Consider the following 57,164-nt stretch of genomic DNA (forward strand, 5'->3'; position numbering starts at 1 on the left):
GCTCCAGCGCCCGCTCGTAGGGCGCGCCGATCGCGGCCCAGCCCTCCGCGGCGCCGAGCCGGTCGCCGCGCAGGGCGGCCCGGGTCTCGGCGGGGCAGCCCCGGAAGGCGACGACGGGCTCGCCCAGCCGCGCGAGGGCGCGCAGGACATCGGCGCGTTCCCGCTCCCGGCCCGGCCGGTCGGTGCGGGCGAGGAGGTCACGGGCGGCGGCGACGTGCGCCGGGGCGGGCCGGCCGGTGAGCCAGGCGTGCTCCAGGGCCGCCGCGAGCACCGGGAGCCGCTGGAAGGCGCTGGCGGAGTCCTCGGCGTAGGTCAGGGCGTCGGCCAGCAGGCGCGGGGCGTCGTCGTCGCCCCGGCGGACGGCGAGCAGGGCGAGCCCCGGCAGGCAGTAGCGCAGCAGCACACCGCGGCCGCCGGACCGCTCGAGGATCGCCCGGTAGCCGGCCTCCGCAGCGGCCCAGTCGCCGTGCAGGGCCCGCAGCCGCAGCCGGTAGGAGCGGCAGGCGTGGTCGAAGAACGGGAAGTCCCGGCCGCGCCCGAACTCCTCACGCTCGGCCAGCAGCGCGTCCATCTCGTCGTACCGTCCCTGCTGCCACAGCGCGATCGCGGTGTTGAGGTAGCCCATCATCGCGGCGTCCTGGTCGCCCGCCTCCCGGGCGAGGGCGAGCCCGCGGCGTGCCTCGGCGTAGCCGTCCGAGTCGCCGAGCGCCATCCGGGCCCGGCCGCGGAACACCAGCGGCACTGGCGGCGTCCGCCCGCCCGCCCGCGCCGCGACGGCCAGCGCCTCCTCCAGCGGTGCGAGCGCCTCGGCCTCACGGTCCAGGTTGACCAGCAGGGTGCCCAGGTGGGTGAGGGCGAAGACCCGTTCCGGGCCGTCCCCGGCCTCGGTGAGCCCGGCCGCACGCGTCGCCGACGCGAGGGCCGCGGCCGGCTGCTGGTCCGACCACTGCTGCACGGACAGCACGGCGAGCGCGTGCGCGAGCGCCCGGGGATCGCCGCCCTCCCGCAGCCGGACGGCCTCGGCCGCCGCGCGCACCCCCTCCCCGGCACCGGCATGGAACAGGGCCCACGAGTAGGCGTCCTGCACGGCCATCCGGGTCGGCTCGTCGAGCAGGTGCGCGACCCGCAGCACCTCGGCGTAGAGCCGCGCGCCCTCCGTCTGTGCGCCGGCCCGGCAGGCCTGCGCGCCGGCCTCCGGCCCGTGCTCGGCCACCGCGCGCTCGTCGCCCGCGGCCACGGCGTGGTGCACGACGCGCACGAGGTCGGGCCCGGGCGCGGCGAGCAGCGCGGCGACGACCCGGGCGTGGTGCCGCATGCGGCCCAGCACCGGCTGGGCGTCCTCGACGGCCCGGCGGGCCAGCTCGTGCCGGAACGCGACCGCCGTCGGCCGGACCTCGAGGATCCCGCGGCGCTCCGCCTCGGCGATCACGGTGAGGTCGTCGACCAGCGCCCGGGCCAGCGACAGCTCGACCCCGCCGGGCACCACCGCGAGCCGGTCCAGGGCCTCCCGGGCGGGCTCGTCGAGCGTCCGGATCCGGGCCAACACGGCGTCGACCACCGTGGCGGGCGGGGTGTCCGCCGGGGCCCCCGACGCGATGACCTCGGTGAGGAAGAAGGGGTTCCCGCCGGTGGAGCGGTGCAGCGCCGCGGCGTCGGCGCCCGTGCCCGCGCTGAGCCGCGCGACGGCGGCCGGTGACAGCGGGCCCGGGGCGAGGCGATGGACCGCGGGCCCGGTGAGGGCGCCGAGGAGGGACGGCAGCGGGTGGCCGGGCGGCGCCTCCCCGTCGCGGTAGGTGAGCACGAGGACCGCGGGCAGGTCGGGGACCCTGCGCCCGGCGTGCCGCAGCACGTCGAGTGTCCCCTCGTCGGCCCAGTGCACGTCCTCGACCACCAGGACGGTCGGCGCCCCGGGCCCGGCCAGCTCCTCGAGGAGGGCGCCCATCACGGTCTCCCGGTCGCCCGACCGCGCCGCCGCGGCGAGCGGGCCGGCCTCCGGGTGCCGCGCCGCGTCCCGCAACGGGCCGAGCGGGCGCGGGGAGAACAGGTCGTCGCACGCGCCGGCCAGCACCCGGGCGCGACCGGACACCCGGGCCGCGAACGCCCGGACCAGGCTGGTCTTGCCGATGCCGGCCTCGCCGGCCACGAGCACGACGGAGCCGGCGCCGGAGGCCGCCCCCGCGACCGCCCCCTCCAGCGCCTCGAGCTCCGCCGCGCGCTCGAGGAGCGACCCCATCGGGCGATCGTGACAGCCCGGACGTCCGGAGCGGAAGGCCCCGGACCGCTCGACCGGTGCGCGACGACACGCCCCGCCCTGTCCCCGCGCCCGCCGGGCACGCCTGACCGGCGGTTACCCTGGATCACGGCGCGTGCCACCGGGGCCGCGGCGGAGGGAGTGCGCAGGTGGTGCAGGTCGGATCGGCCGTTGCGGGGGACGTGCTCGCGGAGGCCGGGCGGCGGCGGTCGTTCGCCGTGATCAGCCACCCCGACGCCGGCAAGTCGACGCTCACCGAGGCGCTCGCCCTGCACGCCGAGGTCATCGACTCCGCGGGTGCGGTGCACGGCAAGTCCGGGCGCAAGGGCGTCACCTCGGACTGGATGGAGATGGAGCGCCAGCGCGGCATCTCGGTGTCGAGCGCGGTGCTGCAGTTCGCGTACAAGGACGCGGTCGTCAACCTGCTCGACACCCCGGGCCACGGCGACTTCTCCGAGGACACCTACCGCGTGCTCGCGGCCGTCGACGCCGCGGTGATGCTGCTCGACGCCGCCAAGGGCCTCGAGCCGCAGACGCTGAAGCTGTTCGACGTCTGCCGCTCGCGCAAGATCCCCGTCCTCACCTTCGTGAACAAGTGGGACCGCCCCGGTCGCGAGCCGCTGGAGCTGCTCGACGAGGTGGAGCAGAGGATCGGGCTGCGGCCCATGCCCGTCACGTGGCCGCTCGGCGTCGCGGGGGAGCTGCGCGGGCTGATCGAGGTCGCCACCGGGGAGTTCACCCGCTACACCCGCGCGGCCGGCGGGGCGACCCGGGCCACCGCCGAGGTCGTGCCGGCCGAGGTGATCGCCGCCGAGGAGCCGCAGTTCTGGCAGACCGCCCAGGACGAGATCGCCCTGCTGGAGGAGATCGGCGCGCAGTTCGACGAGAAGGACTTCCTCGCCGGCACCGCGACCCCGGTCCTGTTCGGGGCCGCGCTGTCGAACATCGGCGTCGCCCGGCTGCTCGACGCACTGGTCGAGCTGGCCCCGTCGCCGTCGGAGCGCGAGGACGCCGAGGGCCGCCCGCGTGCGCTCGACGCCCCGTTGTCCGGCCTGGTGTTCAAGGTCCAGGCGGGCATGGACAAGGCGCACCGCGACCGGATGGCGTTCCTGCGGATCCACTCCGGGCGGTTCGAGCGCGGCATGGTGCTCACCCATGCCGCCACGGGCAAGCCCTTCGCCACGAAGTACGCGCAGTCGGTGTTCGGCAACCAGCGCACCACCGTGGAGGAGGCCTTCCCCGGCGACATCGTGGGCCTGGTCAACGCCAACGCCCTGCGCCCCGGCGACACCCTCTACGCCGCCGAGCCGGTGCACTACCCGGCCATCCCCAGCTTCGCGCCCGAGCACTTCTCCGTCGCCCGCTGCGCCGACGCGGGCAAGAGCAAGCAGTTCCGCCGCGGCATCGAGCAGCTCGACGGCGAGGGCGTGATCCAGGTGCTGCGCTCGGAGCGCCGCGGCGACCAGGCGCCGGTGCTCGCCGCCGTCGGCCCCCTCCAGTTCGACGTCGTGGCCGCGCGGATGGCGTCCGAGTTCTCCGCCCCGATCACCCTCGAGCACCTGCCCTACCAGGTCGCCCGGGTCACGGACGAGGCCGGCGAGCTGGCCCTCGCCTCGCAGTCCGAGTGCGAGGTGCTGACGCGCAGCGACGGGGTGCGGCTGGCGGTGTTCAGCAACAAGTGGCGCATGGACGTCGTGATCCGCAAGTTCCCGGACGTCCCGTTCGAGCCGCTGCTCGCCGGCACCGTCGGCTGAGCACCCCGTGACCTGGCGGAACTGGGCCGGCAACCAGCGGACCCGGCCCGTCCGGGTCGTCGCGGCGCGCGACGGCGGCGAGGTCGCCGAGGCCGTGAAGGCCGCCGCGCGGGACGGGTTGCGGGTCAAGGCGCTGGGCAGCGGCCACTCGTTCACCGGGATCGGGGTGCCCGACGGGGTCGCGGTCCGGCCGCCCTCCGCGCCGTCGGTGGTCCTCGACGGGGACCTCGCGACCGTGCCCGCCGGGCTGTCGCTGCGCGCGCTCAACGCGCTCCTGTGGGCGCACGGGCGGGCCCTGCCGAACCTGGGCGACATCGACGCGCAGACGATCTCCGGCGCGATCTCCACCGGCACGCACGGGACCGGCGCCCGCTTCCGCGGCCTCGCGGCGCAGGTCCGGGGCCTGGAGATGGTGCTGGCCGACGGGTCGCCGCTGCGCTGCACCGCCGACGAGAACCCGGAGGTCCTGCACGCCGCCCGCGTCGGGCTGGGCGCCCTGGGCGTGCTCACCTCGGTGACCCTGGGGACCGTGCCCGCGTTCCGGCTGCACGCCGTGGAGCGGGCGCTCCCGCTGGCCGAGGTCCTGGAGGATCTCGACGCGCTCACCGCCACGAACGACCACGTCGAGTTCTACTGGTTCCCGCACACCGAGCTCGCCGTGCTCAAGCGCAACAACCGCACCGAGGCGGACGCGCCGCGGCGCGGATGGGCCGCCGAGTGGGTCGGCGACGAGCTGCTCGGCAACGCGGGCTTCGCCGTGGCCTGCGGACTGGGGGCGCGGGTGCCGGCGCTGGTGCCCCGGCTCAACCGCCTGATGGCGGGGCAGATGGCCGCCGCGGAGTACGTCGACCGCTCCTACCGCGTGTTCTGCAGCCCGCGGCGGGTGCGGTTCCTGGAGATGGAGTACGCCGTGCCGCGCGAGGCGCTGGGGGAGGCGTTCGCGGGGCTGCGGACGGCCGCCGCGCGGCACGCCGTCGACGTCACGGTGCCGGTCGAGGTGCGGGTCACCGCGGCCGACGACGTCCCGCTCTCCACGGCATCCGACCGCGACACCGCGTACCTGGCCGTGCACGTGGCCCGCGGCCGCCCGCACGAGGCGTACTTCGGGGCCGTCGAGTCGGTGATGACCGCCCTCGACGGGCGTCCGCACTGGGGCAAGCTGCACAGCCGGACTGCCGCCGAGCTCCGCGGGCTCTACCCCGGCTTCGACGCGTTCGTCGCCCTCCGCGACCGGCTCGACCCCGAGGGGCGCTTCCGCAACGCCTACCTGGACCGTGTGCTGGGCGTTCCCGGGGTGTGAGACGTGTCCGAAATTGAGATTCCGCTTGTCTTGTAGGGCAGGCAGGGGGTAGCTGTTAGACATGGCTAACGCGAGGCCGGCGGTCCGGGAGTTCCGGGTGCTCCGCCGGGCCTGCCTGGCGCCGTCCACCCGTCCTGTCCCGCGGCCGCGCGCCCGTGCCGCGGACGACCCCTCCGTGCGGCTCGCCGTCGTCGCCGCGGTGGTCATGGTGGTGCTCGCCGGAGGCCTCCTCGCGGCGGTCTCCGCCGGCGCCCCGGCCGCCGTCGTGCTGGGCCTCTGCGTCCTCGCCCTCCTGGTCCGTCCGCTCGCGGTCCTGCGTCACCGCCGGGTCGCCCGCCGGCCGGGTGCGGGAACCGTGCGCTGACGCACGAGGCCGTCCGCCGTCCTCGTGCCCGCCCGGGGTGGTCGAGGGGCCGGTCGGGGCGGGGCGTGCGAGCAGATGCTCCTGCCGGGCCCGGCTGCGGGCACCGCCGGGAGCGGCCGGAGCGCCCCGGTAGCGTCGCGGCGTGGCTCGCCGGACCCGCACGACCCGCTCGTCGCGCACGACCAAGACCCTTCCCGACCCGCCCGACCTCCCGTCGTCGTACGAGGTGGCGACCGGGCCGCCGGAGACCGGGGACCTGTGGGACGGGGTCGGGGCCGGCCCGGACCTGGTCCTGCCCGAGCACGTCGCGGACCTGCGGCTGCACGAGTGCCGGTTCTCCGGGGTCGACCTCGCCGGCCGGACGCTCAGCGGCCTGCACTGCCGGGACACCGAGTTCCACCGCTGCGACCTCTCCGGTGCGGTGCTCGACGACGCCGTGTTCACCCGCGTCACGTTCACCGACTGCCGGTTCACCGGTGCGGAGCTCAACGGCGCCGGGCTGAACGACGTCCGGATCTCCGGCTGCCGCGCCGACCTGGCCCGCTTCCGGATGGCGAAGGGCACGTTCCTGCACGTCGAGGACACGTCGCTGCGCGGCGCCGATCTCTACCGCTTCACGGCGCAGGACTGCGCGTTCCTGCGCTGCGACCTCGGCGAGGCCTCCTTCGAGGACGCCCGGCTGACCGGCACGGACCTGCACGGCTCGACCGTCGACGACCTGCGCGGCCCGCTCGCCCTGCGCGGCTGCCGGATCGGGCCCGACCAGCTGGTACCGGTGGGGGCCCTGCTCCTCGCGGCGCTCGGCGTGGAGATCACCGACCGGCGTTGACACCGCCGTCCGACCGCGGGGCGCGCGGCGGCTCGTGCAGGATCGCCGACACCCGCTGCCGACTCACCCCGAAGAGCTTGCCGATCCGGGTGATCGACACCTGCTCGCGCTGCAGGGCCCGCGCCTCCTCGCGGCGGAACCGGCCGCCGGCGCTGCCGAGGTCGTCGAGCGCGCGCGTCACGGCCTCGACGACCAGCGGGCGCTCCTCCTGCGTGACGATCTCGTGCCAGCTCAGCCCGCCGGTGCGAAGGCGCTCGAGCTGGTCGACCCGCCGGCGGGCCTCGGCGAGGTCGGCGAGGGTGCGGTCGAGCTGCGAGCCGAGCTCGCGCAGCGCGGCCACCGCCGGGTCGGCCGGAGCGGTCACCGCAGGGCCATGAGGGCGGTCGCCACCGGCTTCCAGCGCTCGGCGTAGGCGTCGAGCTCGGGTGCCTCGGACCACGTCGCGTCGATCAGGTAGAGGCCGGGCAGGGCGCAGGTGCCACCGAGCTCGGACAGCACCGGCTTGAGGGTCAGGTCGGGCGCCATGGCGTGCCCCGGCCCGGCGCCCAGCATCAGCGGCACGGCGACGACGTCCTGCAGCCCGGTGCCACCCGCGAACTGGTCGAGGAAGAGCTTGAGCAGCCCGGTGTAGGTCGCCTTGAAGGTCGGGCTGGCGAACACGACCAGCGACGACTCCTGGACCGTCTTGACCGCGGCCGCCACGGCCTCGTCGCCCCAGCCGAGCAGGCCCGGGCCCAGCTCGACGAGGTCGACCACGTGGTCGGGTGCGGCGCCGGTGAGCTTCTCGGCCAGCGCGGTGCCGGCCTGGAGGGTGCGGCTGGCGGGCTTCGGGTTGCCGACGACGACGGTGACGGTCACGTGCGCTCCTGCTCTCGATCTCCGGGTTCCGGGGGCCAGCATCGCATCCCGGCCGCCCACCGCGCCGCCTCCTGCGCCGACCGCCACGCCGACCCGTCCCCGTCCTGCGCCGCCCCCCGCCGACACCCGCCGTGCCGCCCGGCGATCCGTGGCGTGTGCCCACCGCAGCGGCCCGCACCGGCGCCGGACCCGGCCGGCGGCACGCGCGCCGCCGCCCGGCCGGGGACCAGCGGTGTCGGGGTGCGAACCCCCCGTCACGGCCTACACCCACCCGTGGCCCCCACCGGCGCACGGCCGTCACCCTTTTGAGACCGTGTGGGTGTCCGCCCCCCGGTCCGTACACATCTCGGAGGAAGCACGTGAAGAACCTCGGACGCGCACTCGGCAAGTTCAGCTCCGGCCTCCTCGACGCCCTGGGCATCCTGGGCGGCTGGAACCGGGGCCGCCGCGCCCGCTGACGGCCACCGACCGCGGTGCCCGCCCGCCCCGGCCCGTCGACCGGTCGGGGCGGGCGCCCCCGGTCCCGCCCGGTCCGCGCCCCGAACGCGGACGGGTGCACGTTCCCCAGCCGCCGCCGCGGCCCCTCCTGCCGTGCCTTCGAGGGCCTCTGCGCCCCGCGCCGGCCGCCAGGCGGCGGCGCTGCCGGGCCGCCCGGCAGCCGCGCCGCCACCTCGTGTTGCTCGGCCGTCCGGCCCAACCCTTGTTACCGGCGCTTTTCCGCGCCGGATCGTTCACGGGCGACCTCGATCCGACACGCTTCCCGACCTTGACAGCGGGCGAGGTCTCCCTTCACCGTGTTGCGTGTCGTGCTGAATGTTTCGCAGTACGCACAGAGCCTGTCACCCGGCCTTCGAGGACGCGGCACATGAACTTCGCCTGCCAGCTCGCCGATCTCCCGCGCGGCACCGCCCTGCGACTCACGGACCTGCCCGGCAGTCCGCCCGTCGCCCTCTTCCACACCGACGACGGCGAGCTCTTCGCCGTCGACGACACCTGCACCCACGCCGACGCCTCCCTCGCCGACGGGTTCGTGGAGGACTGCGCCGTCGAGTGCCCCCTGCACGCGGCGATCTTCGACCTTCGCACCGGCGAGGCCGACGGGCTCGTCGCGCAGTACCCGGTCCGCACCCACACCGTGGTGATCGAGGACGGCGCGGTCTACGTCAAGCTGTCGGAGAAGGTCCCGCACCTGCCCGCCGGCGCGCGCCGGTCCGTCGCCTCGTGAGCCCTCGTGTGGTGGTCATCGGTTCCGGCGTCGTCGGGGCCGCCGTCGCGGACGAGCTGACCGAGCGGGGCTGGACGGACGTCACCGTGCTCGACCGGGGCGCGCTGTTCCTCCCCGGCGGCTCCTCCTCGCACGCGCCCGGGCTGGTGTTCCAGGCCAGCCCCTCGCGGACGATGGCCCGGTTCGCCCAGTACACCGTCGAGAAGCTGAGCTCCCTCGACCTCGACGGGCGGTGGTGCTTCAACCAGGTCGGCGGCCTGGAGGTCGCGACCGAGCCCGCCCGCGTCGACGAGCTGTGGCGCCGGCACGGGTTCCTGAGCTCGGTGGGCGTGGCGTCGGCCGTCGTCGGCCCGGACGAGTGCGCCGCGCTGCACCCGCTCGTACCGGCCGGGAACGTGCTGGCCGGCCTGCACATCCCGACGGACGGCCTCGCCAAGGCCCCGCGCGCCGTCGAGGCCCAGGCCCGGCGGGCGATCGCCCGCGGCGCGCGGTTCCTCGGCGAGCAGCGCGTCGTGGAGATCCTGCGCGACAGGGGCCGGGTGACCGGCGTCCGGACGGAGACCACCGGCGGGCCCGGCCAGGACACCTTTCCGGCGGACGTCGTCGTCCAGTGCACGGGGTTCTGGGGCCCGCTGACCGGCGCGCTGGTCGACCTGCCGACCCCGCTGCTGCCGATGGCGCACCAGTACGCCCGCACCGCCCCGGTCCCCGGGCTGCGGGACCTGGGCGCGCGGGAGGCCACCGCGCCGATCCTGCGCCACCAGGACCGCGACCTGTACTTCCGCGAGCACGGCGAGCGGCTCGGCATCGGCTCCTACGCCCACCGGCCGATCCCGATCGACCCGGCGAACCTGCCGACGCACACCGAGATGCCGTCGTCGTTCGACTTCACGCCGGAGGACTGGGCGCCGGCCTACGCCGACGCGCAGGCGCTGCTGCCCGCGCTGCAGGGCGTGGAGGTCGAGCACGGGTTCAACGGCGTGTTCTCCTTCACCGCCGACGGCATGCCGCTGCTCGGCGAGCACCCCGACCTGCAGGGCTACTGGGTCGCCGAGGCCGTGTGGGTCACGCACTCGTGCGGCGTCGCCCGCGCGCTCGCGGAGTGGCTGGTCGACGGGCACCCGTCGCTCGACGTCCACGCCTGCGACCTCAACCGCTTCACCGAGGCCCAGCGCTCGCCGGCCCACGTCGCACAGCGGGCCGCGCGGAACTTCGTCGAGGTGTACGACATCGTGCACCCGCTGGACCCGCCGGCCGGACCGCGCCCGATGCGCACCAGCCCGTTCCACCTGCGCCAGCAGGAGCTCGGGGCGGTGTTCACCGAGATCGGCGGCTGGGAGCGGCCGCTGTGGTTCGAGTCCAACGCCGGGCTGCCCGACGTCGCCCGGATCCCCACCCGCGAGGGCTGGGCGGCGAGGAACTGGTCGCCGATCGCGGGCGCGGAGGCGCTCGCGACGCGGGACCGCGTGGGGCTCTACGACATGACGCCACTGACCCGCGTCGAGGTGTCCGGGCCCGGTGCCTGCGCCTTCCTCGACGGCCTGACCACCAACAAGGTCGACGTCGCGGTGGGCCGGGTCGTCTACACCCTCATGCTCACCGCGACCGGAGGCGTGCTCTCCGACCTCACCGTGACCCGCCTGGACGAGGAGCTCTTCCAGGTCGGGGCCAACGGCGAGGTGGACGTCGACCGGCTGCGCCGGCTCGCCCCACCCGGGGTCTCCGTGCGCGACGTGACCGCCGGGACCTGCGGCGTCGGGCTGTGGGGCCCCCGGGCGCTCGACGTCCTCTCGTCGGTGAGCTCCGACGACCTCTCCTTCGGCTACTTCCGCGCGAAGAAGATCCACATCGGCGCGGTTCCCGTGCTCGCCCTGCGCGTGTCCTACGTCGGCGAGCTGGGCTGGGAGCTCTACACCACCGCCGACCAGGGCCTCGCGCTCTGGGACGCGCTGTGGGCCGCCGGTGCCGGGCACGGGATGGTCGCCGCGGGCCGGCACGCCTTCACCAGCCTTCGCCTGGAGAAGGGCTACCGGGCCAGCGGCGTGGACATGACCAGCGAGGACCTGCCCGCCGAGGCCGGGCTCGCGTTCGCCGTGAAGCCGGGGGAGTACCCGGGCGCGGCGACGGTGTCGGCCGAACGGACGGCCGGGCCCCGCCGACGGCTGGTCCCGGTGCTGATGGACGACCCGGCCGACGTCGTCACGGGGGCCGAGCCGGTCTACTCCGGCGACACCCCCGTCGGGTACGTGACCAGCGCGGCCTACGGCCCGACGATCGACGCCGGCATCGCCTACGCCTGGCTGCCGGCCGAGCTCGCCACACCCGGGACCGCCGTGGCCGTCGAGTACTTCGGTGCCCGCCTGCCCGGCGTCGTCGCCGCCGAGCCCCTGTTCGACCCCGAGGGAAAGCGCCTCCGCCCATGACCGCCGTCGAGGAATCCCCCACGAGCAGCCCGATGGTCGGCTCCGCGAGCTCCCCCTCCGGTCCGATGGTCGGCTCCGCGAGCTCCGCCTCCGGTCCGATGGTCGGCTCCGCGAGCTCCGCCTCCGGTCCGATGGTCGGCTCCGCGAGCTCCGCCTCCGGCAGCAGCCTCGTGCCCACCCTGCCGGGGCACTGGTACACCGACCCCGCGATCTTTGCGGCCGAGCAGGAGCGGATCGTCGAGGCGGGGTGGGTGTGCGTCGTCCTCGCGGCGGACCTCACCGGCCCCGGCAGCTACCGGACCGTCCAGGTGGGGCGGGAGTCCGTCGTCGTCGTGAAGGGGCGGGACACGCAGATCCGCGCCTTCTTCAACGTCTGCCGGCACCGGGGCGCGCAACTCTGCGTCGAGCCTGAGGGGCAGGTGCGCAACAAGCTCCAGTGCCCGTACCACGCGTGGACCTACGACCTCACCGGCCGGCTGATCGCCGCCCCCAACCTGACCCGGATGCCGGACGTCGACCGGTCGGCCAACGGCCTCGCGCCCGTCGCGGTCCGGGAGTGGCTCGGCTACGTCTGGGTCTGCGTGGCGGAGGAGCCTCCGTCGTTCGAGGAGGAGGTGATGGGCGCGGTGGTGACGCGGCTCGGCGACGTCGAGTCGATCGACCACTACGGCATCGAGAACCTCGCCCTCGGCCGCCGCCTCTCCTACGACGTGGCGGCCAACTGGAAGCTGATCGTCGAGAACTTCATGGAGTGCTACCACTGCGCGACGATCCACCCGGAGCTCACCGAGGTGCTGCCGGAGTTCGCCGACGGGTACGCCGCGCAGTACTACGTGGGGCACGGCGCGGAGTTCGGCGAGCAGGTGCAGGGCTTCACGGTCGACGGCTCGGCCGGGCACGCCCGGATCCCCGGGATCGCCGAGGACCAGGACCGCAGGTACTACGCCATCACGATCCGCCCCGGCGTGTTCGTCAACCTCGTGCCGGACCACGTGATCGTGCACCGGATGACCCCGGTCGCGGCGGACCGCACGCTGGTGGAGTGCGACTGGCTGTTCCTGCCCGAGGTCGTGGGGTCCGGCGGGGACCTGGACCGCTCGGTGGAGCTGTTCCACCGGGTCAACGCCCAGGACTTCGCCGCCTGCGAGCGCACCCAGCCCGCCATGTCCAGCCGCGTCTACGCCCGCGGCGGCGCGCTGGTCCCCAGCGAGCACCACATCGCCGAGTTCCACCACTGGGTCCAGGCCCGCCTGGCCTGATCGCGGCGGTACCGCGCGTCGCCCGACGACCGGGACCCGCCGCGCGGCCTCACCCCGTCTCCCACCACCCCATCCGCCGGCTGATGTCGTGGGCGGCGGTGACGACGGTGGGGGCGAGGTCGTCGAGGCGCTCGGGCGGGAGGCGGTAGCTGGGACCGGAGAGGGACAGGGCGCCACACACCCCGCCGGTCTGGTCGCGGATCGGCGCGGCGACGGCGTTGAGTCCGATCTCGTACTCCTCGACGACGACCGCGTACCCCGTGTCGCGCACCCGGCGCAGGTCGGCGTCCACCGCCTCCCGGGTGGTCAGGGTGTTCTCGGTGAACTGCTCGGGCCGCTCGAGGACCTCCTTGAGCAGCGGGTTCAGGTCCGCCGGACCGAGCCAGGCGATCAGCGCCTTGCCGCTCGAGGTGCAGTGCAGCGGGGTGATGCGGCCGATCCAGTTGTAGGTCAGCACGGTCGACGGGCCGCGGGCCTGGTGCACGTTGACGGCGTGCGCGTCCTGCAGCACGGCGATGTTGACCGTCTCGCCGAACTCCTGGGCCAGCCGCTCGCAGGCCTCACGCCCCGACCGCGTGACGTCGAGTCGGCCCGAGACGGCGCCGGCCAGCGGGATCAGGCCGAACCCGAGCGTGTACTTGCCGCGGTCCGTGGCCTGCTCGACGAGCCCCCGGTCCTCCAGCGCACCGAGCAGCCGGAAGGCGGTGGACTTGTGGACCTCGAGCTCGGCGGCCACCTCGCTGACCCCGGCCTCCCCGCGGCGGGCCAGGATCTCGAGGACGGTGATGGCGCGGTCCACGGACTGCACGCCCCCGTCGCGCGGGCGCTCCGTGTTGCTCATGACGGAACTATACGGCCCGTCTTGTCCGACCTGCTTGACCATGCACCGGGTTCGGAGCACTCTCTCCGCCGTGCCAGACCTCTTCGTCGACGGCCGGTGGACCTCCGGGTCGGGCGGGTCCGCCCAGGTGGTGAACCCCTTCGACGCCTCGGTGGTGCGGTCGGTGGACCAGGCCTCGGCGGCCGATGTGGACCGCGCGGTGGCCGCCGCCCGCCGCGCGTTCGACGACACCACCGGCCCCTGGCGCACCACGGAGGCACCCGAGCGAGGCGCCCTGCTGCGCCGGATCGCCGACCTCCTCGTGCGCGACAAGGAGGAGATCGCGCACACGGAGACCCTCGACACCGGGAAGACGCTGACCGAGAGCCGCATCGACGTCGACGACGTGACGGCCGTCTTCCGCTACTACGCCGACCTGGCCGACAAGGACGCCGGACGGCTGGTCGAGACCGGCATCCCGACCGTCGTCAGCCGGGTGGTGCACGAGCCGGTCGGCGTGTGCGCGCTGGTCACGCCGTGGAACTACCCCCTGCTGCAGCTGTCGTGGAAGGTCGCGCCCGCCCTGGCCGCCGGCAACACGATGGTGATCAAGCCCAGCGAGGTCACGCCGCTGACGTCGATCCACCTCGTGAGGCTCTGCGAGGAGGCCGGGGTCCCCGCCGGCGTCGTCAACATCGTGCTGGGCGACGGACCCACGGTCGGCGCCCCGCTGACCGGCCATCCCGACGTCGACATGGTCAGCTTCACCGGTGGCCTCGCCACGGGCCGCGCGATCATCCGCGCCTCGGCCGAGACGATCAAGCGCACGGCCGTGGAGCTCGGCGGCAAGAACCCGAACATCGTCTTCGCCGACACCGACTTCGAGCTGGCCGTGGACTACGCGATGCTCGCGGTGTTCCTGCACTCCGGGCAGGTGTGCTCGGCGGGCGCGCGGCTCATCGTCGAGGACTCCCTGCACGACGACCTGGTCGCCGAGATCGCGCGGCGCGCCGGCCGGATCCGGCTGGGCAACGGTCTGGAGGAGGGCGTCGAGGTCGGGCCGCTGGTGTCCGAGGCGCACCGGGCCAAGATCGAGGGGTTCGTGGCCGCGGCGCGGGAGGAGGGCGCGACGGTCGTCTGCGGTGGCGCCCGCCCCGACGACCCGGCCCTGGCCAAGGGCTACTTCTACCTGCCCACGGTGCTCACCGACGTCACGCGCGACATGCGGGTGATCCGCGAGGAGACCTTCGGCCCGATCCTCACCGTCGAGCGCTTCACCACCGAGGACCAGGCCGTCGAGCTGGGCAACGACACCGAGTACGGCCTCGCGGGTGCGGTCTTCACGCAGGACATGGGCCGCGCGCACCGGGTCGCCTCCGCGCTGCGGCACGGCACCGTGTGGATCAACGACTACCACCCGTACGTGCCCGGGGCGGAGTGGGGCGGGATGAAGCGCTCCGGCAACGGCCGTGAGCTCGGGCACGCCGGTCTCCACGAGTACCAGGAGGCCAAGCACGTGTGGCAGAACACCGCCCCCGCGCCGCAGGGGTGGTTCAAGGGCTGATCGTCGGCACGGACGTAGGGAGCCTGGGTGAGCACGAGGGAGAACGAGCAGCACGACCACGGACTCTCGGAGTTCGGGTACAGCCAGTCGCTCGACCGCAGCATCGGCAAGTTCGCCAGCTTCGCCGCCGGGGTCAGCTACATCTCGATCCTCACCGGCACCTTCCAGCTGTTCTACTTCGGGTTCGGGCTGGGCGGGCCGGTGTACTGGTGGTCCTGGCCCATGGTGTTCGTCGGGCAGCTGATGGTGGCGCTCTGCTTCGCCGAGCTCGCCGGCCGCTACCCGGTCGCGGGGTCGGTCTACAACTGGTCCAAACGCCTGGCCGGCCCGACGGTCTCGTGGCTGGCGGGCTGGATGATGTTCACCGCGTCCGTGGTCACCCTCGCCGCCGTGGTGCTGGCCTACCAGGTCACGCTTCCGCAGATCTGGTCCGGCTTCCAGCTGGTGGGCGACGGCAGCAACCCGACGGACTTCGGGTACAGCGCCGTCATCTGGGGCGCGATCCTCATCCTGTTCACGACACTCGTCAACGCGTTCGGCGTGAAGCTGATGGCGCGGATCAACAGCACGGGCGTGTTCATCGAGCTGATCGCCGCGATCCTGCTGGTGGTCGTCCTCGCGTTCAACATCATGAACCCGCCGTCGGTCTTCTTCGACACCAAGGACATCGGCGCGGGCCAGCCCGGGGGCTACTTCGGCGTGTTCCTGGTGGCCTCCATCGCCTCGGCCTACGTCATGTACGGCTTCGACACGGCCAGCTCGCTCGGCGAAGAGACGGTCGACCCGCGCAAGACGGCGCCGAGCGCCATCCTCCGCGCGGTGATCGCGTCGTTCCTCATCGGCGGGTGCATCCTGCTGTTCGGCATCCTGGCCGCCCCGAACCTCGACGACCCGGCGCTCGGGACGGCGTCCGGCGGCCTGCAGCTCATCGTGCTGCAGGCCCTCGGCGGCCCGCTCGGCAAGGTGTTCCTGGTCTGCATCGTCGTCGCGATCACCGTCTGCGCGCTGGCCGTCCACACCGCGGGCATCCGGCTGATGTTCGCGATGGCCCGCGACAACGCGCTGCCGGGCGGCGCGCGGCTGGCGAGGATCGACCCGAAGCGGAAGACGCCGGTCGTCCCGGCGATCCTCATCGGCGTCGTCGCGGTCCTGATCCTGGCCGTGAACATCGGCACCCCGGCGATCTTCACCGCGGTCACCAGCGTCGCAGTCATCATGATCTACGTGGCCTACCTGCTCGTGACGGTGCCGATGCTCGTCAAGCGGTTCCGTGGGCAGTGGCCGGGACCCGAGGGGGCCACGACCGGCTACTTCTCGCTCGGCAGGCTCGGGCTGCCGATCAACGTCCTGGCCGTGCTGTGGGGCGCGGCGATGGCACTGAACCTGGCCTGGCCCCGCGCCGACGTCTACGGCTCGGGCGTCCTGCGCTGGATCGCGTTCCTCTTCATCGGGGCGGTCGCCCTGGTCGGGCTCGTGTGGTTCCGGCTCAAGGGGCGCCACCAGCTCGGCACGCTGCCCGAGCACATGGCCCAGCAGATGGAGCAGATGGAGGGGGAGCTGCCGTGACGGGAGCGCACATCGGGGAGGCGCCGGGCACCGGCGGGGGTGACACGTTCGACTACGTGGTGGTCGGGGGAGGATCCGCGGGCTGTGCGCTCGCCGCCCGGCTGTCCGAGGACCCGGCGGTGACGGTGTGCCTGCTGGAGGCCGGGCCGTCCGACGTCGGGGACCCGGCGATCCTCCGCCTCGAGGACTGGATGTACCTGCTCGACTCCGGCTACGACTGGGACTACCTCGTCGAGCCCCAGGAGCACGGCAACTCCTTCCTGCGGCACGCCCGGGCCAAGGTGCTCGGCGGGTGCTCCTCGCACAACTCGTGCATCGCGTTCTGGACCCCGCGTGAGGACCTCGACGAGTGGGCGTCGCTCGGCTGCGACGGGTGGTCGGCCGACGAGTGCTGGCCGCTGATCCGCCGCCTGGAGACCAACGACGGCCCGTGGGAGGGCCACGGCCGCTCCGGACCCGTGAACATCATGCAGGTCCCGCCGGACGATCCGTGCGGCGTCGCGGTCCTGGAGGCCTGCGCGGGGGTCGGGTTGCCGACCGTGCGCTTCAACGAGGGCGTCACCGTCACCGAGGGCGCCGGGTTCTTCCAGATCAACTCGTTCCCGGACGGCACCCGCTCGTCGGCGTCGGTCAGCTACCTGCACCCGGTGATGGGCACGCGGCCGAACCTGGAGGTCCGCACCGACTCGTGGGCCTCCCGGGTGGTCTTCGACGGCAAGCGGGCGACCGGCGTCGAGTACCAGCGCGGAATCGGGCCGGGCCGGCAGATCGTGCGGGCGGCCCGCGAGGTGGTCCTCTCGACGGGCGCGATCGACACCCCCAAGCTGCTGATGCTCTCCGGGATCGGGCCCGCCGAGCACCTCGCGGACTTCGGCGTGGAGGTCCTGGTCGACGCCCCGGGCGTCGGGGCCAACCTCGACGACCACGTCGAGGGCCTGGTCATGTGGGACGCCGGGCGGCCGATGGTCGAGCGCTCGACGCAGTGGTGGGAGATCGGGCTGTTCCACTGCACGCTGCCGGGCCTGGACCGGCCGGACCTGATGATGCACTACGGGTCGGTGCCGTTCGACCTCAACACCGTGCGCTGGGGCTACCCGACGACCGACAACGGCTTCTGCCTCACCCCGAACGTCACCCGCGGCCGGTCCCGGGGCACGGTGCGGCTGCGCAGCCGGGACTTCCGCGACCGCGCCCGGGTGGACCCGCGCTACTTCACCGACCCCGACGGCCACGACATGCGGGTCATGACGGAAGGCATCCGGCTCGCCCGGCGGATCGCGGAGCAGCCCGCGCTCAAGGAATGGGTGGCGCGCGAGCTGGCCCCCGGGCCGGAGGCCGTGCGCGACGACGAGATCGAGGACTACGTCGTCAGGACGCACAACACCGTCTACCACCCGGCGTGCACCGTGAAGATGGGGCCGGCGACGGACCCGAAGGCGCCGCTCGACCCGCAGCTGCGGGTGCGCGGGGTGGAGAACCTGCGGGTCGCCGACGCCTCGGTGCTGCCCTTCCTGCCCGCGATCAACCCCAACATCACCACGATGATGGTGGGCGAGAAGTGCGCCGACCTGCTGAAGGCGAGCCGTTAGAGACCTAGCTCGGGATCGGTGTCGAGGGCACCGGCGAGGAAGCGCTCCACGACCTCGCCGGTGACCCCGTCCAGGGTGGCAGGCGACCAGCGGGGCGCGCCGTCGCGGTCCACCAGCAGCGCCCGCACGCCCTCGGGGAAGTCCGGCCAGCGCATGCTGCACCGGCTGGTGACGTACTCCGCGGCCAGGGCCTCCTCGAGCGTCTCGGTGCCGGCCGACCGGAGTGCGCGCAGGGTCATCGTGAGGGCGAGCGGCGCCGCCCGGTCGAGCGCGTCGGCCGCCTTGCGGGCCCCGGGCTCGTCGCTCTGCCGGAGCGCGGCGAGGATCTCCGGGACGGTGTCCGCGGCGAAGCAGGTGTCGATCCAGTCTCGGTCGGCGACCAGCGGGGCCGGGCCCGGGTCGACGGCCAGCGCGTCGACGACCCCGGCGGGCTCGCCGCCCGCGACGAGCGCGTCGATCAGCTCCGGGAGCCGGTCGGACGGCACCTGCCGGTCCGCGAGCCCGCACGCGATCGCCTCGGCCGCGCCGAGCCGCGCCGAGGTCAGCGCGACGTGCGTGCCCAGCTCGCCGGGCGTGTGCGAGAGCAGCCAGGTGCCGCCGACGTCCGGCACGTAGCCGATCGTCACCTCCGGCATCGCCAGCACCGTCCGCTCGGTGACGACCCGGACCGACCCGTGCGCCGAGATGCCGACGCCGCCGCCCATCACCACGCCGTCCATCAGTGCCACGTACGGCTTCGGGTACCGCGCGACCAGGGCGTCGAGCCGGTACTCCTCGGCCAGCATCGCCGCACCCGCCCGGCCGCGGCTCGCCGGGTCGCGCGCGTCGTCGACCAGGAACCGGACGTCGCCGCCCGCGCACAGCCCCTTCGGCCCCGCCCCGTCGACCACGACGGCGGTGACCGCCGGGTCGTCCGCCCACCCCTCGAGCGTGCGGAGCAGGGTGTGGATCATGCCGGCGGTGAGTGCGTTGAGCGCGCCGGGCCGGTCCAGCGTCAGCCGCCCGACCGGACCCTGCCGGCGGACGAGGACCCCCGCGTCGTCGGTCATGTTCGTGACCGTACCTGCGCGGGACGGGCGGCCGCCGTCGGTGACCCGGTGGCGACGTTCCGGGAGCCGGCCCGGTGGGTAAGCCCGTCGTGCAGGGCCCCACGAGGGTTTACTGGCGCGACGCGAAGGAGTGAGCCATGGCGATGGACGACAAGATCGACAACAAGGCCGAGGAGCTGAAGGGCAAGGCCAAGGAGGGCGTCGGCCGGGCGACCGACGACGAGGGTCTCGAGGCCGAGGGCCGCGGCGACCAGGCCTCCGGCAAGGTGAAGCAGGCCGGCGAGAAGGTCAAGGACGCGGCCAAGGACGTGTTCGGGAAGTAGCACGCCACGCACGGAGCGAGGCGCCCGGCGGCCGTTCGGCCACCGGGCGCCGTCGTGGTGTGGGTCGGGGTCGATCCGGGCGGGTGGGATGAACCCGGCGATGCCTCGAGGCGACCGGTGCCTCAGCCGCGCAGCGCCTGCGGCAGCACCCGCGCCGCCTCGACCAGGCTGGGCCCGTACCAGGTCACCAGGCGGCCGCTGACCAGGACGGACGGGGCGGCGAAGGCCTCGGGGCCGTCGTCGGCGGTGAAGAGGTACGGCTCGTCGGGCAGCACCACGAGATCGTGGGCGGGCAGGTCGGCCGGGTCGAAGCGCGGGTAGCGCTCGGGGGAGTCGGCGAGGACGTTGTCCACGCCGAGACGGGCGAGCACCGCGCCGGTGAACGTGTCCGAGCCGCAGGCCATCCACGGCTTGCGCCAGATCGGCACCACCGCGCGGCGCCGCTCGGCGGGCTCCGGGAGCGCGGCCCAGAGGCGGCGGGCCTCGGCGAGCCACGCCGGCTCGGTGAACCCGCAGGCGGCGAGCATGCGGCCGAGCGAGTCCAGCCCGCCGTCGACCGTCCGGATGTCGGTGACGTAGACCGCGAGCCCGGCCTCGCGCAGCCGCTGCAGGTCGCCGGGCTTGTTCTCCTCCTGGTTGGCCAGCACCAGGTCCGGCGCGAGCGCGACGAGCGCCTCCACGTCCGGGTTCTTGGTGCCGCGGACCCGCGGCACGTCGAGGTCCGCGGGGTGCGTGCACCAGTCCGTGGCGGCGACGAGCCGGGAGCGGTCCGTGGCCCCGACCGCCTCGGTCAGCGACGGCACGATCGACGCGATCCGCTCGACCCTCGCCGGGACGTCGACCTGGCGGCCCTCGTCGTCGATCACCATGGTCCCGAGCCTCTCATGCGGCCCACCCCCCGTCGGGCGGTGGCGGGTGCGTCCGGGTGCCCGCGATGAGTACCGGCCGCATCGCCGGTCTGTCCTCGTGGAGCACGAAGACGCGCGACGCGGGACGGCACCGGACACCACGGAGGAACCCATGACCACCACACCGAGCGACCCGACCACCGCGCTGCCCGGCCACCCGCCCGTCGTCGACCTGGCCACCTGGCAGGCGGCCCGGGACGAGCTGCTCGTCCGAGAGAAGGCCCACACCCGCGCGGGCGACGCCCTCGCGGCCGCCCGCCGCCGGCTGCCGATGGTGGAGTTCGACGGGACGGTCGAGGTCGTGGGAGCCGGCGGACCGGTCCCGTTCCTGGACCTGTTCCAGGGCCGCGAGGAGCTCGTGGTCTACAAGCACATGTGGTGGGACGGCGCGCCGCACCAGGGCCAGTGCGAGGGTTGCACCACCACGGCGTGGCACCTGCAGGACGCGTCCTACCTCCATGCCCGCGGCGTCTCGTTCGCCGTCCTGACCACCGGCCGGTGGGACGAGGTGGCCGCCTACGTCGGGTTCATGGGCTACACCCAGCCCTGGTACTCGGTGCGCGGGGTGGACGGGCCCGCCGGCGGCCCCATGGGGTTCCTCACCAGCTACCTGCGCGACGGCGACCGCACCTTCCTCACCTACTCCACGACGGGCCGCGGCAACGAGCGGGTCAACGCGTCCCTCGGCCTGCTGGACATGACGCCCTACGGCCGCGGCGAGGCCTGGGAGGACACGCCCGAGGGCTGGCCGGAGGGACGTCAGGCCTGCTGGTCCTGGCGGACGGACGCCGACGGGAACGCCACCTGGGGGTCGACCGGCCGTCCCGTCCCGCAGTGGATCCGCCCCGGTGCGGCCCCCGTCGAGACGCTGGGCCGGCAGGGCGGGTCGTGACACGCACCCTGTCGCCGGCGTCGGCCCCCGCCCACGCGGGAGCCCTCCCACCGCGCGCACTCAGCCGGGGAACAACGGCGCCTCCCGGTGCAGCAGGAAGCCCCGCAGCGCCCGCACCGGCGGGCTGGCGGGCCGGTCCCGCGGCCACACCACGCCGATCACCCGGCTGGTCCGCGGGCTGGTCAGCGGCATCTCGACGACGCCGGGCGGCGGTTCGCGGTGCGACACCGGCAGCAGGGCCACGCCGAGCCCGGCCCCGACGAACCCGCGCAGCGTCGCCGTGTCGCCGCCCTCGAACGCCAGCCGCGGGGTGAAGCCGGCCTCCCGGCACCAGGCGTCGACGATGGTGCGCAGGCCGTAACCGGGCAGGAAGCCGACGAAGGCCTCGCCCGCGGCGTCGGCCAGCGGGATGCCCCCGCGGCGGGCGGCGAGCGGGTGGTCGGCGGGCACCGCGAGCCGCAGCTCCTCCTCGCCGAGGGGCTGGGCGGCGAGCCCGGCCTCCTCGGGCAGCGGGGAGGTGAGCGCGAGGTCCGCCTCGCCGGCGCGCAGCCGCTGCAGCAGGACCGCGTGCGCGTCCTGGACCAGGTCGAACCGGATGCCGGGGTGCCGCGCGCGGAACTCGCCGATCACCCGCGGGACCACCTCGGCGCCCAGGGTCGGCAGGAAGGCCAGCGTGATCCGGCCGTGCACGCTGTCCACCTCGCCGGCCAGCTCGCGGGCGCCCGTGGCGAGCTCGGCGAGGGACCGTTCGGCGTAGCGCAGCAGCAGCCGGCCCTCGCGGGTGAGCCGCACGGTGCGGCCGCTGCGCACGAAGAGCGAGGTCCCCAGCTCGCGCTCGAGACGGGCGATCCCGCGGGAGAGTGTGGACTGCGGCACAGCCAGCTCGTCCGCGGCGTGGGTGACGTGCTCGGCCCGCCCGACGGCGACGAACCAGCGCAACCGGGGTGCGAGCGCGGTCAGGACCAACGACTCATCCATTCCTGCATCGTTGCACCGGATCAGATGCATTGGACGCATGCTGGTGCTGGTCGTACGGTCGTTGTCGATGACAACGACCGCGCCTTCCCCCCTCACGTCCGCCCTCGGCCACGAGCGCGGCAGCCCGGGCTACCGCCGCCTCGGGCTGGCGATGTGGTGCACCGGGCTGGCGACGTTCGTCCTGGTCTACGCCGTGCAGGGACTGCTGCCCACGCTCGCCGACGAGTTCGGCGTCTCCTCGGGGACCTCCAGCCTCGCGCTCTCCGCGACCACGCTGACCCTCGCGCTCGCGGTCGTCCCGCTCTCCGCGGTGGCCGAGGCGTGGGGCCGCGCCCGCGTGATGACGGTCGCGCTGGCCGCGTCGGCGGTCCTCGGGCTGCTCGCCCCGCTCGCGCCGAGCTTCGCGGTGCTCGTCGGGATCCGCGCGCTGCAGGGGGTCGCGCTGGCCGCGCTGCCGGCGCTGGCGATGTCCCACGTGACCCGGGAGGTGGCGCCGCGGCACCTCGGCGGCGCGGTCGGGCTGCTGATCGCCGGCAACACGATCGGCGGGCTCTCCGGGCGGCTCATCGCTACCGCGGTCGCCGACGTCGCGGGCTGGCGGCTCGCGCTCCTCGCCGTCGGGATCGTGTCACTGCTCTGCACCGTGGCCTTCCGGCTGCTGCTGCCGCCGTCGGTCGCCCCGGCCGCCCCGCGGGTCCGCCTCGGCGAGCTCGGCGTGCCGATCGTGCGGCACCTGCGCGACCCGGGCCTGCTGTGCCTGTTCGGCATCGGGTTCCTGCTGATGGGCGCGTTCGTGACCCTGTACAACTACCTGGGCTTCCGCCTGCTGCGCGCCCCGTTCGGGCTGCCCGCGGCGCTCGTCGCGCTGATCTTCCTCGGCTACCTGGCCGGGTCGTACGCCTCGACGGCGGCGGGCCGGCTCGGCGACCGGTTCGGCCGCCGGAAGGTCATGTGGGTCGGGATCGCCGTCGCCGTCGCCGGCGCGTGGGTCACCGCGCCGGCCTGGCTGCCGACCGTCCTGGTCGGGCTGATCCTGGTCACCGTCGGCTTCTTCGCCGGGCACTCGCTCGCCAGCAGCTGGGTGGGCCGCCGGTCGTCGATGCTCGCGGAGGGGTCGCCCGGCATCGCCTCGTCGCTGTACCTGTTCGGCTACTACGCGGGCAGCAGCGTCGGCGGCACCGTCGGCGGGGTGGTGTTCGACCACGCGGGCTGGACCGGGGTGGTCGGCTACCTGACCGTGCTGCTCGCCGGCGCGCTCGTCCTGGCCCTGACGCTGCGCCGGATCCCGGCCCCGGCCTGACCGTGGGGATGGCGTCGCCGGCCCGACCACGGGCGGCAGGGCGTCCTCGCCGCACCCACCGGGCGGGGGCGTCGCTCGCTCATCGTTCCCGGACGTACTCCTCGGTGTACGGCCGCTCGGCGGTCGTCGGGTCGCCGACGGGGTAGACGCGCTCGCCGCGGCGGTTCGCGGCCAGCGCGGTCGCCCAGCTCAGCAGCGTGGTGAAGCGGTTGTGGACGCCGGCCAGGAACGCGATGTGGATGGCGCCCCAGAGCAGCCAGCCGACGAACCCGTCGAGCCGCACCGGGCCCTTCTCCAGCAGCGCGTGCCGCCGCGAGATGTAGGCGGCGTTGCCGAGGTCCCGGTAGCGGAAGGTCCGCGGCGGCTGCCCGACGAGGATCCGCCGGACGTCCTCGCCCGCGTGCCGCCCGGACTGCATCGCGACCTCCGCGATGCCCGGCAGGCCGTCGAGGCTCATCACGTCGCCGACGACCCGGATCTCGGGGTGGCCCGCGACGGTGAGATCCGGCTCGACGGGGATCCGGCCCTGGCGGTCCTGCGTCACCCCGGTCTCCTTGGCGACCGTCTGCAGGAACGGCACCGCCTCGACCCCCGCGGTCCACAGCACCGTCCGCGCGGCGTAGCGGCGCTGCTCCCGCCGCCCGTCGGGTCCCGGCCTCTTCGCGGTGGTGACGATCCCGCGGTCGTCGACGTCCGTGACGTGCACGCCGAACACCGTCTCGACGCCCAGCCGGTCGAGAGCCTCCTGCGCCTTGGTGGTGAGGTTGTGCCCGAACGCCTTCAGCACCCGGTCGCCGCCGTCGAAGAGCAGCACCCGCGCCTCGGTGGGGTCGATCTGCCGGTACTCGTGCTCGATGGCGTGCAGGGCGAACTCGCGGATCTGCCCGGCCAGCTCGACGCCGGTCGGGCCACCGCCCGCGACCGCGAACGTCAGCCACTCCGCCCGGTCCTCGGGGTCCGGGAGCGTCTCGGCCATCTCGAACGCCGCCATGACCCGGCGCCGGATGGCCAGCGCGTCGTCGATCGTCTTCATCCCGGGTGCGTGCACGGCGAACTCCGGGTGGCCCAGGTAGGACTGGCGCATCCCGGCGGCGACGACGAGGTGGTCGTAGGGCAGGTCGAAGGTCGTCTCGTCGGGACGGCGGGCGGTGAGCACCCGCGCCGTCGCGTCGAGGTCGCAGGCCTCGCCGAGGACGACCCGCACGTTGCGGTGCCGGCGCATCAGCGAGCGCAGCGGCGTGGTGATCTGGCCCTCGGAGAGCAGCCCCGTGGCGCACTGGTAGAGCAGCGGCTGGAACAGCGACGTCGTGGTGCGGTCGAGCAGCGTGACGTCCGCGTCGGCCCGCGCGAGCCGGCGGGCCGCGTAGACCCCGCCGAACCCGCCGCCGACCACGACCACCTTCGCCCGGCCCATCTGTTCCCCTCTCCACACCTCGTCCCGTCCCCGCGTACCCGGCGGAGGGCGACCGCATGCCCCGGGAACAACGTCGCCCCAGGGCGACGTCGCCCCGCACCGACCAGGTGCGGGGCGACGGGCGTGGCGGGTGCGGACCGGCTACATGTTGCGCCGGTACTGGCCCCCCACCTCGAAGAACGCCTCCGTGAGCTGCCCCAGCGAGCAGACCCGGGCGGCCCTCATCAGCTCGTCGAAGACGTTGCCCTCGCCGGTGGCGACGTCCTGCAGCCGGCGTATCGCCTGCTCGGCCTCGGACTTGTGCCGGCTCTGGAAGTCCGCCAGCCGCTCCAGCTGCGACTTCTTCTCCGCCTCGGTGCCGCGGGCCAGCTCGATCTCGACCGGCTCGTCGTCCTCGGGCTTGACGAACGTGTTCACCCCGACGATCGGCAGCTCGCCGGTGTGCTTGCGGTGCTCGTAGAGCATCGACTCGTCCTGGATCTTGCCGCGCTGGTAGCCGGTCTCCATGGCGCCCAGCACGCCGCCGCGCTCGGCGATCCGGTCGAACTCGGCGAGCACGGCTTCCTCGACGAGGTCGGTCAGCTCGTCGACGACGAACGAGCCCTGCAGCGGGTTCTCGTTCATCGACAGGCCCCACTCGCGGTTGATGATCAGCTGGATCGCCATCGCGCGCCGCACCGAGGACTCGGTCGGGGTGGTGATCGCCTCGTCGTAGGCGTTGGTGTGCAACGAGTTCGCGTTGTCGTACAGCGCGCAGAGCGCCTGCAGCGTGGTCCGGATGTCGTTGAAGTTCATCTCCTGCGCGTGCAGGGACCGGCCCGACGTCTGGACGTGGTACTTCAGCTTCTGCGAGCGCTCGTTCGCGCCGTAGCGCTCCCGCATCGCCACGGCCCAGATCCGCCGGGCGACGCGGCCGATGACCGTGTACTCGGCGTCCATGCCGTTGGAGAAGAAGAACGACAGGTTCGGCGCGAAGTCGTCGATGTCCATGCCCCGCGCGAGGTAGCTCTCCACGAAGGTGAAGCCGTTGGACAGCGTGAACGCGAGCTGGCTGATCGGGTTCGCCCCGGCCTCGGCGATGTGGTAGCCGGAGATCGAGACGGAGTAGAAGTTCCGCACCTTGTGCCGGATGAACCACTCCTGGATGTCGGCCATCATCCGGAGCGAGAACTCGGTGGAGAAGATGCAGGTGTTCTGGCCCTGGTCCTCCTTGAGGATGTCGGCCTGCACCGTGCCGCGGACGTTCGCGTACGCGAAGGCGGTGAGCTCCTCGCGCTCGGCCTCGTCGGGCTCGCGGCCCTCCTCCTCGCGGAACTTCTCGACCTGCTGGTCCACCGCGGTGTTGAGGAAGAACGCCAGGATCGTCGGCGCGGGGCCGTTGATCGTCATGGACACCGAGGTGGTGGGGGAGCAGAGGTCGAAGCCCGAGTAGAGCTCCTTCATGTCGTCGAGCGTCGCGATCGAGACGCCGGACGTGCCGACCTTGCCGTAGATGTCCGGGCGGGTGTCCGGGTCGTGCCCGTAGAGGGTCACCGAGTCGAACGCGGTGGACAGCCGCTTGGCCTCGGAGTCCTGCGACAGGTACTTGAACCGGCGGTTGGTGCGGAACGGGTCGCCCTCGCCCGCGAACATGCGTGCCGGGTCCTCGCCCTCCCGCTTGAACGGGAACACGCCGGCGGTGTAGGGGAACTTCCCGGGCAGGTTCTCCCGGCGCAGGAAGCGCAGCAGCTCGGCGTCCTCGGTGTAGCGCGGCAGTGACACCCGCGGGACCTTGTTGCCGGACAGCGTCTCCCGGGTGAGCTGCGTGCGCAACTCCTTGTCCCGCACCTTCACCACGAGCTCGTCGCCCGAGTAGTCCTCGACGACCTGGGGCCAGGTGTCGAGCAGCTGTGCGGATTCCGACGACAGGTCCTGCTCGGCCTTGCGCAGCGCGTCGTCGACCGCCTCGCCGACGAGCTCCCGCGCGGTGCGCAGGTGCTGGCGGACGCGGGCCTTCGTGGCCTCGGACTCGGTCTCGGCGTGGTAGCCGCGCACCGTCTCGGCGATCTCGGCCAGGTAGCGCACCCGCTCCGGCGGGATGACGGCCGCGTACTCGGTGGAGGTCTTGCGGTCCACCTTCGGCAGCCGGCCCTCGTGCAGGGTCAGGCCGTTCTCGGAGAGCAGCGCGCCGAGCTCCTGGTAGAGCGCGGTCACGCCGTCGTCGTTGAACGTGGCGGCGGAGGTGCCGTAGACCGGCATGTCCTCCCAGCTCTCGCCGAACGCCTCGCGGTTGCGCACGAGCTGGCGCCCGACGTCGCGGCGCGCGTCCTCGGCGCCGCGGCGCTCGAACTTGTTGATCGCCACGACGTCGGCGAAGTCCAGCATGTCGATCTTCTCGAGCTGCGACGCGGCGCCGAACTCCGGCGTCATCACGTACAGCGAGCGGTCGACGAACGGCACGATCCCGGCGTCGCCCTGGCCGATGCCCGGGGTCTCGACGATGACCAGGTCGAACCCGGCCGCCTTGAGCACGGAGATCACGTCGCCCAGGTTCTCGGGGATGACGCCGTCGTTGCCGCGGGTCGCGAGCGAGCGGAAGTAGACCTGGTCGCCCTTGAGCGCGTTCATCCGGATCCGGTCGCCGAGCAGCGCACCGCCGCCCTTGCGGCGGGTCGGGTCCACGGCCAGCACCGCGATCCGGAGCTTGTCCTCCTGGTCGAGGCGGAAGCGGCGGACGAGCTCGTCGGTGAGTGAGGACTTGCCGGAGCCGCCGGTGCCGGTGATGCCGAGGACCGGGACCTGCTTCTCGGAGGCCTTGACCCGCTCCAGCACGTCGGCGGGCAGCTTCCCGGACTCGGCCAGGGTGAGTGCCCGCGCGAGGGTGGCGGTCTCGCCGGTGAACACCCCGTCGTACGACGCCGGGGGCTCGGCCGTGAGGTCGGTGTCGCACTCGCGGATCATCAGGTTGATCATCCCGGGCAGGCCCAGGCGCTGGCCGTCGTCCGGGGAGAAGATGCGCGAGACGCCGCGGGAGTGCAGCAGCTCGATCTCCTCGGCGACGATCACGCCGCCCCCGCCGCCGTACACCTTGACGTGGCCGGCGCCGCGCTCGCGCAACAGCTCGACCAGGTAGGAGAAGTACTCGACGTGCCCGCCCTGGTACGAGCTGATGGCGACGCCCTGCACGTCCTCCTGGATCGCCGCGGTCACGACCTCGTCGACCGAGCGGTTGTGACCCAGGTGGATCACCTCGGCGCCCTGCCGCTGCAGGATGCGCCGCATGATGTTGATGGCCGCGTCGTGCCCGTCGAACAGGCTCGCCGCCGTCACGAAGCGGATCGGGTTCTTCGGGACGTAGAGCTCGCTGTCACCCATGGATGGGACCTCCTGCACGACGACGTACCCCGCACATTTAGTTTGACATCCTAGTATCGGACGTACAAGAGATCGTGATGTGACGTGAGCCGGTCCCGTCGTCGCAGGTCAGCCGGGCGCGTGAGGGGAACCCCGCTGTGGGCGGGCGACGCTCAGAGGAGCGTGTCGAGGGCGGTGTGCACCTCGGCGAGGGTCGGCCGGGAGGCCGGGTCGGCGAGCAGGCAGCCGTCGAGGACGCTCGCCACGCGCACCGGGAGCCGGCGCCGCGACCGCAGCCGGGGCGCGGGCCTGAGCAGCTGGGGGTAGAGCCGGCCCAGCTCCGCCCGCGGGTGCGTCGAGTCGGTGCGGGAGAGGCTGTGCGAGCCGGTCTGCTCGGGGTCCGCGACGCCGTCGGGGAAGGGGCGGACGCCGGTCGCGGCCTCGTGCAGGACCACGCCGACCGCCCAGACGTCCGTGGCGGGTGTGACGACCCCGCCCAGGATCTGCTCGGGTGCCATGTACCGGGCGCTGCCGACCTCGGCCGGCGCCGGGCCGGGCGCGCGGGCGAGCGCCAGGTCGATCACCCGGGTCACGCCGGCGCTGACGACGATGTTGCTGGGCTTGACGTCGCAGTGCACCCGGCCGCGCTCGTGCAGGTAACGCAGCGCCGCACCGAGCTGTTGGCCCAGGTGCGCGAGCGCGGTCTCCGGGAAACGCCCGTAGCTGTCCAGCGCGTCGGAGAGGGTGCCGCCCGGCAGCGACTCCAGCACCATGACCGGGTTCGGGCCGCGCTCGTCGACCAGGTCGAGCAGTCGCACGATGTAGGGGTGCCGCAGCGCGCGCAGCAGCTTGGCCTCGCGCAGCAGCCCCCGCCGGGTGCGGGCGTCGCCCACCAGGTCCGGCCGCAGCACCTTCGCCACGGTGTGGCAGTGGTGGACGGCGCTCCACGCGTCGTAGGTGTCGAAGTCCTCGCCGCGCCGCAGGTGCTGCACCACGCTGTAGCCCGGCGCGACCTCCCGGCCCGGCTCGAGCGGCGGTGGCCCGTCGAGGCCGGGGCCGGGCCCCGGCTGCGCGACGCGCAGGTCGCCGGGAGCCGGATCCGGGTGCGGATCCGGCTCCACGGCGGCCGCACTCATCGCGCGCCCCCGCGAGGGCGCCCGGCGTCGCTCACCGCGGACCGCCGGGGCGCAGGCTCCAGCCCGTCCGCTCGCCGTCCACGTCGTCGACCCCCGTACCGTCGAACTCCACGCGGTCGATCCTCGCGCGGTGGCGCCCGCCTGGCACCTCGGAGTTCCGGGTGACGGCGACGAAACGCTCGGTGGGAGCGGCGTCCGGTCCGGATGTGGGCTCCGCCACCGGGGCCGGCCGCGGCTCGACCACGGTCGTGCGGCGCGCGGGCAGCGCCCAGCGGGACAGCGCCTCCGGACCCGACGCCGGGGCGAGCTCGGAGAGGCCCACGTGCGCGCCCGGCGTGCGGAACGTCGGGAGCAGGGTGGTCTCGGCCCACGGGTCGGCCGGCCAGGAGGAGGTCTGCAGGGCCGCGAGGTCCGCGTCGAGCTCCGCCTCGAGGTCCGCCCCGAACCCGTCCCCGAACTCCTCGTGGAGGGCGGCGGGCAGCCGCTCTGCCGCGGACTCCTCGCCGGGGTGGTGCAGCCGGTACAGCTCGGCGTAGCCGGGACTGCGCGCGAGCAGCTCGCGGTGTCGCCCGGAGGCGGTGATCCGGCCGTTCTCGAGGTAGACGATCTGGTCGGCGTCGGTCACCGTGAGCAGGTTGTGGCTGATCACGAGCGTGGTGCGGCCCTCCATCAGTCGGCGCAGGGGCGTGAGGACGCGCTCGGCGGCGCCGGCGTCGAGTCCCGTCGTCGGTTCGTCGAGGATCAGCACGGGCGCGTCGCGGACCATCGCCCGCGCGATCGCCAGCCGCTGCCGCTGGCCCCCGGAGAGCAACCGGCCGCGCTGGCCGACCCGGGTGTCGTAGCCGTCGGGCAGGGCGGTGATGAACTCGTGCGCGTCGGCGGCCCGCGCGGCCTCCACGATCTCGGCCTCGCTCGCGTCGGGGCGGCCCCAGAGGATGTTGTCGCGCACCGTGCCGTCGAACACGAGCGTCTCCTGCAGCAACGCCGCGACGTTGCGCCGGACGTCGGCCAGGGCGAGGTCGCGCAGGTCGTGCCCGTCGAGCACCACGGACCCGGCCTCCGGGTCGTAGAAGCGCAGCAGCAGCTTGGTCAGCGTGGTCTTGCCGGCGCCGCTGGGGCCGACCACCGCCACGGTGTGCCCGCGCGGGACCAGGATCGACACCCGCTCCAGCGCGGGCCCCGCCGTGCCGGGGTAGGTGAAGGTGACGTCCTCGAGCCGCAGGTCCCCGCGCGCCCGCTCGATCCGCACCGGGTCGGGCCGGTCCGTGACCTGGGGTTGCTCGTCGAGCAGCTCGATCACGCGCTCGGCGCCGGCGGCCGCGGCGTAGACGGTGTTGCCCATCTCGCCGAACCCGCGGACGGGTCCGAACAGCTGGCTCAGGTACCCGGTGAACACGAGCAGCCCGCCGAGGGTCAGGTTGCCGCGGGCCATCTGCCAGATGCCCACACCGAGGACCGTCAGCACGCCGACGACCTCGAGCATCCCGACCAGCGGGCCGAACAGCGACTTGAGCCGCACCGCCACCATCTGCGCGGCGAACGCGCCGCGGCTCTCCCGGTGGAACCGCTCGGTCTCGCTCGCCTGCCGGCCGTACGCCTGGACGAGGGCGACGTTGCCGAGGCTCTCCTCCGCGACGGCCGCGATGCCGCCGGTGCGCCGCCGCTTCTCCCGCGACGCGCTCTTGATCCGGCGCGCGAAGAACCGCGACGCCAGGCCGAACACCGGCGCGGCCGCGACGGCGATCAGCGCCAGCTGCCAGTTCAGGAAGAAGAGCAGGGCCGTGCAGACGATCACCTGGACGCCGTACGTCACGGCCATCGCGACGCCGGTCAGGACGAGCTCCTCGATGGCACCGATGTCGCTCGACAACCGCGCCATCACGTCGCCGAGCTGGCGCCGTTCGAAGAATCCGAGGGAGAGCCGCTGCAGGTGTGCGAACACGCGGGTGCGCAGGACGAGCACGAATCGTTCACCGACCCACGCGGAGACGTACGAGTCGAAATAGTCGATCACCGCACCGACGACCGAGACGGCCAGATAAGCGCCGATCACCCACGGCAGCAGTGTGTAGTTCTGCGGCGTGAGCACGTCGTCGATCAGGATCATGAACAGCCACAGGCTGGCGGCGACCGTCAGCGGGCTGAGCGCCGAGAGGACCAGGCCGATCACGAAGCGGCCGCGGAAGCCGGCGGTGTAGGGCCAGAACCGGCGGAAGATCTGTCGCACGGTGAGGTGCGGGGCCTCGGGCAGCAGGGCGGCCGCGGAGCGCTCCGGGGCGGCGGGCGCGGGCCCGGCGACGGCCCCCGGCTCGGCAGCCGGATCGGCATCCGGCTCGTGGTCGACGTCGTGGTCGACGTCGTGGGCGTGGTCGTGGGCGTGGGCGTGGTCGTGGTCGTGGTCGACGACGGGTACGGCGGCGGTCTCGGCGGCGGCGTCGCCGGCGGGGTCGGCGGCGGGGTCGGCGGCGGGCTCGCGGTCGAGCGCGACGCGCGTGTCGGGGTCGGGGTCGTCCACGGCGTCGTTGCTGGTCAGGGGGTGCATGGGTGCGACGGTCACGGCCGGGAAGGACTGCGGGGTCGGCTCCGGTCCGGGACCCGACCCGTGAGCGGGTTCGAGGGCCGGGCCGTGCACCGGCTCGAGACCCTCGAGGCCCTCCGGGCTGTCGGGGCCCTCGGTCCCGGTGAGGGGCCGGGTCGCGCGGCGGGCACCGCGCCTCGTCGCGCGGTGACGGGCGGTGGGGGACGGCATCTTCACGTGCCTCCGGTGGTCCGGGGGAGAAAGGGGGAGTGCGGGGGCCGGAACGTCGGGCGAGAAGACCGGTCGGGAAGACGGCGGCGGCCCCACCCACCGCAGCGCGGGAGGGGCCGCCGCACGACCATCAGAGCACCCGGCTCACTTGTGCCCGTGCTTCTTCTTGCCGTGCGACTTGCTCCACGACTTCTTCGAGTGCGAGCACTTGTCGTGCTTCTTCGCCGGCTTCTTCGGGCCGCCGGGACCGGGGAACGGCAGCAGGGCCAGGAAGTCCATCTCGCTTCTCCTTCTCCGGGGACGCGGTCCGCCAATGCGCACCGCGTATCTCGCCTAAAGCGCGAGCGGGAAAGAGGTTGCGACGTTCTCGACGCGCCACTCGATCGGGCTAAACGGTGGGTGAACAGGACGGTGCGGCGTCCGGGCGAGCCCGTCCCCGGTCGAGTGATGTGATCGCGTCGTGATCGTTCACCGCGCGCACCGGAACCGGCGTTCGCGTGCTGTGAATGCCGTCACGACGACCGTTCTCGGGACGCCCGGGCGTCGGCTCCGGTCACGCTCCGCGGGCGGGACGGGTCAGGCCGCGCGGCGCTGGGGAACCGCGTCCCCGGCCGGCTCGAGGACCGACTCGACCGACTCCACGGCCTCGCCCACCACGTCGCCGACCGCGTCGGTGAGCGAGGACGGGGCGCCTACGGCACGCCGGGCCCGGATCCGTCGGCGAAGCATCCTGGCGGCCACCGTGCCCGCGACCCCGACGACCGCGAGCGCAGCCCCGGAGAGCACGATCGGGAGGATGCCGGCGTCGGGGAAGACCGCCATGAGCACGAACGAGGAGAGCGGCCACCACAGCAGGGTTCGTCCCGCGCCGTGGCGCGTCCAGTCGTGATGCTCGGGCGCCATGCCATCCGCTTACCCGCGGCGATCACGGATCATGCCTGCGGTCCCGGAATCCGCCCGGCAGCGTGGCGCCCGCCGGCCCGTCCGGGTCGGTTAGGTTCCGACCATGAGCAGCGACGCCGCCCCCACCACCCCCGCGTTCGACGTCCGGACCGCGCTCCTCGACGAGAACGCGCGGCTGGCCGAGCTGGTCCGCACGGCCGACCACGGCACGGAGATCCCGACCTGCCCCGGCTGGACGCTGACGCAGCTGCTGCGCCACGTCGGGCGCGGCCACCGGTGGGCCGCCACGATGATCACGGAGCGGGTGACGGAGGCGCTCGACCCCCGCCAGGTCCCGGGCGGGAAGCCACCCGCCGACCTCGACGGCACCGTGGCGTGGCTGCGGGAGGGGGCGCAGGCCGTGCTCGACGCCGTCGACGCGGTGGGGCCGGAGGCGCCGGCCTGGACCTTCACCGGCCCGAAGCCCGCCGCCTGGTGGATCCGCCGCCGGCTGCACGAGGAGACGGCGCACCGCGCGGACGTGCAGCTCGCGCTGGGGCAGGACAGCGACCTCGACCCCGCGCTCGCCGCCGACGGGCTGTCCGAGTGGCTCGACCTCGTCGCCGCCCGCCGCGGCAGGGAGCTGCTGCCCGAGGGCGTCACGCTCCATCTCCACGCCACGGACGGCGACCTCGGGCCGGCGGGGGAGTGGACGGTCCGACCCGACGGCGCCGGCGAGCGGGCCGGGATCGCCTGGGAGCACGGGCACGCGAAGGGCACCGTCGCCGTCCGCGGGCCGGCCGCCGTCCTCTACCTCGCCACCCTGCGCCGGCTGCCGGCCGCCGACCCGCGGCTGGAGGTGTTCGGCGAGGCCGCGGTCTTCGACGCCTGGCTCGCCGCCACCCCGTTCTGAGCCGGTTCAGGCGGCCGCCGGCGCCGGGGTCCCCTCCGGAGCCGCGGCCCGCCGCCCCGGCCGCCACCTGGAACCGCGTCTCCACGGAGCCCCAGGACGAACGGCGTTCGGAACGAACGGTGTTCTACCCACGAACGGTGTCCGCGTCAAATAGAATCGAACGCGTGGAGCACGACCTGCCCGAGCCGCCCTGGCGCACCCCGCGCAAGCAGCCGGCGCGACGCTCCCTGTCGCGGGAGGCGATCGTCGAGGCCGCGATGGGGGTGCTGCGCAAGGAGGGGATCGACGGCGTGAGCATGCGCCGCGTCGCGACCGAGCTGTCGACCGGCGCGGCATCCCTCTACGCGCACGTCGCGAACAAGGACGAGCTCGTCGAGCTGCTGTTCGACGAGGTCGCGGGGGAGATCCCGTTGCCCGAACCGGACCCCGCCCGCTGGCGCGAGCAGGTCATGCAGCTGTGGGTCGACTCGCGGGCGGCGCTGCTGCGCTACCGGGACATCGCCCGCGCCGCGCTCGGGTCGGTCCCGTTCGGGCCCAACGCCCTGCGCGTCACCGAGACGACCCTGCAGCTGCTGCGCCTCGGCGGCGTCCCGGAGGAGGCGGCCGCCTGGTCGGCCGACGTCGTCGGGCTCTACGTCAGCGCGAGCGCCGTCGAGGGCGCGATGCGGGCGCAGCGCGAGGAGGGGCACGGCCAGTGGGACGACAAGGCCCGGCAGACGCGGGAGTTCCTCGCCGCCCTGCCCGCCGACCGGTTCCCGGTGTTCGTCTCGCTGCTGCCGCACCTGATGTCGGGCACGGAGGAGGAGCGGTTCCGGTTCGGGCTGGAGCTGCTCGTGAGCGGGCTCGCCGCGCTCGCTACAGGTCCTCGGGGAGCAGATCCATGAGCAGCCCGTCGTGCCAGGTGCCGTCCGCGCCCCGCTCGTACGCGCGCATCACGCCGACCCGCCGGAACCCGACCCGCTCGTAGCTGCGGATCGCGCGCTCGTTCGTCGCCGCGGGGTCGATGACGATCCGGTGGTGCCCGCGCACGTCGAACAGGTGGCGGGCGAGGGTGCGCACCGCGTCGGCGCCGAGGCCCTGCCCGTGCGCGTCCGGATGCAGGGCGACGTCGATGCCGGCGTGCCGGTAGTCGGGGTCCTCCTCCTCGTGGAACATGATCAGCCCGACGGTCTCGCGGTAGGCCTCGACCGCATAGCAGTGCGGGCCGAGCAGCTCCCGGCGGACCCGCTCGAGGTCGTAGCCGGCCCACCAGCGCTCGACCTCGGGGTGCCGCAGGATCTGCAGGAACTCGCCGACGTGCCGCGGTTCGGTGGGCCGCAGGACCACGGTCTGCCCGGCCAGCGCGCCGGTACCGTCCGTCTCGGGGGGCTCGTCGCCGCGCAGCGGTACCGCGCCGGGTCCCGGGTGTCCGAGCGTGCTCATGCAGCAGCCTCCGCGCTGAGGGTCACGCGGGCCCGTTCGTCGAGCGCGGCGGCGGACCGGGGCTTCTCGAAGATCACCTCGGCGCGCCTGCCGTCGACGAGCAGGGTCGCGATGTGGTTGCCGAAGAGAGGGGTGCCGACCCGGTCCCAGTGCAGGCCGGGGGCCGGGGCGCCGTGGTGCGCGGCCCAGGCCCGGGCCCACGCGGCGGCGGGCCTCGACCAGGCGAGCCGGAACGCGGCCCGCACGGCCCCCGGCACGTGGTTGTGCACCGGGGAGCAGACGACCTGGTGGACGCGCGCCGCGCTCGCGGGCACGCCGGGCAGCTCGGCCCGGGCCGTGTAGCTGTGGTGCACGTCACCGGACAATACCGTGACGGTCGCGGGGCCCGCCGGGCCCTCGGCACCCCGGGCGGCCCGCCCGACCAGCTCGGCGAGCCGGTCGAAGGACGCGCGGAAGGCCGGCCAGTGCTCCATGTCCGCGGCCTGCCGGACGGCCTCGCCGAGCCGGCCGCGCAGCCCGGGCCGGCCCGCGGCGATCTCGTTGACCGTCTCCAGGTCGCCCAGCGCCGGGGCGAGCAGCCAGGGCACGGAGGTGCCGAGCAGCAGGTGGTCGACGTCGCCGCCGTCCGGTGCCGGGGCGGTCGCCTGCTGCTCCACCCACGCGAACTCGCGCTCGCCGAGCATGAGGTGCTCGCCGCCCTCGAGGATGCGCGCGTTGCGCGAGTCGATCATCACGAGCCGGCTGCGGCCCATGTCCCAGCGGAAGCTGAACCGCAGGCCCTTGCTCCCGTCCACCTCGGTGTCGGCGCGGTCGGCGAGGTCCTCGAGCAGGGGCCAGACGTCCCCCTCCGCCGCCTGCACCTTCGTCCAGTCCGGATCGGCGGCCAGCTCCTCCGGGGAGAGGTTGCCCAGGTGCTGGTACACCCAGTACGAGGCCAGGGCCGAGCGGATGCGGTCGCGCCACCAGGGCGTGCGGGCCATCTCCGCGCGCCAGGCGGCCGAGGTGTTCCAGTCGTCCCGCACGTCGTGGTCGTCGAAGATCATCGCCGTCGGCACGGTCGACATCACCCAGCGGATCTCCGGGTCGATCCAGGAGTCCCGGTAGAGCCCGACGTACTCGTCGAAGCCCACGATCTCGTCCGCGGGCCAGTCGGGGTGCCGGTCCCGGCGGCCGGCGATCCGGCGGCGGGTCTGCGGGGTGAGCTCGTCGGCGTAGACCTGGTCGCCGAGCAGCAGCAGCGCCGAGGGCCACTCCTCGGCGGGGGCGCCTGCCATCCGCGCGGCGTAGGCGTCGAGCGCGTCGATGCCGTAGAGCGCGGCCTGCTTCCGGTCGGAGACCTTGACGTACCGGCAGGAGCCGAACACGATCCGCGCCCGGCCGGCGGAGCGCGGTCCCCGGGTGGGGACCACGCTCGGCGGGAAGGGGCTGTGCGGCAGCGGCCAGGCCCGCTCGCCGTCGACGTGCACCTCGTACGGGATCCGCGCGTCGGGCTCGAGCCCGGTCACCGTGACCAGCGCGAAGTGGTGCCCGGCGACCTCGAAGGTCCGCGCGCGGCAGCCCAGCACCTCGACCGTGGCCGGCCCCGCCGTCTGCACCCACACGACCGCCGTGGTCTCGCCGACGTGCCGCAGGACGGGGCCGAGGAGGAGGGTCACGCGGTCACGCTAACGGGTGCTCCGCTCCTCCGCGTGATCCAGTGCGAGCAGGGCGGCCCCGATCTTGCCCGCGGCGCTGCCGAACGTGCTGGGCAGCACCGGGACCAGCGGACGGACCGTCTTCGCGTAGGCGAACTCGGCGGCCGCCTCGCGGAGCGGGGCGAGCAGCAGCTCGCCGGTGTCGACGACGCCGCCGCCGATCACGACGGCGTCGAGCTCGAAGATGGTGGTGACCGACGCGATGCCGATGCCGAGCCACCGGGCCAGGGTCTGGAAAAGCCGCCGGGCCGTGGGGTCTCCCTGCAGCGCCGCCTCCGTGACGATCTGCCCCGTGACCTCGGCGTTCTTCTCGCGGGCCAGCCGGGCGATCAGGCCGTCGGGCTCCGCGGCGGCGGCCTCACGGCCGGTGCGGGTCAACGCGGTGCCCGAGGCCAGCGACTCGAGGCAGCCGTGGTTGCCGCAGCCGCACCGCGGGCCGTCCGGGTCGACGATGACGTGCCCCAGCTCGGCGCCGAGCCCGCGCGGGCCGCGGTAGATGTGCCCGCCCAGCACGATCCCGCTGCCCACCCCCGTGCCGACGGTGACCAGCACCATCTCCTTGTAGAGGGTGTCGCCGAGGCGGGCCTCGGCCAGCCCGGCCACGTTGGCGTCGTTGTCGACGACCGCCGGCAGGCCCGTCGCCTCCTCGATCTCGGCGCGGACGGCCCAGTCCCGGTAGGCGTTGTTCGGCGCCCAGAGGATGCGCCCGCCCGGCCACTCCACCGTCCCGGCGGCGCCCACGCCGACGGCCAGCACCTCGGGGTTGCGCCCGCGCAGCGTCTCGATCATCCCGAGCAGCAGGCGCGACATCGTGGGGGCGTCCGAGGTGGCGGGGGTGGGTTCGGTCAGCTCGTCGACGACCGTCCCGTCCTCGGTCACCACGGCGCCGGCGACCTTCGTGCCGCCGATGTCCAACCCGATCGCATGTCTCGCCACCCCGGCATGATTCCGAACCGGACGGGTCCCCCGCCAGCGGTACCCGTGTTTGCCACACGCGAGCGTGGGGAACGCGGCCCCATGCCTCTGTTGCGTCGTGTGGCCCGCCCCATGCTGGCCGCCATCTTCATCTCGGGCGGAATCAACGCGTTGCGTCAACCCCAGGCGCACGCCGAGGCCGCCAAGCCCGTCCTGGACTACGCCGCACCCGCGATCGACAAGGCCGTGCAGCTGTCCCCGCTGGAGAAGCGCCCCGACAACGAGACGCTGGTGAAGGTCGAGGCCGGCGCCAAGGTGGCCGCCGGGACGCTGTTGGCGCTCGGCAAGCTGCCCCGGACCTCCTCGGCCGTGCTCGCCGCCACCCTGATCCCGACCACGCTGGCCGGGCACCGCTTCTGGGAGGAGAGCGACCCCGAGGCGAAGCAGGCCCAGCAGATCCACTTCCTCAAGAACGTCAGCCTGCTCGGCGGGTTGATGATCGCGGCCGCGGACACCCACGGCAAGCCGTCCGTGGCCTGGCGCAGCCGGAAGGCCGCCGAGGTCGCCTCCGCCGCGCTGGAGAAGCGGGCCGAGGCCCTGTCCGACGCCGCGCACAGCGCCACCGACTCGGTGTCGGGCCTGGTGTCCGGCCTGGGCGGGTCGGGGGCGTCGACCGGGTCGGACCTGGCCGGCAGGGCGTCGGCGCTGACGGAGTCGCTGTCCGCCACCGTCGCCGAGAAGACGCCGCTGGTGAAGGCGCGGGCCGCCGAGCTGGGGTCCGCCGCGTCCGAGCGCGCCGCCGCCCTCGGGGCCACCGCGTCGGCGCTGGGCGCGACGGCGTCCGACCGCGCCTCCGGCTGGGCCGCCACCGCGTCCGAACAGGCGTCGACGTGGGGCGACGACCTGTCGAAGCGCGCCGCCAAGGCTGCGCAGAAGGCCGAGAAGCGCGGCGCGGCGCTGCGCAAGGAGGTCGACAAGCGCAGCGCGGAGTGGCAGAAGGAGCTCGACCGGCGCGGGAAGGCCTGGGAGAAGCTCGCGGACCGGAAGGGCGACGCCTGGGCGAAGGCCGCGTCGAAGAAGCGGGCCCAGTGGGAGAAGGCGGCCGACAGGAAGCGCGCCGAGTGGGAGAAGAGCGCGCGCAGGGCCGCGAAGAAGGCCCGCAAGCAGGCGCCCGGCTACGTCGACCAGCTGACCGCGCTCGCCGCCCACGCCGGCGAGCAGGTGTCGAAGTTCGGCAGCGACGTCGCCCACCGTGCCGCCGAGGCCGGCTCGACCGCCGGTGCCGCCGGGGCGAAGGCCGTCGAGGGGATCGCCCGGGACGCACGCAAGCGCGCCAAGGCCGTCGCCTGACCCGCACCACTGTCTGCCGAGCAGCCCCGAGCTGCACCGGACCCCGGCCCCGCCACCGACGTGCCCCGGTGGCGGGGCCGTCCCGTGTGTGCCGTGCGCCGTCGCCGGGCCGTCACGTACCGTGGCCGGATGCCCGCAGCCTCGGAGGAGGACTGGGACGACTGGGTCGCCGCCCGGACGCCCCGGCCGGACCCCGCCGACGAGCCCCCGCCCGACACCTACTGGTTCGTCGGCGGCCCGCTGGACGGCCGGGTCCGGACCCGCCCCGCCGAGCAGGAGGCGCCGGCCGTCGTCCGGCACGTCCACCTGCACGGCGGCCCGAAGATCGTCCACCACTACGACCTGTACGAGGTCGCGGGCCACGGCGGCGAGTACCGGCTGCGCGAGGAGTGATCGTGCGGTAGGACTCCAGGGGTGGGTCCTGCGTACGTGATCGGCACGCACGACACCAAGGGCGCGGAGCTGCGCCACGTCGCGGACCTCCTCCGCGCCGCGGGCCTCGCCGTGACCTCGGTGGACGTGTCCACCTCCGACAAGGGCGCCGCGCGCGCCGACGTCCCCGCCGCCGAGGTCGCCGCGGCACACCCCGACGGGGTCGACGCCGTCTTCACCGGCGACCGGGGCAGCGCGGTCGCGGCGATGGCCGCCGCGCTCGAGCGTTGGCTGCCCGCGCGGGAGGTCGGCGGCGTGCTCGGCCTGGGCGGCTCCGGCGGGACCTCCCTGGTCACCCCGGCGATGCGGGCGTTGCCGGTCGGCGTGCCCAAGGTGATGGTCTCGACGGTCGCGTCCGGCGACACCGCACCGTACGTGGGTGCCGCCGACATCGCGATGGTCTACTCGGTCACCGACGTCGCGGGGGTCAACCGCATCTCCCGGCTGGTCCTCGGCAACGCCGCGCACATGCTCGCCGGGGCCATGACCCGCGAGATCCCGGCGGGGGCGGACCGCCCCGCCGTCGGGCTGACCATGTTCGGCGTGACCACGCCGCTGATCACCGCCGTCCTCGAGCGGCTGGGCCCCGAGGTGGACCCGCTGGTCTTCCACGCGACCGGCACGGGCGGCAAGGCGATGGAGAAGCTCGTCGACGACGGCCTCGTCTCCTCCGTGCTCGACCTGACCACCACCGAGGTCGCCGACCTGCTCGTCGGCGGGGTCATGGCGGCGGGGGAGGACCGGCTCGACGCCGTCGCCCGCACCGGCGTGCCGTACGTCGGCTCGGTCGGCGCCGTCGACATGGTCAACTTCGGGGCCCGGGACACGGTGCCGGCCCGCTTCGCCGACCGGCTGTTCTACGAGCACAACCCGCAGGTCACGCTCATGCGCACCACCCCGGACGAGAACGCCGAGATCGGCGCGTTCCTCGCCCGCAAGATCAACGCGTTCACCGGGCCCGCGCTGTTCCTCGTCCCGACCGGCGGGGTGTCGCTGCTCGACGTCCCGGGCCAGCCGTTCCACGACCCGGAGGCCGACGCCGCGCTGCTCGCCGCGCTGGAGTCCGGTCTGGACAGCCACGCCCGGGTGCGGAAGGTTCCGGTGGCGATCAACGACCCCGAGTTCGCCGACGCCGTCGTCGCGGCCTGGCGGGAGGTGACGGCATGAGGTTCCGCCGGACGGAGCTGGTGGAGCGGTTCCAGGAGATGGCGCGCCGCGGCGAGCCGATCGTCGGCGGGGGCGCGGGCACGGGGCTGTCGGCCAAGTGCGAGGAGGTCGGGGGGATCGACCTCATCGTGATCTACAACTCCGGGCGCTACCGGATGGCCGGACGGGGCTCCCTGGCCGGGCTGCTGGCGTACGGCAACGCCAACGACATCGTCGTCGAGATGGCCGCCGAGGTGCTGCCCGTCGTGCGGCGCACCCCGGTCCTGGCGGGCGTCAACGGCACGGACCCCTTCATGCTCACAGACCGGTTCCTGCGCGAGCTCGCCGACCTCGGCTTCTCCGGGATCCAGAACTTCCCGACGGTCGGCCTGATCGACGGCGTGTTCCGGGCCAACCTCGAGGAGACGGGCATGGGCTACGGGCTGGAGGTCGACCTCGTGGCCGCGGCCCGCGCGCAGGACCTGCTCACCACGCCGTACGTCTTCTCCGCCGACGACGCCCGCGCGATGACCCGGGCGGGCGCGGACGTCGTCGTCTGCCACATGGGCCTGACCACGGGCGGCTCGATCGGCGCGGAGACCGCGAAGACGCTCGACGACTGCGTCGCACTGGTCGACGAGTGGTCCGCCGCCGCGCTCGAGGAGCGGGACGACGTCCTGGTCCTCTGCCACGGCGGCCCGATCGCCATGCCCGAGGACGCGGCGTACGTGCTCGGGCGCACGAAGGCCTGCCACGGGTTCTACGGCGCGTCCTCCATGGAGCGCCTGCCCACCGAGACCGCGCTGGTCGAGCAGACCCGCGCCTTCAAGAACGCCCTCGACACGTTGGAGTGACCATGCCCCGTCCCTATGCCAGTGGCGTCGTCAAGGCCCCCGCCGACCAGGTCTGGGCGCTGCTGCGCGCCTTCAACGGCCTGCCCGACTTCCTGCCCGCGATCGCGGGGAGCGAGATCGTCGAGGGCACGGACGGCGCCGTCGGCGCGGTCCGCAGGCTGACGCTGGCCGACGGCGGCGACCCCTTCGACGAGAAGCTGCTCGCGATGGACGACGCCGGCCGCACCCTCACCTACGCCTTCACCGGCGCGAACCCCTTCGACGCGCGCCGCTACGTGTCCACGGTCCGCGTGGCGCCGATCACCGACACCGGCGAGTCGTTCGTCGAGTGGTGGTCGGAGTACGACGCGGACGCGGGGCAGGAGGAGGAGCTCGACCGCACCTTCGCGCAGGGTGTCTACGCCGGCGGCATCGACGGCCTGCGCAAGAAGCTGGCCTGATCTCGCCGCCGGGTCGGGGCCTGCCGAGAGCCGGCTGACGGTCAGCCGGGCAGGCGCTCAGTCCCGGGTCTCGTCGCCGGATGCCTCCGGGCCGGGACCCGTGCCGGCCTCGGCCCTGCGGCGGGGGACCACGCCCAGGGCGAGATCCCGGAGCGTGCGGTAGGCGCGCCGGTCGCGGCGGTAGTACCAGAGGTCGTAGATCAGCAGGTTGATCGGGACCCACAGGACCACCCAGGCGACCGTCTGCAGCCCGGTCGACAGGGCGTCCTCGACCGAGCCCGGTTCCGTGGTCCCGAGGGCGCCGACCGCACCGTTGATGAACAGCACGGCGAGCAGCCCCCACAGGAGCGTGCGGATCCCGAGCCGCCGGGCGCCGTCGATGTCGTCGTCCAGCAGGGCGATCCGGCGGCGGCACTCCCGCGACAGGGCCGCCCGGGCGCGCTCCTCGAGGCCGGGCGTGATGACCTCGGCCGGCAACCCGACGGTCACGCGGACCGTGGCCCTCCGCCTGGCGCGCTGAACCGCCCGCACCATCCGCTCGAGGCCGGGCCGCGGGTCGTCGTCCTCCAGGTCCGGCGCGAACGGGTCGATCCGGGGAGCCTCGAACAGGTGCTCGATCCGCCTCAGCGGCAGGTACAGGTCGACCGTGCGCGGGCGGCGGCGCCAGAGCCTCACGCCGCGAACCTAGCCCAGGCGGCCGCCGGTACCGAGCGTCCGCCGGCCACACGAACGGGCAGGTCGGCGGGCCTCCGACTCGGTCGGCAAGGAGGCCGACGTGGGCGATCGGGCCGGACACGCCGCCCACGCGGGGAACGAGGACCGGGAGCCACAGCAGGACGATCTCGGCGACGCGGTCGAGCGCCGAGCACTGCCGCGCCGTGGAGTGGGGCAGGTCGGGCTCGAACCGACGACCTGACGGGTCTCTGTGACACGGTGAGGTGTGGTCAACGGTAGTCTCCGGTGCTGGTCAGGGCACCTTTCGCTGGTCAACAGTGGTCAGCCCCCCGAGCCGTGATCGGGCGTAAGCGCCTCAAACCGTGCCCCCATCGGGCACCCTGCAAGTCCGTCAGCGCTTCCTGGTCAACGCTACAGCGATGATGATGATGACCCCTTGGATGATGATCTGTTGGCTCACGTCCAGCCCGGCCAGGATGAGGCCGTTGTTGATCAGGCCGACGAAGAGCGCGCCGACGACGGACCCGAGGACCCGACCCGTTCCGCCGAAGAGGCTGGTGCCGCCGAGCACGACGGCGGCGATGACCGAGAGTTCGTCCCCGGTCCCCCATTGGAAGCGGCCGGACTGGAGGCGGCCCGCGTAGAGCATGCCCGCGATCGCGGCCACGACCGAGGAGATGACGAGGACGGCGAAGGTGATCCGCTGGACCCGGACCCCGCTGAAGGTTGCGGCGACGGGGTTGCCGCCGGTGGCGAGGATCTGCCGCCCGAAGGCCGTCTTGTTCATGACGACGACGCCGATCGCCACCACGACGACTGCCCACAGCAGCAATGACGGGATGGGCCCGAAGTCCCCGGAGCCGAAGATCATGGTGAAGGTGCGGTCCAGGATGGGGATGGGCTGGAAGCCCGAGATCCATTGGGCGACACCGCCCGCGATGCCGAGCATCGCCAGGGTGACCAGGAAGGACGGGATGCGGGCGTAGGCGACCAGCCCGCCGTTGATCACGCCGACCAGCAGGCCGACTCCGACCCCGGCGAGGACACCGACGAGGAGGTTCCCGGTGGCGGACAGGGTCATCGCGGTGACCACGCTGGAGAGGCCGGCCACCGAGCCGATGGACAGGTCGATCTGCGCGGCGGCGATCACCAACGTGCCCGCCACCGCCATCACGGCGATGACGGCCGTCTGTCGCACGATGTTGAGCAGATTGGAGCCGGTGAGGAACCCGTCGTCGCCCAGGGTCACGGCGAAGAGGAGGAACACCACCACGAACCCGATGTAGATGGCGTGGTCGCGCCAGTCGAGTCGAGGGGGGCGCCGTGGCTGCGGGGCGTCGGTCGGAGCCGTCGTCTCGTGCTGCAGGGTCATGGTCAGGCTCCTTGGATGGCGAGCTGTAGCGACTCCTCGTCGGGGATGTCGCTGCGTGCCAGGTCGGCGGTGACGCACCCGGACCGCAGGACCAGGACTCGGTCCGCGACGGCCAGCAGCTCCTCGAGCTCCGAGGAGATGAGCACGACTCCGGTTCCCGTGTCGGCGAGCTCCCTGACCAGGTGCATGATGTCGGTCTTCGTGGCGATGTCGACGCCCGCGGTCGGCTCGTCGAGGATCAGGACCCGCGGGCTCAGCCCGGTGTCCCGCAGCGCCAGCCACTTCGCGAGGGCCACCTTCTGCTGGTTGCCGCCCGAGAGCCGACTGACGGGGATGCGACCGGTCGCGCCGCGGATCTGCAGCCGCGCGACCAGGTCGTCGCAGAGCGCCCGGCCCCGCTCGTCGTCGACGAGCGGGCCGCGGCCGAGCCTGCGCAGGCTCGGCAGCAGCATGTTCTGGCCGATCGTGTGCTCCAGGACGAGGCCCTGCTGCGCCCGGGACTCGGGCAGGAGCATCACCCCGGCCGCGATCGCGTCCCCGGGCGCCGCCGGACGATAGGCGCGGCCGTCGAGCGCCATGGTGCCGCGGTCCGGTCGATCGACACCGAACAAGCAGTGGGCGAGCTCGGTGCGGCCGCTCCCGATCAGGCCGGCCAGGCCGAGGATCTCGCCGCGGGCGAGGTCGAACGACACGGCCTGCACCCGCGACCCCGCCCGCAGGTCGCGGACGGAGAGCACGGTGGGGGTGTCCGTCGGGACCGGCTCTCGGGTGGGCGCCTCGGCGAGGTGCAGGATCTCCCGGCCGACGATGGCCTCGGCGACCCGTTCCGGCGACACCGCCGCCACGTCGTCGCACAGCACTCGGCGCCCGTCCCGGATCACGCTCATCCGGTCCGCGACCCGGGTGATCTCGGCCATCCGGTGGCTGATGTAGATCACCGCGATGTTCTGTGCCGCGAGCCTTTGCACCAGGGCGAACAGGCGCTCGACCTCGCTGTAGGGCAGGCTGGCGGTGGGCTCGTCGAGGACCAGGATGCGCGCCTGGTGGCTCAGTGCCTTGGCGATCTCGACGAGTTGGCGGTAGCCCACCGGCAGGTCGCCGACGACCGCTCGGGGATCCAGCTCCACCCCCATCCGGTCGAGCACCTCGGCGGAGTCCCGGCGCATCCGGCGATCGTCGAGCAGTCCGCGGGTCCGGTGCTCGCGGCCGAGGTGCATGTTCTGGGCGACGGTGAGCGACGGCACCAGGCTGAACTCCTGGAACACCATGCCGACGCCGCCGGCGGTGGCGTCCGCCGGCGACCGGAGGTCGACGGCCACGCCGTCGAGCTCGACGCTGCCCGCGTCCGGGCGGTGCACTCCGCGGAGGATCTTCATCAGGGTCGACTTGCCCGCGCCGTTGCCACCGAGGAGGGCGTGCACTTCGCCGCGGTGGACCTCGAGGTCCACCCCTTTGAGCACCTCGACGTCACCGAAGGACTTGCGGATGCCGGACATTCGGACCGCGGCCGAGGTGTTCACCCGGACTCCAGCGCCGTCTGGAGATCGGCGGGCGCGGGCGTCTCGTAGACGGTCTGCCAGCTGTCGAGCAGGTTCGCCCGGTCCACCGGGAGCGCGGGCAGGGCGACGAAGGCGGGCGCCTGCTTGCCGAGCAGTCCGTAGGCGGCGAGCCGGGCCTCGGCCACTCCCTGCTGGTAGGGCTGCGCGGCGGCGATCCCCTTCACGTAGGCGTTCTGCGCCATGTCGATCGCCACGTTGTCGCCCAGGTCGATCGTGGTCACGGCGAGCGGGCGGCCTGATGAGCGGGCGGCGTCGATCGCGCCCTCGCAGGGTGCGTCGAACCAGCACCACACCCCGCCGAGGTCGGGGTGCTTGGTCAGCCACGCGTTGACGCTCGAGCTGCCCTCGCCCTTCCAGTCGGGGCCGAGCAGCCCCTTGTCCTCGACGACTCTGATCCCGGGGTAGTCCTGCGCGAGGGTGTCGGTGAAGCCCTGGGCGCGCAGCACGTTGGTCGGGGCCTGTGCGGCGTGTCGGATCACACCGACGGAGCCGGTGCCGCACAGTGCCTTCGCCATCTGGTGGGCGTCGATCACCCCGGCGCCGTAGTTGTCCGTGGCTACCACCGACACGTAGTCCGCACCTGGGGTGAACCCGGTGGCGGGGTTCTCCATGAACACGAGCTTGACGCCTGCGTCCGCGGCCTTGCGGAACGCGGGAGCGAGGGCGGTGGCGTCCAGGGAGGGAATCGACAGCATGACGGTCGGCCGCGCGGCCAGCGCGGTCTCGACGTCGGAGAACTGCTTCGCTGGGTCAGCCTGCGCGTCGGTCTTGGCCACCACCCGGATCCCGAGCCGGTCGAGCTCGGAGGTGATGCCCGAGACCTGGGCGTTGCTCCAGCTGTCACCGGAGAAGTGCATGACGATGGCGGCCGTGGCCCCCATCCCCCGCACTCGAGCGACCTCGTCCTCGGTCAAGGTGATGCTCGTGTGGTCCGGCGAGGTCTCGCCGTTCGGGCCCTTGGCGAGCACCCCGCCCGCGCTGTAGGCGGCGATCGCCTGGTCGTAGGGGGCCGTGTCGCAGGCGGGGCCCGCGATCGCGGGACCGCCGCCCTGCGAGCAGGCGGTCAGGCCCGCGGCGAGCACCGCGGTCAGCAGAGCGGGGACCGCTCGGCGGAGGGACCGGTCCATGGCGTACCTCGTTCGTCGTCGAAGGGAGGTGCCCGGTGTGATCCGCCGGGCGGCGGGGTTCAGGCAGGGAGGGTGACGGCCTTGAGCTGGGTCAGGGCGAAGAGGCCCTCGGGCCCGCCCTCGCGGCCGAACCCGGACTGCTTCATGCCGCCGAACGGGGCGGCGAGGCACGGGAACGTCGCGTTGATGACGAAGACGCCGGAGCGGACTCGGCGTGCCACGTCGAGTCCGGCCTCGTGGTCGGTGGTGAAGATCGACCCGGACAGGCCGTACCGGGAGTCGTTGGCCAGTGCGACGGCGTCGTCCAGGGTGTCGAACGGGATGACGCAGAACACCGGGCCGAAGATCTCGTTCTGCGCCACCTCCATGTCGTTGGTGACGTCGGTCAGCAGGGTCGGCTCCAGGAACCAGCCCTCCTGGTCGGCGGGCCGGTTCCCGCCGTGGGCGATGGTGGCGCCCGCGGCCACCGCCCGCTCTACGTAGCCCTCGGCCCGCTCGAGGAAGCGCTCGGCGGCGAGCGGCCCCCAGGTCGTGTCGGGGTCGGCAGGGTCACCGGTACGCAGCCCGCGAAGGCCCGCCACGAGCCCGGCCACGACCTCGTCGTGGATCTCCCGGGCCAGCAGCAGCCGGGTCATCGCCACACAGATCTGGCCGCTGTAGAGGGCCATCGAGTCGACGAGTGCGGGCACGACGACGTTCAGGTCCGCGTCCGCCGCCACGATCGCTGCGGACTTGCCACCGAGCTCCAGCACGACATTCGCGACGCGGTCGGCGCAGGAGTGCATCACCGCGGTGCCGACCTCGGTGCCGCCGGTGAAGTGCACGGCGGCGACGTCGGGGTGGCCGACGAGGTACTGGCTGACGTCGGCGTCGCCCGCCAGGATGCTCAGCACCCCGGGCGGGAACTCGGCCTCGGCCGCGGCGTCGGCGAACAGGTAGCCGAGCAGCCGATTCTCGGGCGGCAGCTTGATGATCATCGTGTTGCCCGCGAGCAGGGCGGGGATGATGGCCAGGGCGAACTGCATGTGCGGTCCGTTGAAGGCCACGATCCCGACGGTCGGGCCGATGCCCTCGTGTCGGACCTCGACCGCGCCCATCCAGGTGTCGCGGGTTTCGACCCAGGGAGCGGTCAGGGCGTCGTCGAGCGCCTTGTTCCACAGCTCGGAGGCCGACGAGGTGAGGTCCTGGCCGTTGCGCAGCGGCATCCCGGCCTCAAGGGCCCAGAGCCGGTTGATGTCGTCGATCCGCTTGTCCAGGCCGGCACCGAACCGGGCGACCACGCGGTGCCGCTCGGTGATCGGGAGCGCGTTCCAGGCGTCGAACGCGGCGGCGGCGCCTGCGACGGCGGCCTCCGCGTCGGCGACCGTCGGCCTGGGCAGGGTTCGGATCAGCCGGGTGGTGAACGGGGAGCGCACGTCGGCGCGCTCGTCGGACCACGGGGCCGTCCAGCGGCTCCCGACGAACAGCTCGTCGGCGTGGGGGACGTCCATGGTGGGTGTGCCTTTCTGGGTGTGCGGTGTCAGCGCTGGGCGAAGCCGGCGTCGATCGGCAGACAGACACCGGTGACGTACCGGCCCTCGTCGGAGGAGAGCCAGATGATCGCGTTGGAGATGTCGACCGGTTCGACGTGCTCGATCGGCAGGGCGTTGGCCATGTTGGCCGCCCAGCTCGGGTTGGCCTCGATGAAGCCGCGGATGTGGTCGTTGTTGATGAACGGCGTGTTCACCCCGGTCGGGTGCAGGGTGTTGACCCGGATCATGTGCGGGGCGAGCTCGTTGGCGAGGGTCCGCATCAGCCCGACGACGGCGTGCTTCGCGGCGCTGTAGTGCCCGAGGTTGACCATGCCCTTGGTGCCTGCACTGGAACTGGTGATCACGATCGATCCCCCGTTGCCCGCCGCGATCATCGCGGGAGCGGCGGCCCGCACCGTGGTGAACACCCCCGTGAGGTTGACCCCGATCATCTCCGCCCACTGCGCGTCGGTGATCGACCAGGTGTTCTCGACGAAACCGGTGATCGCGGCATTGGCACACACCACGTCCAGCCTGCCGAACTCGGCCACGGCCTCGGCGACGAGCTCCCCCAGGGCGGCGCCGTCGCGCACGTCCGCCTCCCGGACGAGGATCCGCCGGTCCAGCTGCTCGACGCGCCGAACGGTCTCCTTGAGCTCCTCGGGAGTCCCCATCGGGTACTCGACGGTGTCGAGGGTGCGACACACATCGAAGGCCACGATGTCCGCGCCCTCCTCGGCGAGCCGGACGGCATGCGAGCGGCCCTGGCCGCGAGCGGCGCCGGAGACGAGGGCGACCTTGCCCTCGAGACGTCCTGTCATGACGGGGTCCTCTCGGGTACGGGGTGGAGGGGTACGGCGAGGTCACGGCGATGGGTCTCGTGCGCGAGCAGAGCCGCGACGGTGGTGAGCACGGCGGCGGCGAGCAGGTAGACGGCGACGGCGCTGCCGGTGCCGAAGGCCGCCAGGAGCGCGGTGGCGATGAACGGGGCGATGGAGCCGCCGACCAGGGTCGGCAGCTGGGCGCTGAGCGACATGCCGGTGTAGCGCACATCGGTGTCGAACTGCTCGGCGAAGAACGCCGCCTGCGGCCCGTAGAGGGCCGAGTGGAAGACAAGCCCTACCACCATCGCCGTCCCGATGAGCACCGGGCTGCCCGTGTCCAGCAGCGGGAAGAAGGCGAAGGCCCAAGCGCCGGTGCCGACGGCGCCGAGCACCAGCACCGGCCTGCGGCCGACGCGGTCGGACAACGCCCCGAATGCCGGCGTCGCGACGAGCTGCACCAGGTTGGCTACGACCAGGGCGCCGAGCACGACCGCGGAGCTGCCGCCGGTATGCTCCACGACGTAGACGATCACGAATGCCGTGACGACGTAGTAGGCGATGTTCTCGGTCAGCCGCACCGCGCAACAGGTCAGCACCTGGCGGGGGAATCGGCGCAGCGCCTCGACCGCAGGTGCCTTGGTGGGCCGAGCCTCGTGGAACAGCGGCGCGTCGGAGACCCTGCGTCGCACCCAGAACCCGACGATGAGCAGGGCCGCGGACAACAGGAACGGTATGCGCCAGCCCCAGGAGAGGAACTGTGCCTCGTCCAGGACCGCCGCGAGCACTGCGAGGATCGCGGTGGCCAGCAGGTTCCCCAGCGGGATACCGGCTTCGGCGACACCGGTCCAGAAGCCGCGGCGGCGCCCGTCGACCCGTTCGGCGACCAGTAGCATCGCCCCGCCCCATTCTCCGCCCAGCGCGAAGCCCTGGATCAGCCGAAGCGTGCAGAGCAGGACTGCGGCCCAGACGCCGAGGACGGCGTAGGTGGGGAGCAGGCCGATCGCGAATGTCGCGACGCCCATCAGCACGAGGCTCACGATCAGCAGCGGCTTGCGCCCGATCCGGTCGCCGAAGTGCCCGAACACGATGCCGCCGAGCGGGCGGGCGAAGAAGCCGAGGGCGTAGCTCAGGAAGGCCAGCATGGTGCCGACGAGCGGGTCTTCGCTGGGGAAGAAGAGTTTGTTGAACACCAGTGCCGCGGCTGACCCGTAGAGCAGGAAGTCGTAGGCCTCCAGGGTCATACCCGCGGCGCTTGCGGTGACGATGCGGCCGAGCCCGCGACCGGCGGGTGCCGGGGCGCTCACGCGAGGTCCACGGGCAGGCCGGTGTCGGCGGACCGAAGCGCCGCCTCCAGCACCGCCGAGACGGACCGGACCTCACGGGCCGAGGCGAGTGGCTCGCGTTTGTCCAGGACGGCATCGGCGAACTCTCGGAACTGGGCCCGGAAGGCGCTGTCACCCTCGATGTACGGGGTGACCGGCTCCTCCAGCAGACACGTACCGTCCTGGTGGAGTGTGCGGTCGTCGGTGAGCCGCAAGGTCGCGTCGGGGCCGGTGATCCAGCGGTCGTTGACCGGTACCCGCGCGTTGACCGAGAGGTAGCCGGTACCGAGGCTGCCGTCGGCGTAGTCGATCACAAGCACGGCCTCGTCCTCGCCTTCCCAGTGGTCGCGCAGTCGTCGGGTGCGGGCGTAGACGCGCACGGGCTCGGCACCGATCAGCCAGGTCATCGTGTCGACGACGTGCGGCCCGTTCAGGCCGATCGCCAGACCGCCGGTGTCCGCGGCCGAACGCCACCACCCCGCCGCCGCCCCCTCGGCGAACACCCCCAGGTGGTGCACCACGGTCACCGGGCCGCCGAGCCCGGTCATGCGTTCCTTGGCGAGCTGCGCGCCGCGGAAGAAACGCCGGCACTGCGCGACCATGAGGGTCCGGTCGTGGCGGGCCGCGGCGTCGATCATGAGGTCGGCGTCGGCCGCCGTCGTGGCGAGCGGCTTCTCGACGAGCACGTGCTTGCCCGCGGCGAGGAGTTCGGTGGCGAGCGGGGCGTGCAGGTGGTTCGGCACGGTGAGGACCACGGCATCGATGTCCTGTGCCGCGGCGACCGACCGGACGTCGTCCTCGGTCCGCTCGGCGCCGAACCGGGCGGCGAGGGCCTGGGTGCGGTCGTGCTCGGTCGGCAACCCGGCGACGGCGACGAGTCGCGCGACGTCCGAGGCGGCGGTGATCGCGTCGAGGTGGGCGACGGCGATGCGGCCGGGTCCGACCACGGCGACGCGCAGGGCGTTCACGACCGGGCCTTCTCGATAGTGTGTGTCATCGTCGTCTCCTCCAGCAGCTGCAGGACCCGGCTCGCGGCCAGGTCGGCGAAGGCGGGATCGTTCAGGTGCAGGTCGTGGTCCTCGACGCGCACCGCGGAGCCGTGCAACCGGGCTCGCACCGCGTCGACGAGTGCGGTGCGGGCCACGGGGTCCTCAAAGGCGGCGCCTGGCGCGTCGAGGGCCGAGACTCCGCGCAACGGGACGAGGAGGACAGTCGGCCCGGTGGCACTCGCGAGGGCGGCGCCGAGCGCGGCGCCGATCCGCTTGGCCTCCTCGGGCGAAACCCGCATCAGCGTGTTCTGCGGGTTGTGCCGGTACAGGAGCCGTCCGGCGTACCGAGTCGGAAGGGTCTCCGGCGAGCCGAAGTTGACCATGTCGGTGGCCCCCAGGGACACGACCTGCGGCACGTCGACGGAGGTCAGCCGGTCCGGGCCCGCCGAGAGGATGCCGCCCGCGATCTCGTCCGCCCACTCCGTCGTCGTGAGGTCGAGGACGGCGTCGACTCGCCCCTCCGCGACGAGCCGGGCCATCGTCCGGCCTCCGGCGCCGGTGGCGTGGAAGACCAGGACCTCGCAACCCGCTCGTTCGAGCTGTTCCAGGGCCCGGGTCACGCAGGGTGTGGTGACGCCGAACATCGAGGCCGCGACGACCGGGCGGTCTTCGACGACCGGGGTGGGCCGCGCCAGGCCGGTGACCATGCCGGACAACGCGTCCGCCGCCAGGGCATAGGTGCGGGCGCTGATCCGGTTGACTCCCGCGACATCGACGACAGAGGGGAACAGCACGATGTCGCTGGTGCCGAGGTAGCCGGCGGTGTCTCCCGCCGCGACGGTGGTCAGCACGACCTTCGGTACGCCGAGGGGCAGCTCGCGCAGGGCCGCGCAGCCGATCGTGGTGCCGGCGCCGCCTCCGATCGCCATGAAGCCGTCGACCCGGTCGGACAGGTCGTGGACCACTGCGGTCGCACCCGCGGCCATCATCGCCACAGCGTGGCCGCGGTCGGCCTGCGCGCGCAGGGTGACGATGTCGGTGCCTGCGGCGCGCGCCACCGCGTCGCGGGTGACATCCGGGACGACGCCTGGTTCGCCGAGTACCCCGACGTCGACCAGCAGCACCCGATGCCCCGCGGCGTGCAGGCGGTCCCGGAGATAGGCGGCGTCAGCCGCCTTCGTGTCCAGGGCGGTGAGCAGTGCGACAGTGGACATGAGCTCACACCTCCAGCTTCAGACGGTCAGAATCCCGCCGTTGACGTCCAGCGTGGCGCCCGTGACGAACCGCGACAGGTCGGAGAGTAGGAAGAGCACGGCCCCCACCACGTCCTGCTCGTGGACATTGCGCCCCAGCGGCGTCTGCTTGGCCAGCTCGACGAGGTCCTGTTCCCTGTGCAGCTCGGTGAGCAGGTCGTTCATCCGGTCCCCGACGATCCCGCCGGGGCACAGCGAGTTCGCCCGGATCCCGGTCGGGCCGAACTCCTTCGCGACGTGCCGGATCAGCCCCAACACCCCCGCCTTGGCCGCGGAGTAGTGGCAGCCCAGGAACGGGCTCGAGGTGCGGCCGGCCAGCGACGAGATCGCCACGATCGCACCGCCGCCCGCGCGCTGCAGATGAGGCACGGCGGCCTGGACCGCCAGGAACGCGCCCTTGAGGTTGGAGTCGAGGATGAGGTCCCACTCGTCGGCGTCGACCTCCAGGGTCGGGCGCTGCGCGCGGTACGCGCCCGCGCAGTAGACGAGCCCGGTGAGGGCGCCGAACTGCTCGACCACCCGCGCTGCCGTGTCCTGCATGTCCGACCGCACGGTGCAGTCGCCCGACAGCCCCAGGAAGCGGTCGCCGTACTCCGCGAAGTCCTTCTCGACCTCCGCGACACGTCCGGGGTCGAGGTCCACGACCGCGACCCGGGCGCCGAGCCGCAGCAGGTTCGAGGCGACCAGCCTGCCGGTGCCGCGGGCGCCACCCGCGACGAGCGTGACCGACCCGGCGAGGTCCTCCCCCACCGCGGCCCAGTCGAACGTGTCCAGCAGGTCCGTCACGCGACTCCTCCGACCGCAATGTTCTTGAACTCCGCGGTGGTGTCGGTCAGCGCGACCTCCACCGGCAGCCGCTCCATGCTGGAGGCTCCGACGAACCCGACGGCATTCGTCCGCGCGATGACGTAGGCTGCATCCTCCGGTTCGGCGATCGGGCCACCGTGGCAGAGCACGACGACCTCCGGGTTCTCCCGCAGCGCCGCGTCACCGATCGCCTGAACCCGGCCCACGGAGTCCTCGAGGCTGAAGGCTCCGTCGGTGTCCATGCCGTTGCTGCCACCGACCGTCAGGCCCATGTGGGCGATCACCGCGTCCGCCCCGACCGCGGCCATCGCCTTGGCCTCCTCCGGGGTGAACACGTAGACGATCGTGAACAGACCCAGCTCATGGGCCGTCTGGATCATCTCCACCTCGCGTTCGAAGCCCATCCCGGACGCCTCGAGCTCCTGGCGGATCCGCCCGTCGAACAGCCCGACGGTCGGGAAGTTGTTGACCCCGGAGAACCCGGCGTCCCGGATCGCGGTGAGCAGGGTGTCCATCCGGCGGGTCGGGTCGGTGCCGTTGACCCCCGCGATGACCGGGGTGTCCCGCACGACGGGAAGCACCTCGCGCTCGCCCATCTCCATGACGATCTGGTTCGCGTCGCCCAGAGCCAGCAGGCCGCACATCGAGCTGTGCCCGGCCATCCGGAAACGGCCGGAGTTGTAGATGATGATCAGGTCGGCGCCGCCGCGCTCGATGAACTTGGCCGAGATGCCCGTCCCCGCACCCGCACCCACGATCGCCCGGCCCGCTGCCACCTGGCCACGCAGCCGGTCGACCACCGTCGCTCTGTCGAATCCCCTCATCGCCCTCTTCCGTTCCGCCGGGAGTGACCGGCACCACGCTCTTTATGTCGATGAGCAACGTAAAGACGGCGACGATCGCTGTCAATAGGCTGTACGGCGATATCGTGTCGACGTATAGTGCGCTTGTGAACCGATCCGTGACGAGCGCCGGACGCCTCACGCTCGCGACGCCGCCCCGTGTCGCTCGCACGGGCGAGGTCCTCGACCTGGTGCGGCGCGGCGTCGCGACCACCACGACCGAGCTGGCCACGTCCATGGGGGTCGCCCGGTCGACGGTCACCGAACGCCTGGACCTGCTGATGCGACACGACCTCGTGGTCGCCGACGGGGAGACCTCGTCCGGGCGCGGGCGCCCGGCGAGCAGGCTGGCGTTCAACGGAGGAGCCGGGGTCACCCTGGCCGCCCAGGTCGGCATGAGCGGCACCCTCACCGCCGTGACCGACCTCGCCGGCGAAGTGCTCTGGATCGACCAGGTCCATCTCGACGTGGCCGAGGGCCCGGACGCCGTCGGCGCCATGCTCGTCGACCGGTTCACTGCGGGCCTGGACGCAGTCGGTGACCGACGCCGGGTACACGGCGTCGGTATCGGACTCCCCGGCGACATCGAGATCGCCGCCCGCAACGGGGGCGGCGGAGTGCCGTGGGACGGCGACGCGATCACGGCGCGCCTGGCCGGGCGCTTCGACTGTGCGGTGTTCACCGACCGAGACGTCAACTATCTCGCTGTCGGCGAGCACCGCACGACCTGGCCTGATTCGACGACACTGCTCTGCCTCAAGGTCGGCACCGTGGTGGCGGCAGGTCTGGTGATCAACGGCGAGGTCGTGCGCGGCGCAGGCGGCCTCTTCGGCGAGATCGGGCACTCCAAGATCGCAGGCGCCACGGGACCGTGCGCGTGCGGGAGCCGCGGCTGCCTCAACACGGTCGCGGGCGGCGCTGTCCTGGCCTCCGGACTGCGTGCGAAGGGCCACGACGCCCACACCGCGCGAGACGTCACCGCGCTCGCCAACCGTGGCGTGGTGGACGCCCTCGAAGCCGTGCGGGACGCGGGCGTCCAGATCGGCGAGGTCGTCGCGTCCGCGATCAATCTCCTGAACCCGGACGTCGTCACGGTGTGGGGCTACCTCGTCGACGCGGGCGAGCAGTTCCTCGCCGGGATGCACGAGGCGATCTACAAGAACGCGCTCCCCACCTCCGCACGTGCCCTGACGCTCGAACAGTCTCGCCTCGGCGACGACGCCGGCATCCGTGGCGCCGCCCTCACCGTCATCGAGCACGCACTGAGCCCGGAGCGCATCGACACCTACTTCAGCGAACTCACCGGAGCATGACGCCGCAGGCCCGCGCCACGCAGCCATCAGACGACTCCGACAACGAGCCTCTTTTGATCTTCAAGCAAGGAGAATCGTCCAGAAGGACCCTGCCTGAGCTGCTGCAACGCTGAACTGAGTGGGGCAGGTCGGGCTCGAACCGACGACCTGACGGATTATGAGTCCGCTGCTCTGACCAACTGAGCTACTGCCCCTCGCGCGACAGGCTAGCGGCCCGGATCGGCGGCGAGGCGTCGCCCACGCGCAACGTGCGCGTCGGGCACCGGCGGGTGCTCTCCGGGCCGAGCAGGGCGAGGGCGCCCGTGCGGAGGACGACCGAGCCCGGCCCTCCGGGTCGACCGCGGCGCCCGTCGCCCGGGCGATGTCGTCGTCGCCGGGGTCCGTCCGGACCCGGCCGCCGGGGGAAGATCATGAGCGGCAGCCCCGCGTCCGCCTCCCCTCGGTGCGGGGAACGGCACCGCAACCGCCGCGGGCGAAGGCGGCCGGATCAGGCGGGGCCCTCCGCGGCCAGCAGGGCCCCGACGTGGTCGGGGACGGCGCGGTCGAGCTCGCGGGGCGGGCGGACGTAGCCGCGTCCCCGGGGGCGGGTGGGGATCGCCAGCGGGGGCCGGAGCACCGGTTCCCACGGGATGCTGTCGAGGAGGTGGGCGATCATGTTCAGCCGGGCGCGGCGCTTGTCCTCGGACTCGACGATGGTCCAGGGCGCCGTCGCGGTGTCGGTGTGGACCAGCATGTCGTCCTTGGCCTGCGAGTAGTCGTCCCACCGGGCGATCGACTCGAGGTCCATGGGGGAGAGCTTCCACTGCTTCAACGGGTTCGCGACGCGCTCGCGGAAGCGCTTCTCCTGCTCCTGCGGGCTGACCGAGAACCAGTACTTGCGCAGCAGGATCCCGTCCTCCACCAGCAGGTCCTCGAAGATCGGGCACTGGCGCAGGAACCGCGTGTACTCCTGGGGCGTGCAGAAGCCCATGACCCGCTCCACGCCCGCGCGGTTGTACCAGGAGCGGTCGAACAGCACGATCTCCCCGGCGGCGGGCAGGTGCTCCACGTAGCGCTGGAAGTACCACTGGGTCCGCTCGCGCTCGGTGGGCGCGGGGAGGGCCACGATCGGCGCCACCCGGGGGTTGAGGTGCTCGACGACGCGCTTGATCGCCCCGCCCTTGCCCGCCGCGTCGCGCCCCTCGAAGATCACGACGACCCGCGCCCCCGTGGCCTTCACCCACTCCTGCAGCTGGACGAGCCGGCCCTGCAGGCGCAGCAGTTCGGCCTCGTAGAGGGCCCGCGGGAGGCGCGCCGGCGCCTTCGCCTTCTTGGTCATGGGTGAAGGGTCGGGGACGGGCCGCGGAAAGGGAACCGGGTGGTACCCGCCGATCGGGGCGGTGGCGCCCGCTCCCGGGCACAGGGCGGGCGCCACCTCGGACTCCGCGGGAGGGGGGACCGCCGCGATGTCCTGCGCCGCTGTACCCAGTGTCCGTGCGCCCAAACTCCTCCGGACGGACCCATGCCGCCCCGGTGGACGGGTCGCCCGGAGGGGGTGATGCCGGGGCGTGCGGCCAGGCGGAGGGTGCGCCTGGACCGGCCGGTGCATCCGAGGAGGCCCGATGTCCATCGTCGACCGACCCGACCCGCCCGGCCCGG

At 73.4% G+C, this 57,164-nt stretch carries 51 protein-coding genes and 1 tRNA gene (1 of these 52 running past the window's edge); 23 read left to right on the forward strand and 29 right to left on the reverse strand.

From position 1 onward, the window contains the following. Positions 1-2,233: ATP-binding protein (locus LWC35_RS11720; protein WP_232870097.1), on the reverse strand; the 2,233-nt coding region annotated here is incomplete at its 3' end. Between the two features lie 167 nt (positions 2,234-2,400). On the opposite strand from LWC35_RS11720, the gene LWC35_RS11725 reads away from it, so the two are divergent. The 4 genes from LWC35_RS11725 to LWC35_RS11740 all read left to right on the forward strand — a co-directional run bounded on the left by LWC35_RS11725 (position 2,401) and on the right by LWC35_RS11740 (position 6,498). Continuing rightward, positions 2,401-4,005: a peptide chain release factor 3 gene (locus tag LWC35_RS11725; protein WP_232870098.1), complete on the forward strand. Its 1,605-nt coding sequence runs from the start codon at positions 2,401-2,403 to the stop codon at positions 4,003-4,005. A gap of 7 nt (positions 4,006-4,012) precedes the next feature. Further along, on the forward strand, positions 4,013-5,305 hold the full coding sequence (locus LWC35_RS11730; protein ID WP_232870099.1) for a D-arabinono-1,4-lactone oxidase: 1,293 nt from the start codon (positions 4,013-4,015) through the stop codon (positions 5,303-5,305). A 61-nt stretch (positions 5,306-5,366) separates the two neighbouring features. After that, entirely contained in the window at positions 5,367-5,669 is a 303-nt protein-coding gene (locus LWC35_RS11735) for a hypothetical protein (protein WP_232870100.1), read from the forward strand. A gap of 142 nt (positions 5,670-5,811) precedes the next feature. Next, positions 5,812-6,498, forward strand: coding sequence for a pentapeptide repeat-containing protein (locus tag LWC35_RS11740; protein WP_232870101.1), 687 nt, complete (start codon positions 5,812-5,814; stop codon positions 6,496-6,498). On the opposite strand, the gene LWC35_RS11745 is transcribed toward LWC35_RS11740, so the two are convergent. Beyond that, entirely contained in the window at positions 6,482-6,862 is a 381-nt protein-coding gene (locus tag LWC35_RS11745; protein WP_232870102.1) for a hypothetical protein, read from the reverse strand. The two genes, LWC35_RS11740 and LWC35_RS11745, sit on opposite strands and share 17 nt — an antisense overlap. Next, positions 6,859-7,356, reverse strand: coding sequence for an NADPH-dependent FMN reductase (locus LWC35_RS11750; RefSeq protein WP_232870103.1), 498 nt, complete (start codon positions 7,354-7,356; stop codon positions 6,859-6,861). The genes LWC35_RS11745 and LWC35_RS11750 overlap by 4 nt, the downstream gene beginning before the upstream one ends. An 865-nt stretch (positions 7,357-8,221) precedes the next feature. Here LWC35_RS11750 and LWC35_RS11755 point away from each other — a divergent pair. The 3 genes from LWC35_RS11755 (at position 8,222) to LWC35_RS11765 (ending at position 12,263) form a co-directional block, all read left to right on the forward strand. After that, on the forward strand, positions 8,222-8,581 hold the full coding sequence (locus tag LWC35_RS11755) for a bifunctional 3-phenylpropionate/cinnamic acid dioxygenase ferredoxin subunit (RefSeq protein WP_232870104.1): 360 nt from the start codon (positions 8,222-8,224) through the stop codon (positions 8,579-8,581). Further along, entirely contained in the window at positions 8,578-11,004 is a 2,427-nt protein-coding gene (locus tag LWC35_RS11760; RefSeq protein WP_232870105.1) for a GcvT family protein, read from the forward strand. Before LWC35_RS11755 ends, LWC35_RS11760 begins: the two co-directional genes overlap by 4 nt. A 131-nt stretch (positions 11,005-11,135) precedes the next feature. Beyond that, the gene (locus tag LWC35_RS11765) at positions 11,136-12,263 is read left to right on the forward strand and encodes an aromatic ring-hydroxylating oxygenase subunit alpha (protein WP_232870215.1); all 1,128 of its coding nucleotides are present in this window, start codon (positions 11,136-11,138) and stop codon (positions 12,261-12,263) included. A 49-nt stretch (positions 12,264-12,312) separates the two neighbouring features. On the opposite strand, the gene LWC35_RS11770 is transcribed toward LWC35_RS11765, so the two are convergent. Then, positions 12,313-13,104, reverse strand: coding sequence for an IclR family transcriptional regulator (locus LWC35_RS11770; RefSeq protein ID WP_232870106.1), 792 nt, complete (start codon positions 13,102-13,104; stop codon positions 12,313-12,315). Between the two features lie 70 nt (positions 13,105-13,174). On the opposite strand from LWC35_RS11770, the gene LWC35_RS11775 reads away from it, so the two are divergent. From LWC35_RS11775 to LWC35_RS11785, 3 genes are read left to right on the forward strand one after another with little or no spacing between them, the layout of a single operon-like run. Further along, positions 13,175-14,647 carry an aldehyde dehydrogenase family protein gene (locus LWC35_RS11775; protein WP_232870107.1) on the forward strand — a complete coding sequence of 491 codons (1,473 nt, stop codon included), beginning with the start codon at positions 13,175-13,177 and terminating at the stop codon, positions 14,645-14,647. A gap of 27 nt (positions 14,648-14,674) precedes the next feature. Beyond that, a complete protein-coding gene (locus tag LWC35_RS11780; protein ID WP_232870108.1) occupies positions 14,675-16,213 on the forward strand; it encodes an APC family permease in 1,539 nt (512 codons plus the stop codon). Continuing rightward, positions 16,210-17,802 (forward strand): GMC family oxidoreductase, encoded by a 1,593-nt coding sequence (locus LWC35_RS11785; RefSeq protein ID WP_232870109.1) that lies wholly within the window; start codon positions 16,210-16,212, stop codon positions 17,800-17,802. Before LWC35_RS11780 ends, LWC35_RS11785 begins: the two co-directional genes overlap by 4 nt. Here LWC35_RS11785 and LWC35_RS11790 read toward each other — a convergent pair. Then, the gene (locus tag LWC35_RS11790; RefSeq protein ID WP_232870110.1) at positions 17,799-18,851 is read right to left on the reverse strand and encodes an enoyl-CoA hydratase/isomerase family protein; all 1,053 of its coding nucleotides are present in this window, start codon (positions 18,849-18,851) and stop codon (positions 17,799-17,801) included. The genes LWC35_RS11785 and LWC35_RS11790 overlap by 4 nt on opposite strands. 137 nt (positions 18,852-18,988) lie before the next feature. Between LWC35_RS11790 and LWC35_RS11795 the strand changes: the two genes are divergently transcribed. Beyond that, entirely contained in the window at positions 18,989-19,174 is a 186-nt protein-coding gene (locus tag LWC35_RS11795; RefSeq protein WP_232870111.1) for a CsbD family protein, read from the forward strand. A 122-nt stretch (positions 19,175-19,296) separates the two neighbouring features. On the opposite strand, the gene LWC35_RS11800 is transcribed toward LWC35_RS11795, so the two are convergent. Continuing rightward, positions 19,297-20,043, reverse strand: a complete 747-nt coding sequence (locus LWC35_RS11800; protein ID WP_232870112.1) for a helical backbone metal receptor — start codon at positions 20,041-20,043, stop codon at positions 19,297-19,299. Positions 20,044-20,194: 151 nt separating this feature from the next. Here LWC35_RS11800 and LWC35_RS11805 point away from each other — a divergent pair, with 151 nt between their 5' ends. Next, on the forward strand, positions 20,195-20,974 hold the full coding sequence (locus LWC35_RS11805) for a DUF899 family protein (protein WP_232870113.1): 780 nt from the start codon (positions 20,195-20,197) through the stop codon (positions 20,972-20,974). Between the two features lie 60 nt (positions 20,975-21,034). On the opposite strand, the gene LWC35_RS11810 is transcribed toward LWC35_RS11805, so the two are convergent. Further along, positions 21,035-21,952 (reverse strand): LysR substrate-binding domain-containing protein, encoded by a 918-nt coding sequence (locus LWC35_RS11810; RefSeq protein ID WP_232870114.1) that lies wholly within the window; start codon positions 21,950-21,952, stop codon positions 21,035-21,037. A gap of 67 nt (positions 21,953-22,019) precedes the next feature. On the opposite strand from LWC35_RS11810, the gene LWC35_RS11815 reads away from it, so the two are divergent. Continuing rightward, positions 22,020-23,252 carry an MFS transporter gene (locus tag LWC35_RS11815; RefSeq protein WP_232870115.1) on the forward strand — a complete coding sequence of 411 codons (1,233 nt, stop codon included), beginning with the start codon at positions 22,020-22,022 and terminating at the stop codon, positions 23,250-23,252. Between the two features lie 79 nt (positions 23,253-23,331). Here LWC35_RS11815 and LWC35_RS11820 read toward each other — a convergent pair whose 3' ends face one another. From LWC35_RS11820 to LWC35_RS11840, 6 genes are all read right to left on the reverse strand, one after another. Next, positions 23,332-24,666 (reverse strand): NAD(P)/FAD-dependent oxidoreductase, encoded by a 1,335-nt coding sequence (locus LWC35_RS11820; protein ID WP_232870116.1) that lies wholly within the window; start codon positions 24,664-24,666, stop codon positions 23,332-23,334. 141 nt (positions 24,667-24,807) lie between these two features. Beyond that, positions 24,808-28,020, reverse strand: a complete 3,213-nt coding sequence (gene icmF / locus LWC35_RS11825) for a fused isobutyryl-CoA mutase/GTPase IcmF (RefSeq protein ID WP_232870117.1) — start codon at positions 28,018-28,020, stop codon at positions 24,808-24,810. 152 nt (positions 28,021-28,172) lie between these two features. Beyond that, complete coding sequence (locus LWC35_RS11830) at positions 28,173-29,135, reverse strand: serine/threonine-protein kinase (RefSeq protein WP_232870118.1); 963 nt, start codon at positions 29,133-29,135, stop codon at positions 28,173-28,175. A 31-nt stretch (positions 29,136-29,166) separates the two neighbouring features. Further along, positions 29,167-31,677, reverse strand: a complete 2,511-nt coding sequence (locus LWC35_RS11835) for an ABC transporter ATP-binding protein (protein ID WP_269803993.1) — start codon at positions 31,675-31,677, stop codon at positions 29,167-29,169. A gap of 351 nt (positions 31,678-32,028) precedes the next feature. Next, positions 32,029-32,163, reverse strand: a complete 135-nt coding sequence (locus tag LWC35_RS39145; protein ID WP_269803994.1) for a hypothetical protein — start codon at positions 32,161-32,163, stop codon at positions 32,029-32,031. A 297-nt stretch (positions 32,164-32,460) separates the two neighbouring features. After that, entirely contained in the window at positions 32,461-32,787 is a 327-nt protein-coding gene (locus LWC35_RS11840) for a hypothetical protein (protein ID WP_232870119.1), read from the reverse strand. A gap of 103 nt (positions 32,788-32,890) precedes the next feature. On the opposite strand from LWC35_RS11840, the gene LWC35_RS11845 reads away from it, so the two are divergent. Together LWC35_RS11845 and LWC35_RS11850 are read left to right on the forward strand one after the other, a co-directional pair. Continuing rightward, on the forward strand, positions 32,891-33,679 hold the full coding sequence (locus LWC35_RS11845; protein ID WP_232870120.1) for a maleylpyruvate isomerase family mycothiol-dependent enzyme: 789 nt from the start codon (positions 32,891-32,893) through the stop codon (positions 33,677-33,679). A gap of 164 nt (positions 33,680-33,843) precedes the next feature. Then, positions 33,844-34,563, forward strand: coding sequence for a TetR/AcrR family transcriptional regulator (locus LWC35_RS11850; RefSeq protein WP_232870121.1), 720 nt, complete (start codon positions 33,844-33,846; stop codon positions 34,561-34,563). Here LWC35_RS11850 and LWC35_RS11855 read toward each other — a convergent pair. Genes LWC35_RS11855 through LWC35_RS11865 form a run of 3 tightly spaced genes read right to left on the reverse strand, consistent with a single transcriptional unit; the run spans position 34,535 to position 37,731 of the window. Then, positions 34,535-35,101 carry a GNAT family N-acetyltransferase gene (locus LWC35_RS11855; RefSeq protein ID WP_232870122.1) on the reverse strand — a complete coding sequence of 189 codons (567 nt, stop codon included), beginning with the start codon at positions 35,099-35,101 and terminating at the stop codon, positions 34,535-34,537. The two genes, LWC35_RS11850 and LWC35_RS11855, sit on opposite strands and share 29 nt — an antisense overlap. Then, the gene (locus LWC35_RS11860; protein ID WP_232870123.1) at positions 35,098-36,756 is read right to left on the reverse strand and encodes an alkaline phosphatase D family protein; all 1,659 of its coding nucleotides are present in this window, start codon (positions 36,754-36,756) and stop codon (positions 35,098-35,100) included. Before LWC35_RS11860 ends, LWC35_RS11855 begins: the two co-directional genes overlap by 4 nt. Positions 36,757-36,765: 9 nt before the next feature. Continuing rightward, positions 36,766-37,731 carry an ROK family protein gene (locus LWC35_RS11865; protein ID WP_232870124.1) on the reverse strand — a complete coding sequence of 322 codons (966 nt, stop codon included), beginning with the start codon at positions 37,729-37,731 and terminating at the stop codon, positions 36,766-36,768. A gap of 81 nt (positions 37,732-37,812) precedes the next feature. On the opposite strand from LWC35_RS11865, the gene LWC35_RS11870 reads away from it, so the two are divergent. The 5 genes from LWC35_RS11870 to LWC35_RS11890 all read left to right on the forward strand — a co-directional run bounded on the left by LWC35_RS11870 (position 37,813) and on the right by LWC35_RS11890 (position 41,932). Then, positions 37,813-39,060 carry a DoxX family protein gene (locus LWC35_RS11870; protein ID WP_232870125.1) on the forward strand — a complete coding sequence of 416 codons (1,248 nt, stop codon included), beginning with the start codon at positions 37,813-37,815 and terminating at the stop codon, positions 39,058-39,060. 129 nt (positions 39,061-39,189) lie between these two features. Further along, positions 39,190-39,453 (forward strand): DUF8847 domain-containing protein, encoded by a 264-nt coding sequence (locus tag LWC35_RS11875; protein ID WP_232870221.1) that lies wholly within the window; start codon positions 39,190-39,192, stop codon positions 39,451-39,453. A 21-nt stretch (positions 39,454-39,474) separates the two neighbouring features. After that, positions 39,475-40,659 (forward strand): Tm-1-like ATP-binding domain-containing protein, encoded by a 1,185-nt coding sequence (locus tag LWC35_RS11880; RefSeq protein WP_232870126.1) that lies wholly within the window; start codon positions 39,475-39,477, stop codon positions 40,657-40,659. Beyond that, positions 40,656-41,492, forward strand: a complete 837-nt coding sequence (locus tag LWC35_RS11885; RefSeq protein ID WP_232870127.1) for a phosphoenolpyruvate hydrolase family protein — start codon at positions 40,656-40,658, stop codon at positions 41,490-41,492. Before LWC35_RS11880 ends, LWC35_RS11885 begins: the two co-directional genes overlap by 4 nt. 2 nt (positions 41,493-41,494) lie before the next feature. Next, positions 41,495-41,932 carry an SRPBCC family protein gene (locus LWC35_RS11890; RefSeq protein WP_232870128.1) on the forward strand — a complete coding sequence of 146 codons (438 nt, stop codon included), beginning with the start codon at positions 41,495-41,497 and terminating at the stop codon, positions 41,930-41,932. A gap of 57 nt (positions 41,933-41,989) precedes the next feature. Here the strand turns inward: LWC35_RS11890 and LWC35_RS11895 are convergent, their stop codons facing one another. Beyond that, entirely contained in the window at positions 41,990-42,607 is a 618-nt protein-coding gene (locus LWC35_RS11895; protein WP_232870129.1) for a hypothetical protein, read from the reverse strand. Between the two features lie 100 nt (positions 42,608-42,707). Between LWC35_RS11895 and LWC35_RS11900 the strand changes: the two genes are divergently transcribed. Beyond that, complete coding sequence (locus LWC35_RS11900; protein ID WP_232870130.1) at positions 42,708-42,848, forward strand: hypothetical protein; 141 nt, start codon at positions 42,708-42,710, stop codon at positions 42,846-42,848. 150 nt (positions 42,849-42,998) lie between these two features. Here LWC35_RS11900 and LWC35_RS11905 read toward each other — a convergent pair whose 3' ends face one another. The 10 genes from LWC35_RS11905 to LWC35_RS11950 are packed head-to-tail and all read right to left on the reverse strand — an operon-like array spanning position 42,999 to position 54,195. After that, on the reverse strand, positions 42,999-43,979 hold the full coding sequence (locus tag LWC35_RS11905; protein WP_232870131.1) for an ABC transporter permease: 981 nt from the start codon (positions 43,977-43,979) through the stop codon (positions 42,999-43,001). Between the two features lie 2 nt (positions 43,980-43,981). After that, entirely contained in the window at positions 43,982-45,499 is a 1,518-nt protein-coding gene (locus LWC35_RS11910) for a sugar ABC transporter ATP-binding protein (RefSeq protein ID WP_232870132.1), read from the reverse strand. Continuing rightward, positions 45,496-46,665, reverse strand: a complete 1,170-nt coding sequence (locus LWC35_RS11915; protein WP_232870133.1) for a substrate-binding domain-containing protein — start codon at positions 46,663-46,665, stop codon at positions 45,496-45,498. The genes LWC35_RS11910 and LWC35_RS11915 overlap by 4 nt, the downstream gene beginning before the upstream one ends. A gap of 59 nt (positions 46,666-46,724) precedes the next feature. Then, on the reverse strand, positions 46,725-48,155 hold the full coding sequence (locus LWC35_RS11920) for an aldehyde dehydrogenase family protein (RefSeq protein WP_232870134.1): 1,431 nt from the start codon (positions 48,153-48,155) through the stop codon (positions 46,725-46,727). 29 nt (positions 48,156-48,184) lie between these two features. Then, the gene (locus LWC35_RS11925) at positions 48,185-48,997 is read right to left on the reverse strand and encodes a mycofactocin-coupled SDR family oxidoreductase (protein WP_232870135.1); all 813 of its coding nucleotides are present in this window, start codon (positions 48,995-48,997) and stop codon (positions 48,185-48,187) included. After that, the gene (locus LWC35_RS11930) at positions 48,994-50,304 is read right to left on the reverse strand and encodes an MFS transporter (protein WP_232870136.1); all 1,311 of its coding nucleotides are present in this window, start codon (positions 50,302-50,304) and stop codon (positions 48,994-48,996) included. Before LWC35_RS11930 ends, LWC35_RS11925 begins: the two co-directional genes overlap by 4 nt. Further along, positions 50,301-51,290, reverse strand: coding sequence for a Gfo/Idh/MocA family protein (locus tag LWC35_RS11935; protein ID WP_232870137.1), 990 nt, complete (start codon positions 51,288-51,290; stop codon positions 50,301-50,303). Before LWC35_RS11935 ends, LWC35_RS11930 begins: the two co-directional genes overlap by 4 nt. Next, complete coding sequence (locus tag LWC35_RS11940; protein WP_232870138.1) at positions 51,287-52,525, reverse strand: Tm-1-like ATP-binding domain-containing protein; 1,239 nt, start codon at positions 52,523-52,525, stop codon at positions 51,287-51,289. The genes LWC35_RS11935 and LWC35_RS11940 overlap by 4 nt, the downstream gene beginning before the upstream one ends. A gap of 18 nt (positions 52,526-52,543) precedes the next feature. Continuing rightward, positions 52,544-53,350 carry an SDR family NAD(P)-dependent oxidoreductase gene (locus LWC35_RS11945; protein ID WP_232870139.1) on the reverse strand — a complete coding sequence of 269 codons (807 nt, stop codon included), beginning with the start codon at positions 53,348-53,350 and terminating at the stop codon, positions 52,544-52,546. Next, positions 53,347-54,195, reverse strand: coding sequence for a phosphoenolpyruvate hydrolase family protein (locus LWC35_RS11950; protein WP_232870140.1), 849 nt, complete (start codon positions 54,193-54,195; stop codon positions 53,347-53,349). Before LWC35_RS11950 ends, LWC35_RS11945 begins: the two co-directional genes overlap by 4 nt. A 23-nt stretch (positions 54,196-54,218) precedes the next feature. On the opposite strand from LWC35_RS11950, the gene LWC35_RS11955 reads away from it, so the two are divergent. After that, a complete protein-coding gene (locus tag LWC35_RS11955) occupies positions 54,219-55,526 on the forward strand; it encodes an ROK family transcriptional regulator (RefSeq protein ID WP_232870141.1) in 1,308 nt (435 codons plus the stop codon). Between the two features lie 119 nt (positions 55,527-55,645). Here the strand turns inward: LWC35_RS11955 and LWC35_RS11960 are convergent. Together LWC35_RS11960 and ppk2 are read right to left on the reverse strand one after the other, a co-directional pair. Further along, positions 55,646-55,720, reverse strand: a tRNA-Ile gene (locus tag LWC35_RS11960). 293 nt (positions 55,721-56,013) lie between these two features. Next, positions 56,014-56,844, reverse strand: a complete 831-nt coding sequence (gene ppk2 / locus LWC35_RS11965) for a polyphosphate kinase 2 (RefSeq protein WP_232870142.1) — start codon at positions 56,842-56,844, stop codon at positions 56,014-56,016. A 283-nt stretch (positions 56,845-57,127) separates the two neighbouring features. Between ppk2 and LWC35_RS11970 the strand changes: the two genes are divergently transcribed. Continuing rightward, positions 57,128-57,164, forward strand: the start of a protein-coding gene (locus tag LWC35_RS11970; protein WP_232870143.1) for a hypothetical protein. The gene runs 1,454 nt beyond the window's last position; 37 of the gene's 1,491 nt are visible here — the first part of the coding sequence; its start codon is at positions 57,128-57,130; the stop codon falls past the right edge of the window.

It is taken from the genome of Pseudonocardia kujensis (genome assembly GCF_021283305.1).
In the GTDB taxonomy this organism is placed as follows: domain Bacteria; phylum Actinomycetota; class Actinomycetes; order Mycobacteriales; family Pseudonocardiaceae; genus Pseudonocardia; species Pseudonocardia kujensis.

Coding starts and splice junctions, on each gene's coding strand:
- LWC35_RS11805 (WP_232870113.1), top strand. CDS start 20,195: ATGACCACCACACCGAGCGACCCGACCACCGCGCTGCCCGGCCACCCG.
- LWC35_RS11770 (WP_232870106.1), bottom strand. CDS start 13,104: ATGAGCAACACGGAGCGCCCGCGCGACGGGGGCGTGCAGTCCGTGGAC.
- icmF (WP_232870117.1), bottom strand. CDS start 28,020: ATGGGTGACAGCGAGCTCTACGTCCCGAAGAACCCGATCCGCTTCGTG.
- LWC35_RS11870 (WP_232870125.1), top strand. CDS start 37,813: ATGCCTCTGTTGCGTCGTGTGGCCCGCCCCATGCTGGCCGCCATCTTC.
- LWC35_RS11790 (WP_232870110.1), bottom strand. CDS start 18,851: ATGACCGACGACGCGGGGGTCCTCGTCCGCCGGCAGGGTCCGGTCGGG.
- LWC35_RS39145 (WP_269803994.1), bottom strand. CDS start 32,163: ATGGACTTCCTGGCCCTGCTGCCGTTCCCCGGTCCCGGCGGCCCGAAG.
- LWC35_RS11815 (WP_232870115.1), top strand. CDS start 22,020: ATGACAACGACCGCGCCTTCCCCCCTCACGTCCGCCCTCGGCCACGAG.
- LWC35_RS11795 (WP_232870111.1), top strand. CDS start 18,989: ATGGCGATGGACGACAAGATCGACAACAAGGCCGAGGAGCTGAAGGGC.
- LWC35_RS11875 (WP_232870221.1), top strand. CDS start 39,190: ATGCCCGCAGCCTCGGAGGAGGACTGGGACGACTGGGTCGCCGCCCGG.
- LWC35_RS11800 (WP_232870112.1), bottom strand. CDS start 20,043: ATGGTGATCGACGACGAGGGCCGCCAGGTCGACGTCCCGGCGAGGGTC.
- LWC35_RS11830 (WP_232870118.1), bottom strand. CDS start 29,135: ATGAGTGCGGCCGCCGTGGAGCCGGATCCGCACCCGGATCCGGCTCCC.
- LWC35_RS11820 (WP_232870116.1), bottom strand. CDS start 24,666: ATGGGCCGGGCGAAGGTGGTCGTGGTCGGCGGCGGGTTCGGCGGGGTC.
- LWC35_RS11925 (WP_232870135.1), bottom strand. CDS start 48,997: ATGACAGGACGTCTCGAGGGCAAGGTCGCCCTCGTCTCCGGCGCCGCT.
- LWC35_RS11755 (WP_232870104.1), top strand. CDS start 8,222: ATGAACTTCGCCTGCCAGCTCGCCGATCTCCCGCGCGGCACCGCCCTG.
- LWC35_RS11835 (WP_269803993.1), bottom strand. CDS start 31,677: ATGCACCCCCTGACCAGCAACGACGCCGTGGACGACCCCGACCCCGAC.
- LWC35_RS11765 (WP_232870215.1), top strand. CDS start 11,136: ATGGTCGGCTCCGCGAGCTCCGCCTCCGGCAGCAGCCTCGTGCCCACC.
- LWC35_RS11915 (WP_232870133.1), bottom strand. CDS start 46,665: ATGGACCGGTCCCTCCGCCGAGCGGTCCCCGCTCTGCTGACCGCGGTG.
- LWC35_RS11905 (WP_232870131.1), bottom strand. CDS start 43,979: ATGACCCTGCAGCACGAGACGACGGCTCCGACCGACGCCCCGCAGCCA.
- LWC35_RS11920 (WP_232870134.1), bottom strand. CDS start 48,155: ATGGACGTCCCCCACGCCGACGAGCTGTTCGTCGGGAGCCGCTGGACG.
- LWC35_RS11845 (WP_232870120.1), top strand. CDS start 32,891: ATGAGCAGCGACGCCGCCCCCACCACCCCCGCGTTCGACGTCCGGACC.
- LWC35_RS11940 (WP_232870138.1), bottom strand. CDS start 52,525: ATGTCCACTGTCGCACTGCTCACCGCCCTGGACACGAAGGCGGCTGAC.
- LWC35_RS11840 (WP_232870119.1), bottom strand. CDS start 32,787: ATGGCGCCCGAGCATCACGACTGGACGCGCCACGGCGCGGGACGAACC.
- LWC35_RS11885 (WP_232870127.1), top strand. CDS start 40,656: ATGAGGTTCCGCCGGACGGAGCTGGTGGAGCGGTTCCAGGAGATGGCG.
- LWC35_RS11950 (WP_232870140.1), bottom strand. CDS start 54,195: ATGAGGGGATTCGACAGAGCGACGGTGGTCGACCGGCTGCGTGGCCAG.
- LWC35_RS11890 (WP_232870128.1), top strand. CDS start 41,495: ATGCCCCGTCCCTATGCCAGTGGCGTCGTCAAGGCCCCCGCCGACCAG.
- LWC35_RS11810 (WP_232870114.1), bottom strand. CDS start 21,952: ATGGATGAGTCGTTGGTCCTGACCGCGCTCGCACCCCGGTTGCGCTGG.
- LWC35_RS11735 (WP_232870100.1), top strand. CDS start 5,367: ATGGCTAACGCGAGGCCGGCGGTCCGGGAGTTCCGGGTGCTCCGCCGG.
- ppk2 (WP_232870142.1), bottom strand. CDS start 56,844: ATGACCAAGAAGGCGAAGGCGCCGGCGCGCCTCCCGCGGGCCCTCTAC.
- LWC35_RS11855 (WP_232870122.1), bottom strand. CDS start 35,101: ATGAGCACGCTCGGACACCCGGGACCCGGCGCGGTACCGCTGCGCGGC.